This is a genomic window from Crystallibacter permensis (genome assembly GCF_025960875.1).
GTDB classification, from domain to species: domain Bacteria; phylum Actinomycetota; class Actinomycetes; order Actinomycetales; family Micrococcaceae; genus Crystallibacter; species Crystallibacter permensis.
Map to the genome: position 1 here is coordinate 1 of NZ_JAODLR010000018.1, position 57,268 is coordinate 57,268.

Here is a 57,268-nt window from a genome sequence, read left to right on the forward strand (position 1 = left end):
CGCGTCCTGAAGGAACTGCAAAGCCTTCTCGCCGCATGGCTCGGTTACTGCCCCCACTGCCGACAACGCGCCCCGACCTAACTAAGTACTACTAGGACCGCGCCCTTCAATATCAACAACCGCTGCCCGGTGCTCGCCGTACCCAGCAGACTGTCCGACGTCGGTGTACCTACCGGAGTGCAGATCGTCGGCTACCCCTACGATGACCTCACAGTCTTCCGCATCGGCGCCGCGGTGGAGCAGGCCCGCCCCTCGGCGGGAAAGCTGCCGCCGCTGTAGGGCCGCCCCCGCAGGAGCGATCAGAGGGTGAGCAGCTGAAACTGCTCGCCAGCTGGGCAGTTCCCGGACGCACAACGGCAAACCCCCAACAACGACTACGGCAGAAGTAACACCCGCTGACGGACGCTGCCGTAGCTGCTCCGGCCGAGCGGAGCAGATGCTACTCGTGTTGTTTACATCACATGCGAAGCATGCTTACATTGATTACACGTTCCATGTGGGGGAGGGGGACAGCCGTGGGATACCGCCTTGCGAAGCCAGCTGCTGTCTCTGCCCGTGTTTTCCTCGCCGCCGGTCTCGGCGCTCTCGGATGGACGTTCTTTTCAGCAACGACGGCGGTTGCCTCCGACGAATCCGCGGGTCTACAGGCGCTTGAAGTGACGCTTCAATTAGTGGAAACCCCGGCCGCAGAATTGACCGACCCCGCAGCTGCAGCCGTCGACGCAGTGGTCGGACATGCCGCTTCTGGTCTGACGGAGGCTGTGGCGCCTGCGGCCCAGCCCGCTCCGGCTGATCTTGGTGCAGTTCAGCAAATAGGGACTGTCGTCGAGGACGTCGCACCTGTTGTGGAGGCCCCGGCGGCGAAAGTAGTCCAAACGGTGGTGCCGGCAACGGAAGTCGTCCGAACCGTGATGCCGACAGCGGAGTCCGTGGTCCAGGAACTAGATGCCGCAGTGCAGCACCTCGACGCTGCGGTGCAGGACGCGGGGCTGCCCGTCGTCCTGCCAGAGGAGCCCCTTGCGACCGTCACTGACGTCGTCGTCGGCCAGTTGGATGAAGCCGTTGACGTTGTCACCGCCCCCATCGACGCCGTCACTGCTCCTGTTGAGCAGGTGCTTGAACCGGTGACTGACACACTCCGCCCCGCTGTCCCGATTCTGCCGGAGTCTCCGGCAGCTCCGGCCACGGACTCGGAGCCCGCCCCCGCAGAGCCGGCACCGACCGAGCCTGCAGCCGAGCCGCTGCCTACCCAAGCAGAACTTGCGTCGCCGGTTGCTGAGACGACACCGACCGTAGCCGCGGCGAACCCGAAGGAGCACTTTGGCTCGGTTGGCGTCGAAGAGGCGCCCGTCCCATCGGATGGTCCAGAGGAATTCGTTGCGACTGTGGAGGCCGTGGATCTGCAAGCTCAGCCTCCCGGACAAGGCCAGTCTCCAAGCTTGGAGATCATGCAGCTCCCGGCACCCGTCGGTGCTGCCAGCATTAGCCGGGCCACTGAAATTCCTTCCCCAACGGCAGGACCAATTTCGGTGTCTTCGTTCCCGATCACGAACGGTGGTTCGTCCGGAGGTGGCGGCGGTGGATCTGCCGGCCACGGATCGGCGGATGCCTACTTGGCCGGCGGGCAGTATGAGTGGCTTGTCGGAGCCTTGGCTCTGTTGGCCGAGTCCACAGCTCTGCCCGCGTCGCCGGTGTTTGATCCCGGCTCCACGCCTGACTGATCTGCTTCCTGCTGCGCCGGGCTTTCCGGCGGCCGGTTTCTGCAGCGCGGTCCCTCGCGCCCGATTGCATGCCGTCGCCCCAACCGGCCTGAGCAGCTGAACCTCCTTCTTTTGGCGGCGCTTGTAGAAGCCCTGGATACCCATCAGTGGCTACGTCGTGCCGACACCGCCTCTGGGCTACAGCCGTACCGGCCGTCTGCCTGAAGCGCTTGCGTGGCATTCGATTCTCGTCCGCGTCTTGAAGCGGACCCCTCAAAACATTTCACGGGATATCGTCCGCGGTCTCCCGGGACTCCTCGAAAGGGTGAATTCAGATGACTAAAGCTTGGGATTGGTGAAAACAAACCAGCACCGCGTTCCGCGCATACCGTGCGGAATGCGGTGCTGCCTATCCGCCCGCCTCCTCGATAACAGTGCGGAAGATCGGCAGGCTGCGTTCGATCATGTCTTCGTTTGCCGTCAGGGATATCCGGAAGAATCCCGGTGTCTCGAACATGGTGCCCGGAAGGCAAAAGACATCCTTGGCGGCCAAGCTCTCAATGAAAGCCAGGTCGTCGGGCACAGGGGATTCCATGTAGAGGTAAAAGGATCCTTCCGACCTCTTCGCCTTGTACCCCATCCCCGCCAAGGCATCCACCAGAACATCGCGTTTGCGTTGCAACCGGCCGACGTCGATGGAGAACGTTTCCAGCTGGGGCAGCGCATATTGCAGGGTGGCGTTGGGATAGACCCAGCCCGTCGCCAATTGCAGTGCCTGGATGACAGCCTGGAGCTGGTCCCGGTTGGGCATCGTGGGCGGAAGAGCGAGGTAGCCGATCCGCTCGCCGGGCGCGAGGTGGGTCTTGCCATACGAATAGGCCAGCAGCGTGAACGGGTAGAACTCCACCGGACTGTGAAAGCACAGGCCGTCGTAGACAATCCGGTTGTAGGCCTCGTCGGAGACAAGGTAGATGCGGCGGGAGTTCCGTGCCGAGGCCTCCTCCAGCAGCGCGGCCAGCCTGGCCAGCAGTTCCGGCGGGTAAATGCGGCCGGTGGGATTGTTGGGCGAGTTGACGATCACCACACGGGTCCGTGGTGTGATGGCCGCGGCGATCGCGTCCAGGTCGAGGTCGAAGGTCTCGGTGTTGATCTTGACCTTCACCGGTGTCAGGCCGGACTCCACGAGGATCGGTTCATAGCAGAACCACGGCGGCAGGCTATAGATGACCTCGTCGCCCGGATCGGTTACGGCCTTCAGCGCCAACGCGATGGCGGTGAAGCCTCCTGTGGAGAGGTAGATGTGCTCGGGTTCAAACGGCACATCGAGGAGCCGCTGCAGCGAAGCCGCCGCAGCATCCTGCGCCTCCGGCAGGTTGGTCTTGTACGCGAACCATTCGTTGTTCCGGGGTGTCAGTACGTCCCGCAGCGCGGTCACGTACTCGCCCTGGGGCATCTGGTGGGGATTGCCGAAGCCGAAATCGCAGGCGGTCGGCTCGAATTTGCGGCGCGCGTAAAGCGAGTTATTCAGGAACGTGTTGATCAATTGGTACGACGGAATGGCTGCGATGGCCGCGGCGCGTTGCGAAGCTGCAGTTCCCGGTGCCCCGGAAGCTTGTACTCCGGATTGTGTGGTGGTCATGGGATTGTCCTTCGAGGCCGTGCCGATCAGGTCGGCGGACTGATGACTTCCCGTGCCGGAGCCCCCAGCGGCGGCGGTACGTTATATGTTCCTCCGGACCCTCCGTGCGCACAACGCAGTCCCGCACCTGAAGAACTTCCGGATCAGGCCACCTCGTGCCAGGCTGCTACGATGCCGGGAATGGCCCGTTCGAGTTCCTCGTGCGGAAGCGCAAACGGGGTGCGGATCCAGTGCTCCAGTCCATGGTCTTCGACGGCGAACACAGAGCCGGGAGCCAGCAGGACTCCGCGCCGTGCGGCGGCCTCGGCCAAGGCGGTCGATCGGGGCGCCGGCAGGTTCCACCATAGCGACAGCCCACCGGCCGGCAGGTTCGCCTTCCAACCGGGAAGCTGGTCTGTGAGCGTGGCATGAAGCCAATTCCGTTCGGTGCGGATACGGGTACGGGACTCCTCCGGCAACCCGTTTCCGGTCTGCAGCATCCGGGTGAGGACCAGCTGTTCGAGCACAGGCGCGCCGAGGTCCAGCGAGGTGCGCATGCTGGTCACTGCGCCCTGCAAGGATCTGGGGCAGCGGATCCAGCCCAGCCGCAGACCTCCCCAATGGGATTTGCTGGCGCTGCCGATGGAGACGATGCGATCCGAGTAAACGGTCATCGGTTTAACGCCGGGCTCGGTGTCCCACCAGAGATCCACCGCGGTCTCATCGACGATGCCCACGGTCTTGGCAGCATCCAGTTGCCGTGCCCAGCGTTCGCGGCCTTCGTTGTCCAGCAGGGTTCCGGTGGGGTTGTGGAAATCGGGAAGGCAGAGCATCGCCGCCGGTTGGACCCGCCGCAGCGCCTGGCCCACCGCCTCCAGGTCCGTTCCGTCCGGGCCGATGGGAACAGCGGATACCCGCGCGCCGTGGTGCCGCAGCGATGCGATGGTGTTGGGATAGCTGGGACTTTCCGCCAGCACCCGGGAGCCGGGAGGCAGCACCGCGCGGATCACGGCGGCGAAGCCGGCCAGAGCACCGTTGGTAACGACAATCTGGTCCGGCGAGGTCTCCAGTCCGCGCCGCCGGTACATCTGGGCAATCTCGCTGCGCAGCTCGGGCAAACCCAGCGGGAAGTAGCCCATGCCGGAAATGTAGGCAGGCAGCTGGGCCATGGCCGCTTCGTAGTGCTCCACCATGCCAACAGGGGCGGACGGTGCGGCACAGGTCAGATCCACAGCGTGGCGGCCGGCTGCTTCCAGCTCGATCCCGCCGTCGGGCATCGGTTCCTGGCCGCCCGACGCCGGGCCGCCGGGAACCGTGATGACGGTGCCGGAACCCTGGCGTGCGGTAGCGAAGCCGCGGTCCCGCAATTCGGAGTAGGCCCGCGAAACCGTGGTGCGGCTCAGGCCCAGTTCCGCGACCAGTTCGCGCTCGCTCGGAAGGACGGTTCCATGGAGCATCCGCCCATTGGCCACCAACCGGCGGATGCCGCGGGCCAGCGAAGCATAGGCAGGTCCTTCCTCCGCCAGCGGGCCGATCATCGAGTGCAGCCGCGTGGCGGAGACCCGCCGGTTCTGTACATCCATGTGGCCATTCTCTCGCAATTGGCTATTTTTTTGAAGGCCACTTTGGAGGAGTATGGATGTCATGAGCACGGAAGCAAGTCCCGACACCACCACTGATCAAGATAACCAGCCAACGACGACGACGGCCGCAGCCAAGCGGCGCTTCGGGGGCGGCAACATTGAGCTCAGCAACCTGAGCCCGCTGGAGCAGCTCAAGGCGGGGCGCCTGCCGCGCCGCTTGGTGCAGCTGTTCATCGGCCTGAGCCTTTACGGTCTGGCGATGGCGGCATTTGTCCGGGCCGGCGTCGGGCTGGATCCCTGGGACGTCTTCCACTACGGCATCGCGGAGCGGGTCAACCTCAGCCTCGGCACCGTGGTCATTATCGTGGGCTTCCTGGTCCTGCTGCTCTGGATCCCGCTGAAGCAATGGCCGGGTCTCGGTACCGTCGCCAACGTCGTCTGGATCGGTGTGGCCACGGACGTAGGCCTGTACTTCATTCCCGCCGCAGATCATCCCGCCAGCCAGTGGGGCCTGTTCGCAGTGGCGTTGGTGTTCAACGGACTGGCAGGAGCGCTCTACATCGGCAGCCAGTTTGGCCCCGGACCGCGCGACGGGCTCATGACCGGATTGCACCAGCGCACCGGACTCAGCTTGCGGCTGGTCCGCACCGGCATCGAACTTGCCGTCCTTGGCGCCGGTTGGCTGCTCGGCGGCATCGTTGGTTTCGGCACCCTGGCCTACGCACTCCTGATCGGACCGTTCACGCAGTTCTTCATGCGCTGGTCCATCGTGCACTTGGACCGTCCGGTCCCCGAGCCCGCGGCGAAGCAGTAGCCTCGCTGCCGGTTTGAGGCTTCGGCCTAAACCTTGGTGACGGTGATGGTTGTCGCGGCGCAGGAATCGGCGTACCTGATCAGGGCCTTTTTCTCGGTGCTGTCCACCTTGAGCCCCCAGCGGACCTTCATCGCAACCCAGTCCGCCACGTACTTGCAGCGGTTCTTCGGCGGCATCCAGGCTTCCGGCCCATTGGCTTGTTTGGCAGAATTAAGAGCGGACGTCTGGGCGCTGAGTGCCCGGCCGTCGCCGAGGTCGTTGTAGAAGGCGACACGACGGGACTGGGACCAGTAACGTGCCCCGGATCCCCAGGCTTCATGCACCGGGACGAGGTGGTCGATCTGGACTGCCGACGCCGAGTAGTGCGTGCGGTTGTCCCAGTTGGTTACCCATTTTCCCGTGCGGACCGTGCACCCTTTGGATGAGGTGTACTTTGTCCGCACCTTGGACTCCTGGATCAGGACCTCGGCCCTGGTGTTCTCGCAGTCCCGGTTCGTGTCCTTCCAGGAGCCGAAGTAGCGGTCCCGGTCATAGCCGGTGTTCCGTTCCACGGCCACCGGCAGCGCACGTGCAGCCGATCGCAGTGACGCCTTATAGACAGTGGCTGCCTCGGCCGGAACGGAGAGTCCTGCAACCAGAAGAAGGGCTGCCACAACGGCAGCAAGAAGTTTCCCCAACATAACAAGTCCCCAAACTTGATAACCCCAAATGCACGTGATGCGTGCGGTTATACGATACACGCCAGGGACGGATTGCGATATGCCTAGCCGAGGACCAATCCGCTGGCTTCCTGCCCTCAGCTGTAGTCGTACCAGCCCCGGCCTGACTTTCGGCCGAGGCGGCCTTGCGCGACCAAGTCCGTGACGGCGGGGTCCGGGCGGTCGGCGTCGTCGTTGGTTTCTGCGTAAGTAGCCTGGGCGATGAAGTCGATGACGTCCAGACCCACCATGTCCATGAGCTCGAAAGGCCCCATGGGGTGGCCGAGGGCGGTCTTGGCGGTGGTGTCGATGTCCTCGAGGGTGGCGATGCCGGCGGCGTGCAGGGCGAGTGCTTCCTTCTGGATGGCGCCCATAAGGCGGTTGGCAACGAAGCCGGGGATCTCACGGTTGATCAGGACGGGTTCCTTGCCGAAGCGCCGGGCGAGTTCAAGGGTGGTGTCCACGGTGGCCTGCGACGTTGCCTCGTTCCGCACGACTTCCACGCACTTCATCACCAGGGCCGGGTTGAAGAAGTGCATGTTGCAGACCTGCTCGGGCCGGCCGCTGGCTTCGGCAACCTTTGAGGAGCCGAGGGTGGACGAGTTGGTGGCGAGGATGGCGTGGACCGGTGTGAGTTCGCCGAGCTGGGTGAAGATGTGCTGCTTGAGCTCGAGCCGTTCGGTGGCGGCCTCGATGACGAAGTCGGCATCCGCGGCCGATGCGGCGAGGTCGGTGCTGAAGGAGAGCCGGCCGAGTGCGGCGTCGGCGTCCGCCTGGCTGGCGCGGCCCTTGGCCACGTTGGCCTGCATCCGCGAGGTCAACTGTTCCTTGGCACGGGCAAGCATGTCTTCGGCGATGTCCTGGACGGTGACGCGGTAGCCGGCGAGGGCGGCGACCATGCCGATCTGCGAGCCCATGGCGCCGGAGCCAATGACCAGGATGTGCTGGATGTTCTCGATCGAGGGGTTCATAAGTTCCTTAGACTCCGGCCGTTCCGCCGCGCAGGTAGACGGTGGTGGTGTGGGTGAAGAATTCCTTGGCGGCGGCGCCCTGTTCCTTGGGGCCGTAGCCCGACTTCTTCGCGCCGCCGAAGGGCACGTGCGGGTCGGCGCCGGCGGATTCGGAGTTCACATGCAGGATGCCGACGTCCAGATCGTCGATTGCGTCCAGTGCGCGGGTGACGTCCTGGGTGAACAGGGCGGCGGAGAGCCCGAACTCGCTGTCGTTGGCCAGCTCGAAGGCCTGCTCGACCGTGGCGGCCCGGCGAACCGCCAGCACGGGACCGAAGAGCTCCTCGCGCCAGACGTCGAGCTCCCGATCCGCGGGGAGCTCCAGGATGGTCGGCGGGACGAAGTAACCGTTGGCGAGGTCGGCGTCGTCGTACTTCTGGCCGCCGGCGATCAGCCGCGCACCCTGCGAGAGTGCGGTGTCGATGCCGTCGCTGATGGACTTGCGGGCGCCGTCGTTGACCACCGGGCCCATCTGCACGGCGGGGTCAGCCGGGTTGCCGACCGCCAGCGCGTTGGCACGCTCGGCCAGGGTGGCGAGGAATTCGTCGGCGATGGCCTCGGCCACGATGAGCCGCGAGGTGGCGGTGCATTTTTGCCCGGTGGAGCGGAACGCGCCGAGCATGACCTGTTCGGCGGCGAGCTCCAGGTCGGCGTCGGCGAGGACGACGGCGGCGTTCTTGCCGCCCATTTCGGCCTGCACCGGAACGCCCCGCCCGGCTGCCTCGGCGGCCAGGCGGCGGCCCACGCCGGTGGAACCGGTGAAGGTCAGCCCATCCAGCGCCGGGTGTTCCACGATGGAGTTGCCCATCGAACCCGGGCCGATCAGCAGGTTCAGCACGCCGGCCGGCAGCCCCGCGGAATCCAGCGCCTGGGCGAGCCGCAGCGCCAGCAGCGGCACGGTGCTCGCGGGCTTCCAGACCACGGTGTTGCCGTAGGCCAGGGCCGGGGCGATCTTCCACGCGGGGATGGCGATAGGGAAGTTGAACGGGGTGACCACGCCGACCACGCCGAGCGGCTTACGCGTGATGAGGATCTTCTCGCCGCGCCGCGGGGAGGAGAAAATCTCGCCGGCGGTACGGTCGCCGTCGTTCCCGTAGTAACGGAAGATCTGCGCCGCCCGCAGCACTTCGCCCTGGCCCTCGGCCCGGGTCTTGCCCTCCTCGCGGGCGAGCTCCAGTCCCCAGGCTTCCGCGTTTTGCTCAATAACGACGGCGGCGCGGAGCAGCACGGCGCCGCGCTGGTGCGCCGGGGTGCGTGCCCACTCGCGCTTGGCGGCCACGGCTGCGGTCATGGCCTGCTGCACCTCGGCCGGTCCGGCCTGCAGGCCCTGCGCGACGACCTCGTCCGGGCGGGCCGGGTTGTAGCTGGTGACGGGGGAGCCGGCGCCGGGAACCCAGGCGCCGTCGATGTAGTGCTGAAGCTGTACCGGGGAGGTCATGCGCGCTCCTTGAAGTAGCGGGAGGGGAATCAGGGAATGGAGGCTGCGAAGGGTGAGAAGGTTGCCCGGGCAGTGGAGCCCGGGCAACCAGAGCGGAGGTTACCGGAAGGCCGGGAGGCCGGTGATCTTCTGGCCCAGGATGAGGGTGTGGACCTCGTCCGTGCCTTCGTAGGTGCGCACCGACTCGAGGTTGTTGGCGTGGCGCAGCGGCGAGTAGTCCAGGGTGATGCCGTTGCCGCCGAGGATGGAGCGGCATTCGCGGGCGATCTCGATGGCCTCGCGGCAGTTGTTCAGCTTGCCCACTGAGATCTGGTGCGGCTGCAGCTGCCCGGCGTCCTTGAGCCGGCCTAGGTGCAGGGCGAGCAGGAAGCCCTTGTTGATCTCCAGTGCCATGTTGACCAGTTTTTCCTGGGTGAGCTGGTAGCCGGCCAGCGGCTTGTCGAACTGCAGGCGTTCCTTGGAGTAGTCCACAGCGGCTTGCCAGGCATCGCGGGCCGCGCCCATGGCGCCCCAGATGATGCCGTAGCGGGCCTCGTTCAGGCATTCGAACGGGCCGCGCAGCCCCTTCGCGTCCGGCAGGACCGCGTCGGCGGGGAGCCGGACGTCGGTCAGTTCGATGTCGCACTGGATGGAGGCGCGCATGGAGAGCTTGGGCTCGATCGGGGTGGCCTTGAACCCGGCGGTTTCGGTGGGGACCACAAAGCCGCGCACGCCCTCGTCGGTCTGGGCCCAGATGATGGCGACCTTGGCCACGGAGGCGAGTCCGATCCAGCGCTTGGAGCCGTTGAGGATCCAGTCTTCGCCGTCGCGGCGGGCGAAGGTCTTCATGCTGGAGGGGTCCGAGCCGGCGGTGGGTTCGGTGAGGCCAAAGCAACCGATCGCTTCACCGGCGGCCATCTGCGGCAGCCACTCCTGCTTCTGCGCTTCGGAGCCGTGCTTGTAGATGGCGCTCATGGCCAGCGAACCCTGAACGGAGACGAACGTCCGCAGGCCGGAGTCGCCGGCTTCGAGTTCGGCGCCGGCGATGCCGTATTCCACCGCGGAGCGCCCGGCGCAGCCGTAGCCCTTCAGGTGCATGCCGAGCAGGCCGAGCTTGGCCATCTCCGGCACGATTTCCAGCGGGAAGACGGCCTTCTCGTACCAGCCGGCGATGTTGGGCTTGATCGCCGAGTCCACGAAGGAGCGGACGTTCTTCTGCAGCAGCCGCTCCTCCTCGGTCAGCAGGGAGTCGAGGGCAATCAGGTCATGATCCTGGGACATGGTTTTCCTTTTTTAATCAGAGTCTAGGGACTAACGACGGCGGGGGTTAGGCGAGTGCCGGGGCGGCGGCTTCCGTGGTGGTTGCGTCGCGGCCGGCAGCGACGTCGACGATGGCCTGGCGCAGAACCGCCAGTCCGTCGCGGAACAGCTCGTCGCCGATGACCAGGGGCGGCAGCAGCCGGATGACGTTGCCGTGGGTGCCGCAGGTCAGGGTCAGCACGCCCTGGGCGTGGCAGCGGGCGGAGATCTCCTTGGCCAGGTCGGCCCGCGGCTCCAGCGTGCCGCGGTCGGCGAACTCGAGGGCCAGCATGGCGCCGCGGCCACGGAACTCGGCGACCACGTCGGTCTCCGCGACCAGCGGTTCGAGCACCTCGCGGGCCGTGGCTTCGATGGAACGGGCGTTGGCCAGCAGTGTGCCGTCCTCGAACGCCTCGAATACGGCCAGCGCCGCTTCGCAGGCCAGCGGGTTGCCGGCGTAGGTGCCGCCGAGCCCGCCGGCGTGGACCGCGTTCATCAGGTCAGCGCGGCCAGTGACCGCGCTGAGGGGGACGCCGTCGGCCAGGGCCTTGGCGCTGAGCGTCATGTCGCCGGCGATGCCCTCGTGCTCGCTGGCGAAGAGCGTGCCGGTGCGGCCCATGCCGGCCTGGATCTCGTCGATCACCAGCACAATGCCGTGCTTCGTGGCGATCTCGCGCAGACCTTTCAGGAAGCCGGGGGCGGGGACAATGAAGCCGCCCTCGCCTTGGATGGGCTCGATGACCATGGCTGCGAAGCTCTCCGGGCCGTGCTCGGCCAGCGTTGCTTCGACGGAGGCGAGTGCCGCGGCGGCGACGTCCGCGCCCGAGGCGGGAACGCCGTCGTTGTTGGTTGTTGCGGTTGTAGCGGTGGCGGGGCGGAGTGGATTGGCCGAGGCTGCGCGGACCACCTCCGTGGGGAACGGGCCGAAGTTGAGCCGGTACGGGTTCTCCTTGGCGGTCATCGCCATGGTCATCAGCGAGCGGCCGTGGTAGGCCTCGTCGAAGACCAGAACCTTGCTGCGGCCGGTGGCGGAGCGGGCGATCTTGACTGCGTTCTCTACGGCCTCGGCGCCGGTGGAGAAGAGTGCGGTGCGCTTCTCGAAGTCGCCAGGCGTGTGCTCGTTGAGCCACTTGGCCACCTGCGTGAAGGACTCGTACTCGGTGACCATGAAGCAGGTGTGGGTGAAGCGCTCCAACTGCGCGGCAACGCGCTCGCGGACCCGCGGGTTGCTGGCGCCGATGCTGGTCACCGCGATGCCCGAGGCGAAATCGATCAGCCGGTTGCCGTCCACGTCCTGCAGGATGCCGCCGTCGGCGCGGTCGATGAAGACCGGCAGGGCGATGCCGAAGCCGTCGGTCACGTGGGCCTGGCGTTCGGCATGCAGGGCCTGCGAACGGGGGCCGGGAATGGCCGTGGCCAGGTGGCGGGACTGGGGGAGCGGAGTGAGGCTGGAAGTCATGGGACAAAACTAGTCACTCGCGGCATGCGGTTCATTGGACAAACTATCCAGAAACCCGGATTCTATAGTCACTACTATCCAATCTCGGCCGCGTTGGCGAGCCCGGGCCGAAGGGAGCACCGTGATCAGTCTGGCGCAGCTGTGCGGGCAGCTGGGAAACGACCTGGTGCCGGAAGGCGGCGGAGCCGTGCCGCGGCGGCAGATTTCCGGCGTCCACATTTCAGAGCTTGACGACCCCACGCCGTATCTGGAAGGCGGGGAGCTGCTGCTGACCACCGGTATTCCGGTCTCGGCCGGAGCGGAAAAGACCCGCGCCTACGTCCGGCGGCTGGTGCAGCGGAACGTGGCCGCGCTGGGCCTGGGCCTGGGCGCCGGTGTCGACGAGGTTCCGGAACCGCTCGCCGAAACGTGTGCCGAGGCAGGGCTGGCGCTGCTGCTGGTTCCGGACGGCACCCCGTTCATGAACGTCTCGCGCGCCTACTGGGATCTGGTGGGCAAGGGCGGGCAGGCGGACCTGGCGGCGAGCCTGGGCACGCAGACTGCGTTGGCCCGCGCTGCTACCCGGCCGGACGCGTTGGCCTCCGTGGTCAAGGCGCTTGCGCAGGCGCTCGGCGGCTGGGTGGTTTACCTGCCGGCGGATGGGGGAGCGGAAACGCTGTGGCCGGATACGGTCAGCGGCGTGGTCCCGCAGTTGCGCGAAGAAACCGCCCGATTCAACATGGCCGGAACCCAGTCCGCCGCGACCTTCCAGCTGTACGGCACGGACGTGGTGGAATACCCGGTGCTGGTAGGTCGGCGCACCGCGGGGTACCTGGCGATCGGCGCAGGCCGGAAGCTGGGCAAGACGGACCGGCAGATCATCCTGACCGTCTGCGTGCTGCTCTCGCTCAAGGCGCAGCAGGACCAGGAGGCATCCGGCGCGTCGGCGATGATGGGGGCGGCCGTGGCCAAGCTGGTGCTGAAAGGGTACGTGGACGCGGCGCGCGCCCTCGCCGCAGACCTGGAGCTTGACGGCATGCCGGGACAGGTCCGCTTGCTGGTCCTGCGCGGAAGCCGGCCGGAATCCGGGGGGCCGGGCGACGCCGCGGCGGCCGTGACGGCGCTGCGCGAGGAGGAACCGTGGCCAGGGCTGGCAGCGGCCGTCCGGAACTGCAGCCTGCGCTACACCGCCGACGGGCTCACCTATTTCCTGCTCGACGCCGGCGCCCGAAGTGACACGGAAGATGGCCGGGGCGTCGACGCCGGTAGCGAGGCCGGACGGGAGGGCCGGACCGGCAGCCAAGCCGTGTCCGGCACTTCATCCGGTTCACGGGAGGCGCCACCCGAAGGGATGTCCGCCGCGATCAGTCTGCCGTTGCCGTTGGAGCAGGCTTCCACCGCCGTGGCCGAGGTGGCCGCTGCGGCGCGGCGTGCCGACGATGGCGTGCTCGCCCAGGTGAAGGGCGGGCTCGATGCCCGGGCCGAAGCCTGGGTTGCCGCGCTCGCCGGCTACGCCCGTGCAGATCTGGTCCAAACGGTCCGCTCCTATCTGCGGCACCGCGGCCAATGGGAGATCACCGCGCGCGATCTGAACCTGCACCGCAACTCGCTGCGGCACCGGATCTCGATCGCGGCCAAGCTGATCGACGCCGACTTGGATGATCCTGACGTGGCGGCCAACCTCTGGCTGGCCCTGCGCCGCACGGGCTGAAAACTAGGCGGGCTGAAACCAGAACGACGACGGCGGGTGGCGCCCGCCGTCGTCGTCCTTGGGTTTGATAGGAGGTTAGTTCTCCGCGAGCCAGGCCCGGACGGAGTCGTCGTGTTCGCCCAGCTGGGGCGGCGCGGCGGTGCGCGGCGGCAGCGGGGGAGTCCAGGTGGCTGGGTGGCGGACCTGGCGGCCCACCGGAGTGCCGTCCGGCGTGTGCACTTCGATGGTCGGATTCAGGCCCAGGGACTCGGCGAACTGCAGCCCGTCGTCGATCCCGGCCACGTGGCCGGCCGGGACGCCGGCACTGTTGAGCTTGTCCTGCCAGATCTGCGCTCCGGCGGTGGCGAGGGCTGCCTCCAGGACGGTGATCAGTTCCTCGCGGTGGGCCACGCGGGCGCTGTTGGTGGCGAACCTTTCGTCGTCGGCGATTCCGGGGGAACCGATCACGGCGGCGAGCTTCCGGAACTGGCCGTCGTTGCCGCACGCCACCGCCAGCGGCCCGTCCTCGCACTGGAGCAGCTGGTAGGGAACGATGGACGGGTGCCCGTTGCCCATCCGGCCGGGGACCTTGCCCGCTCCGAGGTACGCCTGGGCCTGGTTGGCCAGCGCGCCCTGTAGGCTGGAGAGCAGATTCAGCTCCAAATGCGCCCCGCGCCCGGTGGCAGCCCTGGCATTCAGCGCCGCCAGCACGCCGATGGTCGTGTCCTTCGCCGTGAGCACGTCCACCAGGGCAACGCCGGCCTTCATCGGTCCGCCGTCCGCCTCGCCGGTGATGCTCATGAGCCCGCCGAGCGCCTGGACAATGAAGTCGTAGCCGAGCAGGTCCGCGCCGCCGCTGCTGCCGAACCCGGTGATGGAGGCGTAGATCAGCCCGGGGTTTTCGCGGCTCAGTTCTTCATAGCCGAGCCCGAGTTTATCCATCCCGCCGGGCTTGAAGTTCTCCACCAGGACGTCGGCCCGCGCGGCGAGCTTCCGCGCCAGCACGCGGTCGCCGTCGTCGGTCAGGTCGAGGCAGACGGACTCCTTGTTCCGGTTCACGCTCTCGAAGTATGTGGCTCCCGTAGCCGAGTACGGCGGCCCCCATTTACGGGTGTCGTCCCCGGCACCGGGCCGTTCCACCTTGATCACCCTGGCGCCGAGGTCCGCCAGGGTCATGGTGGCCAGCGGGCCGGCGAGGACGCGGGAGAAGTCCGCGACGACGATCCCGTCGAGGGGCAGCTTGCCGGATGTAGTGGGGTCGGGGGAGCCGGTGGTATTCATGAAGTTCCTTCTGCCGGGGCGGCGGTAGGTCTGGTATCGGGAGCCAACCGTGCAGGTCAGCGACGGCCTGCGGCCAGCCTTGCGTGCAGTTCGTCTTCGGCGTTCGGGCCGCCTTTGATGCCGGCCGGAATGCGGAACAGGAAGATGGCACCGAGAACCCACCATAGGCCGAACAACGTCCACGGGGCGCCGCCGATAGCAGCGGGCATGCCTGGGATGTACAGGCTCAGCAGCCCGGCACACAGCAGTACGGAGGCGCCGCCGATCCAGATGCCGCCGTTGCGCTTTCCGCCGACACGCAGCGGCCGGTCCATCTGCGGCTCTTTCCGGCGCAGGATGACAAAGGCGATGCCGACCAGCAGGTACGCGATGACAATGCTGGGGGAGCCGGAGTCAACCAGCCAGCCGAGCATCGCCGTGCCGAAGAACGGGGCCAGGACGGAGAGGCCGCCGATGAAGAGCAGCGCGTTGACCGGAGTACGGAACTTCGGATGGAGCTTGCCGAACCAGGCCGGCAGCATGCCCGAGTTCGCCATGGCGTAGAGCAGTCGGGATGCGCCCATCAGCAGCGAGTTCCAGGAGGTCAGGATGCCGGCGATGCCGCCGGCAATGAGGACCTTGGCCATGAGATCGGAGTTGAACAGGGCGCCCATGGCGTCCGCCGTGGCCAGTTCCGTTGCGGCCAGTTCGGACGCGGGCATCGCCGACGAGGTGGTCAGGATGACGGCGACGTACCAGACGGCCGCGATCAGCACCGAGATGACCACCAGCTTGCCGACCTTCTTCGCCGGAATGTTCACTTCCTCGGCGGACTGCGGAATCACGTCGAAGCCCACAAACATGAACGGCACAATGACCAGGACGGCGAAGAACCCGGCCCAACCGTTGTTGAAGAACGGTTCCATGTTCTCCGTGCTGCCGCCCGTGGTGGAGCCGAACAGGAGCAGGGCGCCCACCGCGAAGAGGAACAGGATGACGAACAGCTGGACCGTGCCGGCGATCTTGACGCCCAGGATGTTGATGGCCGTAATAACGACGGCGGCAACCACGCCTACCAGCGCCCAGCTGAGATAGACCTCGGCGCCGGCAACTTCCCAGAGACGGACCTTGTTCAGCTCCGGAAAGAGATACAGCGCGGTCCGCGGGAGCGCCACCGCCTCGAACGCGACAATGGTGATGTAGCCGCCCGTGATCGCCCAGGATCCGATGAAGGACCAGCGCGCGCCCATCGACCGGAGCAGATAGTTGTGCTCGCCGCCCGCAAATGGCATGGCGGCGACGAGTTCGGCGTAGGTCAGCCCGACGACGGCCATGATGATGCCGCCGGCCAGCATTGCGGCCGCCGCGCCGAACGTGCCGGCCCCCTCAATCCAGCCGCCGGTCAGGACCACCCAGCCGAAGCCGATCATCGCGCCCACGCCGATGGCCAAGGTATCCCAGTGGCTGAGGACGCGCTTGAGCTTGGCTTCCGGAGCCCGTGCTGTTTTGCTAACCAGCTGTTCGGTCATGGTTCCATCCTTTTGTTTTGACTGCGCCCAAGCCTAGTGACCTGAAACACAGGCCGAATTGGATGAATTGTCCAGCGTGCTGGTCAGACTGTCCGAGGGGCTAGGATTTTGCCCATGCAGGACGCGCAGGTTCCTCCTGATTGTGCGGGCCGGCTGGACGGGGCGGATGCAGAAAGCCTTGCCGCGCAGGCCATCCTGGCGCGCCTGCAGGACCTGGCGTCGCTGCTGGGCAGGGACACGGACGGCGACCGCATTGAGCCCAAGTCCCCGTTGTTCCTGCTCGACGAGCGGTTCGCCCCCTCGCACAGTGTCAGCCGCATAGTCCGGCAGTCGCTCGCCGCCGTGACGGACAACGCCAACGCGCTGCGGCGGCTAGTGTTCGTCGAAGATCCTGGCGGACCAGCTTATTACCGGCAGAATACCCATGCGCCCTACTCGCTGGTGCGCACCATCATCGAGTGCGCGACGACAGTGCTCTGGGCGCTGCTGCCGGAAGACGGGCGCGAACGTTCCCGCCGGAGCCTGGTGCTCATCGCCCGGGAAGTCTTCAATGCCTCGTCCTTCTGGGACGCTTACCTCGAAGAGTTCCGTCCCGGGGAGCATGCCCGTGCCGTGGAGTATTTTGACGCGCTGCGCCAAGCGGTCAATGAAGCGGCGCAGTCGATGCTGCTGCCGCCGGTCTTCAGCCGGAAGGCGAGCGGTAACTGGGGCTATGCCACGAAGAACCGCACCCAGACGGCCATCCTGAAGGACCTGCGTTCCGACGGCGATGTGCCGGCCGAGCTGATCTTTGTCTGGCAATTCTGCAGCGGGTACTCTCACGGGCTGGAATGGGCTGCTTCCATCGGGAACAGCTATCCCGACCCCGGCCGTGAGGCTGACCCGGAGCAGCTTCCCGCCGGGAGCATGGAGCAGCTCCGCCGGATCTGTGACGCCGCCTTCGACCTCGTTCCCCGGGCCTGGGAAGCCTACGATCTGAGCCGCCGCGCCTGGCCGCTGCTCTAGGGATCATGCAGCGATAAACAGAAATACTTCGGAAGCGAAGCTTTTCAGCGGGCCAACGTGGGCTGCGGCGCACATCTTTTTCTGCGCCTTCGCCTCGGAAATTCCTGTGATTCCGAGCAGAAGGAACCCCCTTGCTTCTGTCTCAGTCGAAGGCGCGCGACTCACCCCTTGCCAGAATAAACATTCATTAGTAGAGTTTTTCAGTGATCGCGGTCACGTGATGTGCATCACGAAGGGACATGGGGGTTCCGCGTTGGGGTACAGACCGCTTCCATCCGACTTACTGCTTTGACTCACCGTTGAGAAGGAGAGCAATGTCTGCCGAAATGACGAAGCCCGCTGGAGAGACCGGCATCGATGAAGATGCCGCACACCTCGCCAGCCTCGGTTACTCGTACGATCAGCAATTCAAGCGCGAAATGACGTTCTGGGGGAATGTGTCCCTAGGCTTCACCTATCTGTCCCCCGTTGTTGGTATCTATTCGCTGTTCGCAGCCTCGCTCGGAATTGCCGGGCCGCCTATGTTTTGGTCGCTGATCATTGTCGGCGTCGGCCAGCTGCTGGTCGCCACGGTCTTTGGGGAAGTTGTTTCCAACTACCCGGTGGCCGGCGGGGTGTACCCGTGGTCCCGCCGACTGTGGGGCCGCAAGTGGGGCTGGATGAACGGTTGGGTGTACCTGTGCGCACTGCTGGCAACCATTGCCAGCGTTGCCTACGGCTCCGGCCCCTTCCTCAGCTCCCTGCTGGGGATGGAGAGCAGTGTCAACTCCGTGATCATGGCTGCCTTGGCCGTCATCCTGCTGGCGACCTTGCTGAATCTTGGCGGCACCAAAGTCCTGAACAAGGTCGCCATGCTCGGCCTGCTCGCCGAGCTGGGCGGCGCTTTGGTGGTCGGTATCTGGCTGATGGTCGCGGCCCGCGAACACGATCTGGGCGTACTGTTCCAGAGCTTCGGGGCAGGCGAAGGCAGCAACTACTTCATCGCCTTTGCGGCGGCGGGACTGATCGGCATCTACCAGTACTACGGGTTCGAGGCCTGCGGCGACGTGGCTGAAGAGGTCCCGAACCCCGGACGCACCATCCCGAAGGCTATGCGGATGACCATCTACATTGGTGGCTTCGCGGCGATGTTCGTTTGCCTGTCCCTGATCCTTGCCGTTCCCGATTTCGGCGCAGTGATCAGCGGCGCCGACGCCGATCCGGTCGGCAACGTGCTGCTCTCGGCTTTCGGACCTGTCGGCTTCAAGGTAGTGCTCGCCGTCGTGCTCATCTCTTTTGTTTCCTGCGTTCTGAGCCTGCAGGCGGCGTCCTCCCGCCTGGCCTACTCCATGGCCCGCGACGGCATTCTTCCCGCCAGCAAACTGCTCAGCAAGTTCAGCGAAACCCGCCACGTTCCGCCGTATGCCCTGCTGCTGGCCGGCCTGGTTCCGGCACTGATCGTGATCGGATCCAAGGTTTCCGAGGATGCCCTGATCACCATCATTTCCTTCGCCGCCATGGGTATGTACATGGGCTTCCAGATGGTGGTGCTCGCCGCGCTGCGTGCACGGCTCAAGGGCTGGAAGCCGCGCGGTGCCTTCCAGCTGGGCGCCTGGGGCACCCCCATCTACGTAGCGGCACTGGCCTGGGGCGTGCTCGGCATGGTCAACATGGCCTGGCCTCGGACCCCGGAAGCCGGCTGGTTCTCCAACTACATCGTGTTGATCTCGGCGGTCGGCGTCGTCGTTATTGGTTTGGTCTACATGGCATGGAAGAAGCCCTACCTCAAGGGTGACGCACCCCACGGGGACGCGGTTCCTTCCGCGCCGGCACATTCCCTCAAGCCCTAACGCGCCTGCCGCGCCCTTCAGTTCCATCAGCAAAGAAAGAAACAGGTTCCACATCATGAGTACGCCTACCGTCCAAGTTCCCTACCTGAATATCTCGGATCCATCGTTCGCTATGCAGTCCGAAGAGCTGCGGGCAGCCCGGGAGCAGAGCTGGTACGCACGGACCAATTACGGCATCGCGGTGCTGCGGTATGACGAGGTCAGCAAGCTGCTTAAGAGTCCCAAGCTCTCGCAGGGCAGCGCCAAGTGGCCGGCGCACAACGGCGTCCACGGCGGGCTTTTCTACGACTGGTGGACCAAGAACCTGCTGGTACTGGAGGGCGAGGACCACCACCGGATCCGGCGCCTGCTCAACCCGGCCTTCTCGCCGAGGCTGATCAAGGACCTGGTGCCGCGCTTCCAGGCGCTGGCAAACGAGTTGATCGACGCCTTCATCGACAAGGGTGAATGCGAGTTCATCCGGGACTTCGCCGAACCCTATGCCACGCGGGTGCTGACCATCCTGCTGGGCATTCCGGAAAGCGAATGGCCGACGATCGCCCGGCTGGCCTCCACGGTAGGACTGGCACTAGGCGTCACCTTCAAGCAGGACTTGGACAAGGTGGACGCCGCCGTCGCCGAGCTCTACGAATACGCCGAGGGACTGATCAAGGACCGCCAGGCCAATCCGGGCGAAGACTTCGTCAGCCGCCTGGTACTGGCCAACCGGGACGGAGACCGGCTCAGCGACGAGGAGCTGCGCAACGCGCTGGTGCTTCTGATCTTTGGCGGCATGGACACCACGCGCAACCAGCTTGGACTGGCCATGCAGTCCTTCATGCACAACCCGGAGCAGTGGGAGCTGCTCGCTGAACGCCCGGATCTGGGCGGCAAGGCCGTCGAGGAAGTCATGCGGATCAACCCTACCGTCACGTGGGTGACCCGGGAAGCAGTCGAGGACTTCACCTACCAGGACCTCTTCGTCGAAAAAGGCACCACGGTCCACCTGTTCACGCAGTCATCGGGCACCGACCCGAAGGCTTTCCCCAACCCGGAAATGGACCTGCTCGGCGAGCATGCTCCGCACTACGGGTTCGGCGGCGGAGTCCACCACTGCCTGGGGCACTTCGTGGCCCGTGCGGATATGAGCGAGGCGTTGCCGCTGCTGGCCAGCCGCATCGCCAACCCGCACTTGACGGGCGGGGACGAGTGGCTGCCGGACTCGGGCAACACCGGTCCGATCCGGCTGCCCATCGGTTTCACCAAGCGGTCCTAGCGGCCCAGAACACAGCAATACTTTAGGAAGGACAACACTGATGAAGACCATCGACGTAGACCGCACCCTCTGCGACAACCACGGCCAGTGCGCTATCGCCGCGCCGGACGTTTTCCGGATGAATGCCGACGGCGAGCTCGAGTACGAGGCAACTTTCGACGACGCGCTGCTGGACGTGGTGGAGGAAGCCATCGACGTCTGCCCGGTCCAGGCTATCTTCCTCAAGGACTGACATGAGCCGCAGAATAGTCATCGCCGGAGCCTCGATGGGAGGACTGCGCGCCGCCGAACAGTTGCGCGCGGCCGGCTGGGAGGAAGAGATCGTCGTCGTTGGCGATGAGATCCACCCGCCCTATAACCGACCGCCGCTGTCCAAGGACCTGCTCGCCGCACCCGGATCCCAAGAGGAGGCGCTTGCCGCGGTACAGCTTCGGCAACGCCGCACGGCCACCGATATTCAATGGCGGCTCGGATCCGCGGTTGCTGCGGCAGATCTGGCGGCCCGCACGCTGACGTTGGACAGCGGCGAAGAACTTGCCTACGACGGACTGGTGATTGCCACCGGGCTCCGACCCAGGCGAGTACCCGTTCCGGGACCCACCGCCGGACGCCACGTGATCCGCCGTCTCGAGGACACTCTGGCCTTGCACAGCGAGCTGACGTCCAGGTCCAAGGTGGCGGTCATCGGCGCCGGTTTCATCGGATGCGAGGCGGCCGCGACAGCTGCCGCCCTCGGCTGTAAGGTCACGCTCATCGAGGGGGCCGGCGGTCCGATGGAGCGCCCGCTCGGTCACGAACTGAGCGCGGGCATCCGGACCTTCCTGCAGACGCACGGCATTGACTGTGTGGCCGGCAAACGGGTCAACGAGTTCCTGGACGTGCCCGGAACCTACACCGAAGGCGCCGGGCGCTGTGCAGGTGTCCGGCTCGAGGACGGTACGGAAGTAGCCGCTGACGTCGTTATTGAGGCCGTCGGCTCGCTGCCGAACGTCGAGTGGCTGGCGGGAAACGGGCTGGACCTCAGCGACGGAGTGCTCTGCAACGAACACCTCCAGGTGCTCGGCGCGGAACATGTGGTTGCGGTGGGCGACGTAGCCCGGTATCCGGACCGTCGCGCCGGCGGACCTGCCCGCCGCGTCGAGCATTGGGCCACTCCGGCCGATACGGCTAAAATCGCCGCGCCGGCGCTCGTGGCGGGCCTCAAGGGCGACGTTGTTCCCGAGCCGGCGGCACCGTTGCCGTCTTTCTGGACCGACATCTTCAAGACCCGAATCCAAGGAGTGGGTAGCCCCGCTCTGGCCGACACCATCGAGGTTCTCGAAGGCGACCCTTCCCGCCCTTGGGAGGGAACCGCCCTGGCTTACTACCGCGACGGCCGGCTGATCGGCGCGGTGACCGCCGCCCTGCTGGCTGACCGCCAACTGCACTACCGCAAGCTCGTGAACGAATCCGGCATCCCCGCCGGCGCCGACCTGGCTGCCGTCTGACCGGCATCGCACACTGACGAGAAAGAAGTCCATCATGACACTCACCCCCGTACGGCCCGAGCTGGCCGCCATCGACCTGCAGCAATCCCTCAAGGACCGCGACGCCTTCGCGCGGCACCAGGAGCGCAACCTGCGTCCCGAGACCGTGCGCGACCTCGGTCGCAAGATCGAGGAAGCAGGCGTCGAGTACGTGTACTACGCGCTGCCGACCATCGGCTCCCGCATGGTGGCCAAAATGGTCCCGGCCAACCACTTCAAGCGGAATCTGGAAAAGGGCATCTGCTTCCACCGGACGGCGCTGTCCGACCTGCAGAATGACCGCCACGGCAACCTGATTGGCGGCGGCATCGAGGCCCGCGAGTTCTGGGCGCTGCCGGAGCCGGATACATTTGTGGTGCTGCCCTGGGATACCTCGGTGGCGCGGATCTTCTGCACCGCCTACGAGCCCCCGCACCTGCCGGAGGTCGGCGGGCGCCTGCTGCCGATCGACACCCGCTCGCTGCTGATCCGCTCGCATGAAGCCTTCACCGCCCGCACCGGCTTCGAGGTCCGCTCCGGAACCGAACCGGAGATGACCTGGGAAGGCCCCGGCCTCGAGGTGGTCAAGAAGCCCGGCACCAGCCCCGCCTACCAGGTGGAGAACCTGGAGCGCATGCGTCCGATCTACAAGAAGCTGGTCACCTACGCCAAGGCCATGGGCCTGGACATGATCGAGGGCGACTACGAAGACGATGGTCAGCTTGAGCTCAACTGGATGTACGACAGGGTGGAAAACACCGCAGACCGGCTGGTCACCTACCGCCAGATCTGCAAGCAGGTGGCCCGCGAATTCGGCGTCACCGCCAGCTTCATGCCCAAGCCCTACAACGGCCAGATGGGCAATGGCTGCCACCACAACCTGAGCCTCTGGGACGGCGACACCAACGTCATCGAGGACGCCGGAAGGGTGGAACTGCACGTTTCCGAGACGGCCAGGCACGCCATCGGCGGTCTGCTCACGCATGCCCCCGGTTCGATGGCGGTCATGGCCAGCACCGTCAACTCCTACAAACGGTTCTGGGACGCCGGCCAGTTCGCCCCCAGCACGGCAAACTGGGGCTTGGACAGCCGCGGCTGCCTGGTGCGCATCTCCTCGAACGGCCGGATGGAATACCGGGTACCGGACGCCGCCGTGAACCCCTACCTGTCGCACACGCTGCTCATTGCCGCGATGGAGGACGGACTGAACCGCCGGCTGGATCCCGGTATGGCCGACGACGGCGATGCGGACGTTCCAGCCCTCGGCGGCCAGTTGCCGCTCACCTTGGGCGACGCGATCGACGCCTTCGTCTCGGATACCTACCTCACCTCGGCGCTGCCGGCGGACCTGGTATCGATCTACACCCAGCTGAAGCAGGAGGAATGGGCCCGTTATTGCGGCGCCATCACCGAATGGGACCGCGAGATGTACTGGGAGACCATTCCGTGAGCCGCGTCGAGACGCTTTCAGCTGGCATCCTGCGTTTGGCCTGTATCGACTCCGAGGCGCCGCCGCTGTTCAACCTGGCCGACGACGACGGCAACCGCCGCGGGTACGAGCCGGAGGCGGCAGAGCTGGTCGCCTCCGTGCTGGGCCTACGCATCGAGTGGACGTACCTGGACTGGGACGACATGCTCCCCGCCGTGCGCGACCACCGCGTGGATGCAGTTTGGTGCGGCCAGGGCATCATCCCGGAACGCCAGGCCGTGGTGAACTTTACCGACCCGTACGCCGTGTTCGACGAGACCGTGCTGGTGCGCAAGGGCGATCCGGCCCGCTCGCCGGAGGACTTGGTTGGCTACAAGGTCGCGGCGATCGAGGGCAGCGCCAACATGAAACTGGCTGTCACCTTCGAGGGAGCCGAACCGGTCGCCTTCAACGGTGCGGACGTGTTCGGGGACATGCTGGCGGCCCTGCGCAACGGTGAGGTGGATGCCATGGTGGACGACGACGTCGTGACCGTGCCGCTGGGTGAAGACCCCGCGTACGATGTCGCCTTCACGCACCCCACGGGCAACCGGTGGGGGATCGGGGTGGCCAAGGACAACCCGTTCCTGCTGGCCGAGCTCAACGCGGCACTGGCAACGGTGGTGGCGGACGGGCGGCTGGAGCGGATCTGGACCAAGTGGATGCCGCACCTGCCGTACCCGCTGGCGGCGGAGGTAGCCGTATGAGCCGCCCCATGATCGGCGTTCCGGGCATGTGGTCCAACTCCGTCCACGGCTTGCGCTTCGATGGCGTTGCCGTGGCAGCTAAGGTGCTGCGCTGCATCGTCGCTGCCGGCGGGGAGCCGGTCGTCATGTTCCCGGGGAGCGGTGACAGCGCCGGCGAGCAGGTTGCCCGTTTCGACGGCGTGCTGCTTCCCGGCGGTGCCGATGTGGCGCCCGAGCTCTACGGAGCGGAACCGGACGAACATTATTGGCCCACCGACTACTCTGGCCAGGACGCGTATGAAGCGGCCATCATGGCCGCCTGCATCGAAGCGGGAGTACCGCTGCTGGCGATCTGCCGCGGCCTGCAGTTGTTCAACGTATCCCGCGGCGGCACGCTGCTTCAGCATCTGGAACCGGGAACCGTGCAGCATAAGGATGCGATACATCCGGTTGCTGTTTCGGAAGGGTCATTGCTGGCAACCGTGGTCGGCAGCGGGCAGGTGGATGTCTCCTCGTACCACCACCAGGCCGTGGGTGCGCTCGGTGAAGGCCTGGAAGTGACGGCGACCGCAGCGGACGGCGTGGTGGAAGCGCTCGAAGTGCCGGGAGCTTCCATGCTCGCTGTCCAGTGGCACCCGGAAGACACCGCAGAGACCAATCCCGCCGACCACGCGCTGTTCGTCTGGGTTGTCGACGCGGCCAGGCAGCGCCGTGACGCGACTGCCGCCGCGGAAATGGCAGGTGCCCGGTGAGTGGGCTGCGGGTCAATCCCGCGAACGTGGTTCCCGCCGCCTTCGAACACCTGCCAGCAGACGCGCCGCGCGTCGCCGTCGTTGTTTCATTGACGTTCCCGGGGATGACCCAGCAGACGCTGGAACTGATGGAGCGTTTTACTCGTGTCGCGTTTGAAACACTGCTGGAAGCGGGAGCCAGCGCCGAGCTGGTGGACAGTGCGGCCGAACACCTGACTCCCGAAGCGGAGCTGGCCAAGTACGACGGAGTCCTCTTCTTGGGAGGCGGCGATGTGGACGCGTCGCTCTATGGCCATACCGGGCCGGTACCCAATTCCTACGGGGTGGATCTACGGGCGGATGAGTACTGCTTGGAACTGATCCGCGGTGTGCTGGAGCAGGACCAGCCGTTGCTCGCCATCTGCCGGGGATCACAACTGCTCAACGTCGCCTGCGGCGGCACGCTGATCCCTGATCTGGACCCATGGCATCTGCACCGCGGGGGACCGGGACAGCCGATGTTCCTGGACGAGAAGGTGAACCTGGCTCCGGGCTCGAAGGTGGCGGCCATCCTCGGCCGTCCAACGGTCACCGTGCGCTCGGGGCATCATCAAGCGGTGGGAACTGTGGCAGCTGAGCTGCAGGTTGCCGCTCTGGCGCAGGACGGTGTGGTTGAAGGTACGGAGCATCCGGGCAAGACCTGGGTGGTCGGCGTGCAATGGCATCCGGAGGACTCGGACGGGGACGCGAATGATCGATCCCTGTTGTTCGAAGAGTTCGTGCGCCAGAGCAGGCTGAACCCGGCGGCGGCGACCGGCAGGCAGCAGGAGCCGGCCAACGCCTGATCAGTTGATCTGCGCGGTCATCCCGCCGCACAGATCAACTGCAGGTTCAGGTTGGGGACGTTCAACGGTATGAAGCAGAAACCTTCCGGTGCTTCCTTGATCCGTTCGCCGACAATAAAACGTCCCGAGTTGCCCAGAATCACGCGGTGCTGGCCGTTCAAGATGGCGGCGTCCCCGGGAATCCGGCGGACAATCGGGATGAACTTGTTTTCGATGTCACGGATCCGGATGTCGCAGCCGGTTACACCGATGAAGGTTCCGTGGACATAGGTCGGTACCGTGCAGGTCATGATGTATTCGTCGAAGCCGAGGTAGTCCACATAGGGGCCCGCAATGGATTGCTGGCCGGTTTTGGCGGCGATGGAAAACCATGGGAGTTGCTCATAGTCGTAAAACCGCTCACCCTCGGGAGCTAAATCAAAATCCAGCTTTTCAATATTTCCCGAATCGGTTCTGAACCACCATTCCAATACTCCCTCAGCGTCTTTGATTGCAGAGATCGAGAAGATTACTCCCGCGCCGACAACAATGTCATGGGAATTGAGGAACGCGGTGGATATTTCACGTAAACCGGTAATGTCTTTAGGTGATATTTTTATGCCTGCCGGAATTTTTGCTTCGAGCTGTTTTTCCACCGTGTGGGCAGTGTTGTACAGGTCCTGGTACAGCTCGTTAAGCCATGCCTCGATGGCCGTCGCACTGCTGATGGCGCGGGGTGAGGCGGGCGCAATCATGAGATCTCCTCTTCATCGCCTACATGGGCAAGCGTGAGCTTGGTGTCAATGAGGTGGTAAGTGTTCCGCCGGATATGTTCGACAACCAAACGCTGGGCGTTGTCTGGTTCGTCCGCCCTGATCGCATCCACGATCCGCACATGCTCACGGGCAGCCGTAGCGGGGTCGAACACACCGGCGATCGGGCTCCACAAAAGCTGGCCGACCTCGGATTGCAGGCGGATCTCAAGGCTTGTGAGCCGCGGAGACTGGGCGACCACCGCCAGCTCTATGTGGAAGCGGCTGTCTGATCTCGCCTGTGTTTCGGGGGAATCGGCGCTGGCCAGTGCCTTGGCCAGCTGTTCCAGCCGGTCCAGATCCTTCGGATGGGCGCGGTCACATGCCAGCCGGGCAGCTGCTGCGGCCACGGCAGTTTGCTCGTCGCCGAGATCCCGCAGGTCCGCAATGGAAGTGTCCCGAAGGTACTTCCGCAGCTGTTGCTCCTGGGCCTGCGGGGACTTGACCACAAACGTTCCGCCATTGCGGCCGCGCCGTGTTTCAACCACCCCGCGTTCCCTTAGTTCAGCGAGGGCTTCACGAAGGGTGGCTCCAGCTACGCCGAACATGTCGGAAAGCTCGGATTCCACGGGCAGGCGCTCGCCGACACGGAGCATGCCCAGGGCAACCGCGGTGGATATCCTCTGGACTATCGCCTCGGACCGTTCCTTTTCGGGCAGGGAGCGATAAATCTGGGACTGCAACGCCGGGGGTGAGGCCACGATTTTCTCCCTTCTACTGGGCGACAGTTGGACGTCGGGTTTCCGGCGAATCGCTTATGAAGCATTCTACTTTATGGTTGCTGCCATATATCATCAAATTGTCACGACGACATATCAAGAAATGTCTGAAATTCGCTGGATATACCTGCCGATATTTTTGAGAGCATGACTTACTACAAGAGTATAAATCCTGCGACCGGCGAAACGCTGCAGGAATTCGCAGCTGCCAGCGATGAAGAAATTTCCGGGGCACTCAAGAAACACAGGCGGCCTATGATTCATGGCGGCAAAGTGCTGTTCCGGAGCGAGCCGCCGTCCTGCTGCGCGTAGCCGAACTCTACCGGGACCGTCGCGAGGGCAACGGTCCAGCGTCCAGCTGGAGCATTGCCCTCGGCAGGCACAGTGCTGTTCTCAGGAGTCCAGTGCTGCTTCGAGCTTGTCGATGTTTCCGCTCATCCACTCCACGTAGGAGACATCCTCGGGAAGCGTTTCGGTGAAGTCGACGACCGGCACACCCGTCTCATTGGCCATGGACTTCAGGCTCTCTGACTGCGGACCTTCCACCTGGCTGTTGTAGGCCAGCAGGACGACGTTTCCTGAGGCCAGGAGGTCCTGCGTTTCCTTGAGCTCGGCCGGGGGAGCGTCGTTCCCGGCTTCGATCGCGGCAATGAACCCCTCCGGCGTCTTGTCGACAAGCCCGATGTCAGTGAGGAGATGCTCGGCCAGCGGCGCGGTGGCGGCGATGGCACTGCCCTCATGCTCCTTGCGTAGATCGGCCATGCGACCTTCAAGGGCTCCGAGATCATCGGTGAACGCCGCCGCGTTGGACTCGTATGTGGAAGCATTCTCGGGGTCCAACTCGGCTAGCTGCGCGGCAATCTCATCGGCGATCCTGGAAACGGCCGGGAGTGAATACCAGACGTGCTCGTCGGCCTGTTCGGCAGCGGGCTCATCTTCGTGCGCCTGCGCCTCATCCTCATGGGCGGCATCGAGTCCCGATACTTCGAAAGCGTCGACCACCGCTGCGACATCCGCGTCTCACGCGAGCTGTTCCATGAACGGGTCGAAGCCACCCCCGTTGCGGATGACCAGATCAGCCTCGGACAAAGCAAGACGATCCCTGGCTGTGCCCTCGTAGGAGTGCGGGTCCTGGCTAATGCTGTCGATGATCGCCGTGGCCGACACCTTCCCGCCGCCGACGGATTCCGCGATGTCGCTGTACATGTTCGTGGATGTGACAATGCTGATCTTGTCACTGGATGCTGCGGTCGCCTGGGTGCCCGCTTCGGATTGGGATCCGGCGCAAGACGTCAGGGCGACGGCCAGGACTGCTGTTCCGGCTAGTGCCGATCGGCGGAGTTTGGAGTGCATACCTATTTACCTCGGTGGTTGGGACTGCCTGTTGTCTGGGGGAATGGTGGACCGGCTGATGCTTCAGCCCTGACGGGCTTTCATCCGCGGGTTCCTCTTGTTGATGACGAACGTGCGGCCGCGTCGGCGGACAACCTGCGCACCGGGTATCTTCTTCAACGCCCGAAGGGAGTTACGTACTTTCATTTTCTTCTTTGCTCCATTTCCGCTGCTCCTGTGGATTCGCTGGTATCCAGCCCGAAGGGGTCCGGAAACCCGCCGGAGTGCTGGGCGGTTTCGGCTGGCGTCAGCGCGCAGCCATCGAGAAGTTCTTGGATTTCGTCTGGCCGGATATCTTCGCCGGTGACGGCTATGACCGTCGCCCTGTCACCGGATTCGGGATTCCAGTCCAGGACGGCATCCGTGCTTCCGGCCGGGTGGTTGCTGACGGCATCGGGCAGATCCGCCGCCCAGGGGCCGGTGTTCTCGAGCAATACACGCGGACCGATGCCTTGGATCGCGATCCTGCAGGTTGGCGCCGAAGCCATCCACAGACGCCCACGCAACCAGACGCACCCTTCGGCCAGTTGGGGCAGAGCTTGCCGGAAGCGCCCGGGATGCAGCGGCCTGCGGACCCGGTGCAGAACGGTAGTGAACAGGGTGGAAGTGTCCGCAGCCGGAATCCGCACCGTACCGGGCACGGACCGCGCCCGGGCCTCGGCAGCATCGTGCCGAGCCGGGGAGCGAGTTGATCCTGCTTCGATCAGGGTGGAGTGCGGCGCGAGTTCGCGGAGCAGCAACAAACCTCTGCCTCGGTGGTTCCCTGCGCTGGAGGGGAAAGGGCCGGCCAGAAAGACCGTGTCGCTGAAGCTCAGTTCCTCCAGGAGAAATTCGCCCGCGGTTCGGTCCTCTTTGCGGGCGGCGGTGTAGCCGGAGCCAAAGAGTGTGTGGCGGTCCCACATCTGATCTTCCAGGGACGAAGGATCGCACGCCAGGACGACTGTCCCGATGGTAAAGGGACTCTTCACCCCCTGCGTGATTCCGTGGACCGCCATGGACGCCGCCATAGTGGGCGGCAGTCCCATGATGATGTGCTCGTAGCCATCGGCAAGCAGGCGCTCAACCGTCGGTGCCACATCCAACCTCACCGTGCAGCTGAGGCAGCCGTGCTCCAGCAGGTTTTCATGTCGCTCCAGCAGTCGGCCGTCATGGAAAACCTGCCGCACCACGGTGCCGTTTTCCAGCAGGTCATGGATGACGACGGCGGTATCCACCCTGCCGCTGGAGAGGTGATCGAGTGCCGGGGCGCGGCACAGTGCGTCCAAAGAACTGACGAGTGTGATGTGCATGCCAGCCAGCATACATGAGAATCATTCTCATTACAGTGAGTGGGCCTGCAACCTCAAGCCTTTTGCCGAGCCCAGATCCGAAAGTCGGTCGCGGACATAGGAAAACGGCCGGCGATGCTGGTGCACCAGCTACGCCGACCGTCCTCCGCCACTCGTCTGTCTGGCGGATTACCCCTGCGCCTGCAGCGCCCGGTTACTGCTCGTTAGCCGGATGCTGGCATAAATGGCGGCAGCGAGAAGCGGCGTGACAAGCGTTCCCGCCGTCGATCCCCAAGCCAATCCGGACTGGACCAGCCCGATGCCGACGACCGCCGAAACACACCACGCGGCGACGCCGGCAGCGTTCACCTTCGGGAACGAACTGTCGGGCAGGTGGCCGGGCTCAACGGGCCTGCCGGAGCGTCGGTCCAGCGCAATGTGCGTCAGGGCGATCGCCACCCAACCGGTGACCAGGGCACCCTGCCAGGACAGAGCCACCAGCAGGTACTGCACCACGGGCAGCAGCATCAGCAGGAAGATGATGCCGGCGCCGAGGAGGTTCCAGACAATTCGTGGCAGCTTCGCCTTGAATGCGCGCTCGCCGAATTCCCGCAGGTTTGAGATGCCCAGTGCATAGTTGGCGGTGTTGATCCGCGTTTGCGAAACAAAGACCACCAGGAGGCCGAACAGGCCCATGAGCGAGACCAGCCCGCCTGCCACTCCTGTCTCGGTGGCTTCAAGGCCCGGGATGGTGAAGGTCAGGAAGATCCCTATCAGGGCGTTTGCGCCGAAGGCCAGCGCGTAGAACAGCCAGCCGAAGGTGTACGTTTTGTGGAATTTCTCGTCCCGGGGCCGGCCCAGCGCAGCGAAGTCCATGGTGTACATCATGAGGATCCAGACACCCATGAAGGCGGCAAAGGTACCGAGCCAACCCGGACCGCCCTCGGCGAGCCCGAGCACCGGCACCGAGTGGGTGAGCCAGTCATCGGAGAAACCGTGGGCAGTTCCGGCCCAGATGACGGCGGCAATCAGACCGCCCCAATACACAGGCAGCAACCAGCCGTTGATCTTGTCCAGCCAGCGCTGGATTCCGCCGGCGACCAAGGGCAGGGTGTACAAAACGACGACGGCGTACCAGAGTGCCATCGGTCCGCCGAACTGTGCCTGGAACGCGAATGCGAGGATGGCGCCTTCGAAGACCGCGTAATAGATCGCCGTGGCCGCAAAGATGATGGTCGCCAGCAGCGCACCCGTGCGGCCGAGGAGGCTGCGGGAGAACTGGGCGACGGTCAGGCCGTTGCGCAGTGCATAGCCGGCCAGGACGCGGTTGATGAGGCCGTAGCTGAGGATGGTCAGGCCCAGGCCGATCAAGGCGTCCCGGGTGCCGTAGGCCTGGGCGAGTGCGGCGCCGATGTAGACGAAGAACATTGCGCTGACCAACCCGTACCAGGCCATGGTGAGTGAGCCGCGGCTCATACGGGTTGAATTGCTGGTTTCCTGAGGTAGTGCTTCGGTTGATGACACGGTTGTCTCCCGTAAGCGGGCATGGCGTCAGGAACAGACGTCCCTGACGCCATGCGTGAGGATGGATTAGGGCCTTTTGGCCGGGTGGTTTACTGCCAGTGGGCGGAGGAGCGCCGGCCCATCAGCTCGCGGTACTGCTCTGTTGTGGTGGGATAAAGCTCGCCGGTTCCCCAATCGAGAATGACGCCGTAACGCCGGATTACGTCGAGCATGTGCAGTTCGCCGCTGCGGTACTTTTCGGCGATAGCGGTTGCGTCTTCGGTCAACCATCCAAGGCGCTGGCTACGGATGTTGGCGCGGAGCTCATCGCTTGCTGTTTCGTCGATCTCGAACTGGTCCAGCTCGGCGTCGATCTCATGGATGACGACGCCGTAGTCCGCCGCCGCACGCTCGATGGAAACGTAGCCGTCGATGACATCTTCGACCACCTCCGCATATGGACGCTCCAGCGGGTCCCCGTAGCCGCCGCCACCTGCGGACGGCCGGGTGAACGAGTCGCCCGACTGAATCGGTACTGAAGAGAAATTGGAGCCGAGGAAACGTTCGTCGGCCGTGCCCTTGTTAAGCCAGACGCCGTGCGGGATGGAAGGCAGGCCGCCTTCTATGCCCCAGGTGATGGAACGGGCGCGGTCACAGCAGTAGCTCATCACGGTACTGGTGGCGTCGGTGAGGGTGCCGCCCTTTTCAATGCCGAGCCCGCCCCGGAAGCGTCCGGGCCCGCCGGAATCAACGGCAATCTGGTGGACGGTGGTGAGGACGGGGGAGAGGCGCTCCTGCCCTTCCACCGGCTGCACAGCGAGTCCCGGGCCGAAGACCGGCGCCGTGGCGCTGGCGCCGTCCTTGCTGGCCCTGCCGCCCCAGCCGCCGGCCATCCAGTCGTACCACATGAAGTAGGGGTTGTCGGAGGTGCGGTTGTCCCGCCCGCCGACCAGCAGATACTCAAGGTTGAAGGCACAAGCCATGGCACGCTCAGGCATGATCTGGGACCACAGTTCGAAAATGCCGTTCATGAGCTTTTCATACGGGCCGGAACAGAAACCCGTGACGGCGTAGGGCCAGCCGGCGTTGACCACGGTTCCTTCCGGTCCGATCTCCGCGTCCACGGCCGCGTAGAAGCCGGAGTTGAGCGGAACGTCCGGGAAGAACGTCTTGGTTCCCGCATAGATGGCGGAGTGCGTGGTGCCGTAGCCGGAATTGAGGAACGTCTCCACGGCCGGGGCCGACCCGGTGAGGTCGTAGTGGATGCCCTTGCCATCGAGCGTCAGCTTGATGTGGATCGGGACCAGTCCTTCGCCCTTGCCGGGGTCGAAATCGATGTAGTCCACGGTTTCCCACTGGCCCTGCGGCAGGGTCTCGAGCCGCCGGCGGACAATCCGTTCCACGTAGTCCTGCGTCTCCTGCATGGCCGCCACGACGGTGTCTTTGGAGTACTTGTCCACCAGGCGCAGCACCTCGCGCTCGCAGACCGCTGTCGCCTCGGACTGGGCCTGGAGATCGCCCATGGCCTGCTGCGGCGCCCTCGTATTGGAAACCAGCAGCTGGGCCACATCGTGGAGGAAGATGCCTTTGCTCCACACGCGGACCGGCGTGATGCGCAGGCCCTCGCCGAAATGTTCCTTCGCATTGACGTCGAACGATCCGGGGACGTTGCCGCCGATATCGGCCCAGTGGCCCTTGTTCTGGGCGAAGGCAATCACTTCGCCTTCGGAAAACACCGGCCTGATAAAGCTCACGTCGTTGAAGTGGGTGCCGCCGCGGTAAGGGTCGTTGATGGCGAAGACGTCCCCGGGGTGGATGTCCGTACCGAACTCCTCGAGGATGGCCTTGCACTGGAAGTGCAAGGTTCCCACGTGGACGGCGATGTCCCCGCTGCCTTGCATCACGGTATTGCCTTGGGCGTCGCAGAGCGCGGAGGAAAAGTCGCGGGAGTAGATGACAAAGGAATAGCAGGTGCGCAGGATCTGCTCGCTCATGAGGTCCACGCTGGTGGCGAAGGCGTTCTTGAGGACCTCGAATGTGACAGGATCCAGGCCCGAAGCCAGGCGGGCAGCGGAATGCGCGGAATGCGTGTCGGGTGCCAGTACCGTGTCGGTCATTACTTGGCCTCCTCGTTCTTGAATTCGGTCAGGTGGATGCGGATGTTCAGCCATTCATCGATCTCGGCGGTTGTCCGCGGCGGGACCACGGTGGTGGAGTCCAGCTGGTCGATGATGGCGGGCCCGATGAACGTGGCGCCGGCAGGCAGAGCCGAGCGGTCGAACACCGGGGTCTGGACCCAGCCGTCTGCGCCGAAGTAGACGGGCCGCACGGATTCCGGTTTGCCCGGGTCTGCCAGGAGTTCTTTCTCCGGGGCGAACGAGGGCTTGGGGGTCTTGCCGATCGCAGACAACTGCAGCTGGTAAATCTCCACCGGCTGGTTGTCCTGCCGGAACGCGAACTCGCGCTCGTGCTCCTGGTGGAAAGTCTGGATGGCTTCCTCAAGGGCGCCCTTGCCGGAGCCCATGGGAACGGCGAGCGAGCGCCACTGGCCCTGGTAACGCATCGAGATGACCCGCTGCAGCACCGAGTTCTCCTCGTCGACTCCCTCATGGCGCAGCCGCGCGGTGGCCTCGGTTTCCAGGTTCAGGAACTGGGCTTCCAGATCCTCGGGATCGGCTTCGGACGCCAGGGCCGTATACATGGCGGACAGGTCGTGGCGGATGTCCACGAGCAGGCAGCCCATGGCCGAGGTAACACCGGGGTTCGGAGGTACGACGACGGTGGGAATGTTCAGCTCGCGGGCCACCTCGGCGCCGTGCAGGGCTCCGGCGCCGCCGAAGGCGATGAGCGCAAAGTCCCGCGGATCGTAGCCGCGGCGGATGGAGATCAGCCGGACCGCGTCGGCCATGTTGGCGTTGGCGACCTGCAGGATGGCTTGGGCAGCCTCTTCATCGCTCATGCCCAGGGGGCCGGCGATGACGCGGTTGACGGCTTCCTGAGCGAGGCCGCGGTCCAGGTTCTTGGCGCCGCCGGCCAGCGTAGTGCCCAGACGGTTGAGCACCAGATTCGCATCGCAGTTAGTCGGCTGGTCGCCACCGGTGCTGTAGCAGGCCGGCCCGGGATCCGCACCGGCCGACTGCGGTCCGTTGCGGAGGGAACCTGCGATGTCGATGTGCGCCAGAGAGCCGCCGCCGGCTCCGATGGTCAGTACTTCGATGCTGGGGAAGACAATCGGATGGCCGTATTCGACCTGCCATTCCTTGGTGATGCGCAGTTCACCCCCGGATACCAGCGCAATGTCCGTTGAGGTGCCGCCCATGTCGAGGCCGACGGCGTTCTCGTAGCCGCACTGCTGCGCCACGTGCTTGGCTGCAATGGCGCCGGCGGCGATCCCCGAAGCGGCCAGCCTCACCGGATAGCGCTTGACCATACGCGGTGTCATGGATCCGCCACCGGAGTGCAGCAGTAGCAGGTCTCCGGCGTAGCCGCCGCCCTTGAGCTCATCCGCCAACCGGTTGACGTAGCCGGAAACCAGCGGGGCGAGCACCGCATTGGAGACGGCGGTATTGAAGCGGTCGTGCTCGAAGATCTCGGGCAGGATCTCGGCTGATGTCGAAACCGTGGCCTCGGGCAGTTCCTCTTCCAGGATCTTGCGCATGCGCACTTCATTCTCGGCGTTGGCATACGAGTTGATGAAGCAGACCGCGATGGTGGTGACACCGCGCTTGCGCAGCAGGGCAGCAAGGCGGCGGGCATCGTCTTCATCCAGCGGCGTGATTACGTTGCCTGCATAATCTATACGCTCGGTGACCTCAAAGCGGTCGCGGCGGCGGATGTAGGGGCCGGTGACGTCGTTGTAGGCATCCCACAGGTCGTCTTTGGTTCCGTCGCGGATTTCGATCACGTCGCGGAAACCCCGGGTGGTGACCATGGCCGCCGTCGGGAAGTTGCGGGTAATGAGCGCGTTCGTGGCAACGGTTGTCCCGTGCGAGAAGAGCGAGACATCGGCCAGATTGATCTCGGCACGCTTGACGCCGTTCATCACGGCCAGCATCGGATCCTCAGGCGTGGAGGGTACCTTCGTGACCCGCATGCGTTGTGTTTCTTCGTCGAAGATGCAGACGTCGGTGAACGTCCCACCAACGTCGACGGCGACTCGGACATTAGCCATCTTGTGATTCCTCCAAGGAAGTGGTTTCGCGTAGCCACTACGATCCAGTGTGACCCAGCTCTCTGTCACTGGAGGAACTGAAATACCATGGAAGTGCAATTGTAGTTTTTACAATCACCGCCCGGTGGCTTTGCAATCGGCACCGACGGCAGATTTTCAAGGATGTATTCGATGGACGCACAACCCGCCCTTTCGCTCTCCGATGTCGTCGGGCAAGACGGTTTGGGACTGCAGGCGGTCGTGCCGGGGGACCCGAACGCCGTCGTTATTGGAGCGCATACCAGCGAGATCCATGACCCGGCGAAGTGGTTTGAGCCGGAAACCGTCATGCTGACCACGGGACTGCGTTTTGTCGGAGCTGAGAGCGATTCGGCGCTGGCAGACAAGCTGGTCGCGGAATTGAAGTCGGCCAAGGTGGCGGCGCTGTTTTTCGGGGTGGGAGTGTATTTCCGGGAAGTGCCCCGCACGCTCACGGCTGCGTGTAAACGGGCGAACTTCCCGTTGTACACGGTGGCGGCGGAAGTGCCCTTCCACCACATCGAGAATTTCATCAACCAGTCCAAAATCTCGCCGGACTCCTACGTCCTCAAGCGCGCCATGCGGCTGACCAACGACCTGCTGCAAAGCGTTTCCGCCGAGAACCCGGTCCAGGCGCTGATCGCCAGGCTCGGTTCGGTCTGCCGGGGAACCGCAGTGCTTTATGAGGACTCCGGCCGGATTATTGAATCAACGGGCGAAGGCCCGACTCATCTGATCTGGAACGAACTGCGGGATCAAAAGCAGGTGTCGGACCGGATTTCCATTGGCCGCTGGGAGGTCATGGCCCGCCCGCTGGTGCTGCGCGGGAACGGCTACTGGCTCGCAATCGCGAGTAGGAACACCGGGGTGATCGATGAACTGGGGGAGATGCTGCTGGAGACCACCCAGCGTCTGCTCGGGGCGATCAACGGCATCAGCCAGTTCTCCGTTTCGAAGGAACGCCATGAAAACGCCCAGTTGCTCAGTATGCTCCAGGACGGCATTCCGGTGGCAAGGGAATACCGGCACTGGGAACGGATGCGCCCGTTTCGGTTTGTGCCCTATGAGCGGGTTCGCGCCGTCGCCGCAGCAAATCTGGAGCAGGAGCCGATTCCCGCTCCACTGGTGGAAAGACTCCTGCAAAGGGCTTCGGTCAGCGGTTTGGGTCTGCTGCTGGCGGAAAACGGCCGGACGCCGGAGAGCCCGCCGGGATTCCATGCACTGGTTTCTGACACCGCAGCGCTCGAGGCCTGGCTGGGATTGGCGGAGGATGTGTTCATTGGGCTTTCCGAACCCTATTCGGATCTTGCCACCACACCGGACGCCTTCCGGGAGGCCGAAACGGCCGCTGGAATCGCTGGCCGGAGAGCGCGGGCAGCAGGCGCGAACGGATCCGGCGGCCGGTGGATCGTTCGGTTGGACGAGGTGGACCCGGCGACCTGGCTGCTGGCCAGGCGGCAGTCGCCGCAGGATTCGGACAAGCTGGGCAAGTTCGTCCAGGGGCTTGACCGGGACACGGAGCTCAGGCAGACGGTCCTGTGGTACCTGGCCCGGAACCTGGACATAGCGCAGGTTGCCAAGGTGCTCTTCGTCCACCCGAACACCGTCCGGTACCGATTGAAGAAAGCCGAGGATCTCATCGGCGGCCCGCTCTCCAGCTCGCGGATCATCGCGAATCTGTACCTGGCCTATCACGAGGACATCCTCGCGCTGGAAGAGACCGACCTGGTGTGAGGGAGGCACTGGGGCGTTCGGAAAGCGTCCGCGGTGTAGCTTGGGGATAGCCAATGACAGTTTCCGAGGGGAGCCCTGACCATGACCGATCTTTATCTGTCCGGAGATCCGGTTGCTGATGATCTGCTGAATGCCAATCCGTTCGCCCTGCTCACGGGCATGCTGCTCGATCAGCAGATCCCGATGGAAGTAGCCTTCAGCGGTCCGGCGAAAATGGCCGACCGCCTTGGCGGGCTGGACGCGCAGCAGGTCGCACAGCTGGATCCCGAAGAGTTCCTCGAAGTATTCCGGCAGAAACCCGCCGTCCATAGATTCCCGAAGTCCATGGCCGGCCGGGTGCAGGACCTCGCGCGGTCAATCGTGGACGATTACGACGGCGACGCGTCGGGCATCTGGACCGCAGGAAATCCGAGTGGCGCCGAGGTGCTTGCCCGGCTGAAAGCGCTGCCCGGGTTCGGCGAGCAGAAGGCCAAGATCTTCCTGGCGCTGCTGGGTAAGCAGTTTGGGCTGGAGGCCCCGGGCTGGCGGGAGGCAGCAGGGGACTACGGGCGTAGCGATGTCGCGATGTCGATCGCCGACGTCACCGGCCCGGAGTCTCTTGTCGCAGTGCGCGAATACAAGCAGCAGCAGAAGGCCAAGAAGAAGTAGCGGTAGCTCCGACCTTGCCCTGAGGTCGACTTCGTCGTCAGTTAAGATTTTCGCCAAGCAGACCATATTTCATGATCACGTTGCCCTTGCTGGTGATTTGGGAGTCCTGCAGGAACAGTCGAGTTGTCGGATCCTCTGGTTCGAACAGGTGCTTGCCCTTGCCTGCGATGACCGGATGCTGCATCAGTGTCAATGAGTCGAGCAGCCCGGCGAACAGCAGCTGGCGCACAATCGAGATGCTGCCGCAGACGGCAATATCGTCGCCGTCGCCCTTCTTGAGCTCCCGCACGAACTCTTCCAGTCCGCCGTCGATCAGCCGGGAGTTCTGCCACTTGAGGTCGCTGCTGAGCGTCCGGGAGGCGACAAACTTCTCGATCGGGTTGATGAAGTCGCCGAACGGGTCAGTGGCGGCGGGCCAGTAGCCGGCCCACTGTTCGTAGGTCACCCGGCCGAGGATCACTGTGGACGTGCTGTTGATGAAGTCGCCCATGCCGGCGCCGAGTTCATCATCGAAACTGTCGAACTGCCACTGGTCCGGGGATTCAACCACGCCGTCGACAGAGTGGAAAAGGCCTGAGGTTACTTTCCGCATGAGTATTCTCGTTTCTGCTGCTGGCTGCCTGGAGCGGACCGTTTGTGGAAGGTGGCTGGTCGCAGGCTAGCGGAGGCGGGTGGGAAGGACAAGAGGCCGGCGGTGCACGGAATGTGGCGTTTCAGCAAGTCGCCTTAGGACCTGGGCTAGCCTTGGGGCATGACACGCCCAAATGTTTCCCCTGGAACCGTTACTGTCTTCACCGATGTCATGTGCGGCTGGTCCACACTGGCGCTGCACCGCTTTTACGAGGCGCGTGACGCGGCCGGATTGACCGGCCGTCTGCATGTTGACCTGCAACTGTTCCTGCTTGAGGACCTCAACCGCACTCCCCTCAAGACCTCGATGATCGAACCGGAGAAGCCCGCCATTAATGCGCTGGAGCCGGAACTGGGGTTCACAGAGTGGCAGCGCGATCCTTCCGAGTGGCCCGTGACCAGCTTGCCGGCCAACGAAGCGGTTCACGCAGCCAAGGCACAATCGCTCGCGGCGGCCGAGGAACTCGACATGGCGCTGCGGTTGGCGTTCTGGCGGGACAACCGCTGCATCAGCATGCGTCACGAAATTCTCGACGTCGCAACGGCCTGCAAGGAAGTCGACGTCGACAGGCTGCGCGATGCTTTCGACACGGGCCGGGCACGAGGGGCCATGATGCAGTCCTACTTTGTCCACCGCGACGACGTCCAGGGCAGCCCGCACTTCTTCCTCGCCGACGGTACGGATGTGGCCAATCCTGGGATGGAGCTGCACCAGGAAGACCGGGACGGCGCCGAGGTTCCCGTGGTCGATGACGACGATCCCGGCGTCTACGACGGTCTGGTCCGGCACGCGGCGGCAGCGGCCGGTGTCGGATAGCCGAACGGGGTCCATTGCCCACCTAACGGATTGAAAACGCCCGCCGGGGTTGTGGGCCGGTGCTGAGCTTGGCAGAGTGGTAAGTGTGCTGATGGAACGGCGCAGCAGGACAATCAGGAAAGCGGGTACATCATGCAGATCGACAAGCAGCAGATCCTCGACCTCCTCCGGTCTACGGGCGACACAGGCAAGGCCGACCAGGCGCAGCAGGAGCTGCCTGACCAGGTAGACACCGAACGTGATTCCGGACTGCTCTCGAAGCTCGGCATCGACGTTAACGACTTGCTCAGCAAACTCCCCGGCGGATTGGGAGACAAACTGGGCGGCCTCGGAGACAAGCTCGGGGGCTTCGGCCGCTGACCCAGCAGCCACCATCTAGATAAGCTCCGGCCCGGCACACCGCACGATAGTTGGGGGTGTCGGGCCGGCCTGTTCCCTAAAGCTTCCACGCGGAGGAGTCGCCATGCTGATCCTGTTCGGCTTCAGCCGGAAGCCGCGAGTGCTGGCCACCCGGCCGGGAGCGTGCCCGTTCTGCGGTGTGAGCGGGCCGCAGCGTATCATTGAGGAAGCCGGCAAATTCTCGATCTTCTTCATCCCGGTATTCACCACCAGCCGCCGCTATTACTCGGAATGCCTGAACTGCGGGCGCCAAAACGAGATCTCCCGGCAGCAAAAGGACGCCATGTTGCAGTCCTAGCCGGACGCGCACCGACTTCGGAAATAGGCGTAGTGCACCGGCTTCCGCGGCACGTTTTCTACGCTGGCTACGAGGGGCGAGAGTTCTGCGCCCGGGTTGCTATTGTCGCTCAAGCGTCGAGCAGGCGCCGGGCATAGACCTTGTCCTCGAGGCGCGCCTTGGCATCTTCAGTCAACGGCTGAGCTTCGAGGGCCATCGTCCACGCGATCTTTCGAACCTCTTGGGCGGCCTGTTCCCGAATGGCCAACATTTCCTGCTCGGGAAGGGTGTCGATAACAAAAGTGATGCGCGTCTTGCCCATCGCGGACAATGCCCGATCGACCGTAGCGGTTTTCGCTACGCCGCGATCCTCGTTCAACTCAAGGGTGGATACGGAAGCCGTGCCAATTCCCAGTTTCTCAGCGAGTTGTTTTTGGCTCCAGCCCAGCGCAGTCCGGTATCTCCTAATCAGCGACATTGCCATTCCTTAGTATCGTAGTACTACAATACTAACTCTTTATGGACAACTAGTTGCTATCTCGCTGAGCCGTTCCGAAGGGTGGCGGTGGCGGTGGCGGTTCCAATGACCAGCGGGTTGAGCGGCTGCCATTTCGGCCCGATGAAGAACTCTTCGTCCAGCTTTACGGTAAAACCGGCAGCCGCGATGGCTGCAACTGTATCGCGGTTGGGATTGCAGCCCTGCGCGGCAAAGTGCCAGACCGGGCGCACCAGATCCTGGACCTTGGCATGCGCGCCGAACCCGCGGACGTGCTCAAGGAACAGCAGTTTCCCGCCCGGCTTGAGCACCCGCCGTGCCTCGGCCAAAGCGGACGCCTGGTCCGGCACCGTGCAGAGCACCAGCGTGTAGACAACGGCATCAACGCTGGAATCCGCTGCGGGCAGCCGGGCCGCTTCGCCGTCGTCGATCGTCACGTCAGTCCTCGCGGTGCCGATCTTCGCTTCCAGCCGATTGCGCATATTCGCGTCCGGTTCCACCGCAACAACAGAGCACGACGGCGGGAAATACGGCAGGTTCGCGCCGGTCCCGGCACCGACATCGATCACCCTGCCCTGCAGGCCGGACAGAAGCGCCGCCCGGCGCTGGCTGAGGACCTGGGTCTCGGCGAAGCGCGTGGCGGAGTCGTAGCGTGCGGCAAAGAACGCGCTTTTCAGCCCCACGGTTTACCTGCTTCCCGCCCGGCAGCTGCCCCAGGCTCAGTAGTCATCGTCGCGAACATCTTCGTCCCGGTCCGCATCATTTTCGGCTTCGTCGTCCTGGGCCCCTCCGGGAGCGGGACCGAGCGCGGCGAGGACTTCCTTGGCCACGGCCTCGCTGGACTGCGGGTTCTGCCCGCTGATGAGGTTGCCGTCGAGGACCACGTTGCTGGCCCACGCCGGACCTGCCTGAACAATCGCGCCGTTGGCCCGCAGCGTCGACTCCACCAGCCAGGGCGTGTTGTCGCCGGTGCCGCCGCCGAGTTCCTCCTCGTCCGTGAAAACGGTCAGACGTCTGCCCGCGAAGGCGAACTCGCCGTCGTCGTTCCTTGCGCTGAGCAGTCCGGCGGGGCCGTGGCAGAACGGCGCGATGATGATTTCCGCGCGGTCCGCCTCGGCCAGCAGCCGGCCCAGGTCCGAATCCGTGGCGAGGTCGGCCATGGGGCCGTGGCCGCCGGGCAGCACAATCGCGTTGTAGTACGTCGGGTCGACCTCGGAGAGCACAAAGGGGTGCGAAAGCTCGGCGTCGATCTCCTCCAGATAGGCGGTGAAATCGTCGGCCTTCTGCTGGCTGCCGGCCGATTCCGCGGTGAGGCTGACGGCGTCCACCGTGGGCTTCCTGCCGCCGGGCGTGGCGATATTGACGGTGTGGCCGGCCTCGCTCAGTAGCCGGTGGGAGACCACCAGCTCCTCGGCCCAGTAGCCGGTGGGGTGCTGGGTGCCGTCCTTCATCGTGAGCGAGTCTGCGGCCGAAACGACCATAAGGATCCGTGCCATGCTAAATGCTCCTTGCGCCGGGATGGATACATCCACCGTGCCACAGCGGCCGCCGCAGGAACAGGGTGCGAGGGCCCGGCCGTAAATCTGTTCCACGGCGGAAGCGGCACTATTGTTTTCCCCAACGTGCCAGTGGAAGTATTCGTTCATGACTACGTCACTGACTATCGGTTATGCCGCGATGCTCGAGCAGTTCCACCCTCGCGAGGCGGTTGAGTTCTCCGAGTATGCCGAGCAGAAGGGCTTCTCCGGTGTGATGGCGGCAGACCACTTTCAGCCGTGGGTTCCTGCCCAAGGTGAATCAGCCTTCGTCTGGAATGTGCTCTCCGCCCTGGGGGAGCGGACCAAGGGGGATATCGGGCCCGGCGTCACCTGCCCTACTTTCCGCTGGCATCCGGCGATGGTGGCGCAGGCCTCGGCGACGCTGGCCGCCATGTATCCGGGCCGGCACTGGCTGGGGCTGGGGTCGGGGGAGGCGCTGAACGAGCACATCACCGGGCAGTACTGGCCGGAACCGCCGGAGCGGATCAACCGGATGTTCGAGGCGATCGAGATCATCAACAAACTCTTCACCAACTCGCTGGCGGGCAAGGACGTCCGGCACAACGGCGCCTACTACAAGATGGAGTCCACCCGCTTGTGGACCATGCCCGAGGTGCCGCCGGAAATCCTGGTGGCGACCGCGGGCCCGGTCACGGCCAAGCGAGCGGGCAAGCATGCCGGCGGGCTGATTACCGTGGGGGCGCCGTTGGATAAAGTGTCGATGCTCTTCGACCGGTTCGACGCCGGCGCCAAGGAAGCGGGCAAGGATCCGTCCCGCATGCCGAAGGTACTCCAGCTGCATCTGAGCTGGGCCCCGACCCACGAGGAAGCGCTGTCCAATGCCATGACCGAGTGGCCCAACGGCGGGATGAAGTTCCCTAAGGGGGATATCCGGTCTCCGTTCGAGCTGGAGCAAATGGCCAAGCTGGTCCGGCCGGAAGACTTCGAGGGCAGGCTGGTCATCTCCGAAGATCCGGACGTGCACCGCGCCTACATCCAGAAGTTCGCGGACCTGGGGTTCGACCGGATCTACCTGCACAATGTGGGCCGCAACCAGCGCGAGTGGATCGATGTGTTCGGCGCAAAAGTCCTCCCGGCGCTGACCCGATGAGCCGGCGCGTGCTGTCCGTCTTCGCCGTCGAGGGCATCGGCGAAATCACCGCGGGCGATGATCTGGCAGCCATCATTCATGAGGCCGTGGGCGGGGAACTTCGGGACGGGGACATTCTTGCGGTCACTTCCAAAATCCTGTCCAAGGCGGAGGGCCGCATACGGCCGGCGGCGGACCGCGAGGAAGCGATAACGGCGGAAACGGTGCGGGTTGTCGCCACGCGCGCGCACGCGAACGGCTTGACCCGGATCGTGGAGAACCGGCTGGGCATCATCTCCGCCGCGGCCGGGGTGGACGCCAGCAATACGCCGGAGGGGACCGTCCTCCTGCTGCCCGTTGATCCGGACGGCTCGGCGCACCGGCTCCGCGCCGAACTGCACCGGCGCTGCGGCGTGAACGTCGCCGTCGTCATCACGGATACCCTCGGCAGGCCCTGGCGGAACGGGCAGACGGACGTGGCGATCGGCGTTGCTGGCTTGTCACCGCTGGCCGATCTGCGCGGTTCAGTGGACAGCGCCGGCCGCCGGTTGTCCGCCACGGTCACCGCCGTGGCGGACGAGATCGCTGCGGCGGCGGACCTGGTCAAAGGCAAGACCAGCGGCTGTCCCGTTGCCGTGGTGCGCGGGTTGGCCAACCTGGTTTCGGTTCCAAATAACGACGACGACGGCGCCCACCCTGGCCACGAGGGTGCGGCTGCGCTGATCCGCTCGGCCGAACAGGACATGTTCCGGCTGGGCACGGCGGAAGCCATGGAAGCGGGCCGGGCTGAAGGTCTCGAAACCGGCCGCCGCGAGGGTCTAGAAGCTGGCCGCCGCGAGGGGTTCGACGCCGGTCGGCGGGAAGGCTACCGGCAGGGTTATGAAGCAGGACGGGAGGCGGGACTGGCCGAAGCAGCTCGCGCCGCAGCATCCGACAATTGGCTGAAGGCCACCAGCGGCCTGCCCGTGAGCGGGTGCTCCAACACCACGGCGTCCACCCCGTAGACCCGGCGGATCAGGCCCGGCGTCAGGACCTCGGTGGTGGGACCGGCCGCTACAACTTTGCCCTCCTGCAGGACGATCACCTGGTCGCAGTAGGCGGCGGCGATGTTGATGTCGTGCAGTGCGGCGAGGACCGCCACTCCGCCGGCCGCCAGGTTCCGGACCAGCTCCATGGTGGCTAGCTGGGCGTTGACGTCCAGATGGTTGGTCGGCTCATCGAGCAACAGGACTTCCGGCTCCTGGGCGAGGGCTTTGGCCAGCTGGACCCGCTGTCGCTCGCCGCCGGACAAGGTGCTGTACCTACGCTCCGTGAAGCCGTCGAGGCCTACCGCCGTGAGGCTGCGGCGGGCAACGCCCAGGTCCTCGTCACTGGTGCCTGCCAGCAGGGAACGGTAGGGCAGCCTGCCCAGCAGCACCACATCCAGCACGGTCAGCGGCAGGTCGGTGTCGGCACTTTGCTCCACGAAGGCCAGTTGGCGGGCGCGCTCCTTGCGCCGCAGGGCGTGGAGGTTGGAACCGGCCAGCTGGACGGAGCCGGCGTGGGGTTTGGCGACGGCGCCCAGCAGCCGCAGCAGGCTCGATTTTCCCGCCCCGTTGGGACCCAGCAGTCCGGCCACGGTGCCTGCCGGGACGTGGCAGTCCACGCCGTCGAGAATGAGCTTGCCGCCTGCACGGTAGCCGAGGCCGAGCCCTTGTAGCGAAACGCCGGGCGGCGGGGCGGACGTAGCCGGCGTGGCGGGCTGGCCGGAATGCGGGCTTGAGGTCAAGGGCTGTGTAGCGCTGGTTGTCGGATTCATGAGGCGTTCCTCCAGCGCCAGAGCATGATGATGAAGACCGGTGCTCCCAGCAATGCGGTAATGATGCCCACTGGGATCTCGCGCGGGTCGAACAGTGTCCTGGCCAGAGTGTCGGCCCAGACCATGAACAGGGCTCCGGCAAGGGCAGAGAGCGGAAGCAGCGCGCGGTGCCGTGCGCCCGTCAGCAGCCGGACTGCGTGCGGCAGGATCAGGCCGACAAAGCCGATGGAACCGCTGACCGAGACCATCGCCCCGGTCAGCACGGCCGTTCCGCCCAGCAGAAGCCAGCGGATGGCGCTCACGTTAAGCCCGAGGGCCGCTGCTGCGGTGTCGCCGAACGCGAAGCCGTCAAGGATCCGGCCGGACAGCAGCACCGGCGTTCCCGCGACGGCGAACGCGACGCCTGCGATGGCTACGGAGCCCCAGGTTGCGGCCGACAGCGAGCCCATCATCCAGCTGAGCACTTCGCGGTAGGAATCGCCTTGCGCGGAGAAGAAGATGATGAACGAGGTCAGTGCGGAAGCCAGCGCGGAGACCGCCAGCCCGGCGAGCACCGTGCGGGTGGGGGTGATGACGCCCAGGGCCGAAGCCAGTCCGAGGGTGAGCGCCATCGCCGCCATCGCCCCGGCGAACGCGGCCACCGGCAGCAATACGGCGGCGCCCAGCAGGAGGACCGCGACGGCGCCGAGCGACGCGCCGGAGCTCAGGCCCAGCAGGTAGGGATCGGCCAGCGGATTGCGCGTGAGTGCCTGCATGACCGCGCCGCTGACGGCCAGGCCGGCTCCGACCAGCGCAGCCGTGAGCAGCCGGGGCAGCCGCAGTTCCCACACAATGCCGTCCTGGATGGCGGTCAGCCCGACGGGAACGCCAAAGCTCTCCGGGCGGAGGCCCAGATGCCGGAGGACGGAGGCGAGTACCTGCAGCGGCGACAGGTTGGCGGGGCCGATCGAGACGGCGATCAGCACCGAGGCGACGAGCGCTATCAGCAGGACCGCGCCCCACAACACCCCGGACATCGGCCGCCGGCCGGCAACGGTGGCGGGCGACGTCGTCGTCGTTATTTTTTGCCCGGAGTGTTCGCGCAGGCTCATGGTTAATCCAGCTCCGCCAGCTGCTCCACCAGGGACTGGACCGTTTCGACGCTGCGGACGCCGGCTTCGGAAGCGGCGAAGGGGACCACCAGGTACCGGCCCTCCTTGACCGCGTCCAGCTGCGAGATCACCGGGTGCGCCTCCAGCACGCCGATCTTCTTCTCGGTGCTGCCCCAGCTGGAATCCACCAGCACAATGACGTCCGGATTCCGCTCCGCGACAACTTCCCAGGACAGCGGGGACCAGGCCTGGTCCACATCCGCGGCCACGTTCGTCAGGCCCGCCGCCTCCATGACCAGCTGGGGAGCGCCGCTGCCGCCGCCGACAAACGGGGTGTCGGAGCCGGAGCTGTACCAGAGCGCGGAGAGCTCCCGGCCGTGCGGCTCTATTGCGTCGAGTTGCGCCCGCTGTCCGGCGACGAGTTGCTCAGCCGCGGTGCCGGCGTCGAAAATCCGGCCCATCTCCCGGATGCCCGCGAAGATGTGCTCGAAGATCAGCGGAGCCGGCCGGTAGCCCGGCTGCTGGCACGCCGCAGGCGAGACGTACGTGTTGACGCCGAGCTTGGCCAGGGCCTCGCGCTCGCCGGCGCCGTCCGCGGAGAAGTTCGATTCCCACCCGGCGTAGACGAAGTCCGGCTCCAGCGCCAGCACCGGTTCCTGGGCCGGCAGCTGTTCGGAGATCACGGGGATGTCGTGCTGCCACCGCTCGGGCACCGGGCCGTCCGCGAAGGCCGTTCCCACCATCCGCTCGCCCAGGCCGAGGGCGAGCAGCAGTTCCGTGCTGGTGGACTTGATCGTGACGGCACGCTGCGGCGGCGCCGTGAAGGTGACCTTGGTGCCGCAGTTATCCACCGTGAACGGAAAGCCCGACGGCGGTGCGGAGCCAGCCGAAGCGGGGCCAACCGGAGCGGAGCCTGCCGGAACGGAGCCGGCCGGTGCTGCGCCGCCGCACCCGGCGAGCAGCAGCGAAGCCGCGGCCACCAGGGGCAAAACGGAGCGTAACGAGGCGGAGTTGCGCATGGGACCTCGGTTCGTCAGCCAGGCGCAGTGGTGTTTGCAGCCAGCGCGCCGGGGCGCTGTTCAAATGAACCGGCGACAGCCGGTGACCGGCGGCCCAATTCCAGGCCGTGGGGGCCGGTCATACGCAACCGGTGGGTCCGAGACCGAGTATAGGCCCCATTTAAACTCCGTTGGAGGTTTCGGACTTCGGACCATGGTTTTCCAAGCACGGTGCGGCTATCGTTTCAGGCACGTGACGGACGTTAGGCCCAGTCTTAAGGCATATCGGAGGCAGTCGATGACAACGGTTAGGGCAGCACTCACTCAGACCACCTGGACCGGGGACGAAGAGTCCATGGTCAGGAAACACGAAGACTTTGTGCGCAAGGCAGCGGCCGAGGGCACCCAGGTGATCTGCTTCCAGGAACTGTTCCACGGACCCTACTTCGGCATCGTCCAGGACAGCAAGTACTACGACTTCGCGCAGCAGGTGCCGGGGCCGTTGACGGAACGCTTCGCCAAGCTCGCGGCCGAGCACCACATGGTCATCATCCTTCCCATCTATGAAGAGGAGCAGCCCGGCATCTACTACAACACGGCGGCGGTGATCGACGCGGACGGGACCTATTTGGGCAAGTACCGCAAGAACCACCTGCCGCATGTGGAGAAGTTCTGGGAGAAGTTCTACTTCCGGCCCGGGAACCTCGGCTGGCCGATCTTCGACACCGCCGTGGGCAAGGTCGGCTTGAACATCTGCTACGACCGGCACTTCCCGGAAAGCTGGCGGGTGCTCGGCCTCAACGGCGCCCACCTGGTCTTCAACCCGAACGCCTCCAAGCCCGGCCTTTCCAACCGCCTGTGGGAGCTGGAACAGCCTACCGCCGCGGCCGCCAACGGCTACTACGTGGTGGTGCCCAACCGTGTGGGATCGGAAGCCAACGAGTTCGGCGACGAGGCGGTGAACTTTTACGGCACCTCCTATGTTGTGGACCCGCAGGGGAACTACGTGGGCGAACTCGGCAGCGGCAGCGAAGAGGAATTGCTGATCCGCGACCTGGACATGGACCTGGTGCGCACCGCCCGCAACAGCTGGCAGTTCTACCGCGACCGCCGCCCGGATGCCTATGGGCCGATCGTCGCGCCGTAAGCCGCCCGGCCCCGAGAACTTGGCAGGAGAAACCCGATGTCTACAACCCTGATTACCGGCGGGACCGTGGTCAGCTCGACGGGCCGCAGCGAAGCGGACGTGCTGATCGACGGCGAAAAGATCGTGGCCGTAATGGCCCCCGGCTCCACCCTGCTGGGCCATGACCTGAAGTCTTCGGTGGACACCGTGCTGGACGCCGCCGGCAAATACGTTGTCCCCGGCGGGATCGACGCACACACCCACATGCAGATGCCCTTCGGCGGCACCGAAGCGAGCGACACTTTCGAAACCGGTACGCGTGCCGCGGCCTGGGGAGGCACGACGACGATCGTGGACTTCGCGATCCAAAAGTACGGCGAGCGGGTGATGGACGCGCTGACTGCCTGGCACGACAAGGCGTCCGGCGAATGCGCCATCGACTACGGCTTCCACCAGATCATCGGCGACGTGAACGACGATTCGCTCAAGGCCATGGAGGGCCTGATCGACGAGGGGATCTCCAGCTACAAGCTGTTCATGGCGTACCCCGGGGTCTTCTACAGCGACGACGCGCAGATCTTCAAGGCGATGCGCGTCGGCGCTGACACCGGGTTGATGACCATGATGCACGCCGAGAACGGCCCGGCCATCGACGCCATGGTGGCCGAACTGCTGGCCAAGGGCAAAACCGATCCGTACTACCACGGAGTGGCCCGGGCGTGGCAGATGGAGGAGGAAGCCACCCACCGCGCCATCATGCTGGCCAATCTCACCGGCGCCCCGCTGTACGTTGTCCACGTCTCGGCCAAGCAGGCCGTGGCCCAGCTGGCGGCAGCCCGGCACAACGGCCAGAACGTCTTCGGCGAAACCTGCCCGCAGTACCTGTACCTCTCGCTGGAAGACCAGCTGGGCGCGCCGGGCTTCGAAGGGGCCAAATGGGTGTGCTCCACGCCCTTGCGGTCCAAGCTCGAGCATCACCAGGACCACATGTGGCAGGCGCTGCGGACCAACGATCTCCAGATGGTCTCCACCGACCACTGCCCGTTCTGCATGAAGGGGCAGAAGGACATGGGCGTGGGGGACTTCTCCAAGATCCCCAACGGCATCGGCGGCGTGGAGCACCGGATGAACCTGATCTACCAGGGCGTGGTGGACGGCAAGATCCCGCTGGAGCGCTGGGTGGAAATCACCAGCACCACCCCTGCACGGATGTTCGGCATGTACGGACGCAAGGGCGTCATCACCCCCGGTGCCGATGCCGACGTCGTTATTTACAACCCGCAAGGGCACACGTCGATCGGGTTGGAGAAGACCCACCACATGAACATGGACTACTCCGCGTGGGAAGGCTTCGAAATTGACGGCCACGTGGATACCGTCCTGTCCCGCGGCCGCGTCATTGTCGACGACAACCAGTACCTGGGCAGCAAGACGCATGGGCAGTACCTTCGGCGTGCTCCCAGCCAGTACCTGATCTAGGAGCGCCATGGAATTCGGAACAGTACTCCAGTGCAACCCGCCAGCCGCGCGCACCGTGGCGTTGGCGAAGAAGGCCGAAGAGCACGGGTTCGACTACGTTTGGACCTTCGATTCGCACCTGCTGTGGCAGGAGCCGTACGTGATCTACAGCCAGATCCTGGCCGAGACCCGCACCATCAAAGTTGGCCCCATGGTTACCAACCCGGCCACGCGCGACTGGACCGTCACGGCGTCCACCTTCGCCACCCTGAACCAGATGTACGGCAACCGGACGGTGTGCGGAATCGGCCGCGGCGACTCGGCCGTGCGGGTGATCAACGGCGCGCCGACAACCCTGAAGACATTGCGCCAGGCCATCCACGTGATCCGCGAACTGGCCAACTCGCGCCCGGTCGAATACAACGGGGCCACCCTCCAGTTCCCCTGGAGTACAGGATCCGAGCTGGAGGTATGGGTTGCCGCCTACGGCCCGCTGGCGCTGAAGCTGGCCGGCGAAGTGGGCGATGGCTTCATCCTGCAACTGGCCGATGTGGACATTGCGGAATGGATGATCCAGACCGTGCGCCAGGCCGCAGCCAACGCCGGACGGGACCCCCAGGCCGTCAAGTTCTGCGTGGCCGCGCCGATGTACGTGGGCCAGGACTGGGAACATATGCGCGACCAGTGCCGCTGGTTCGGCGGAATGGTGGGCAACCACGTGGCGGACATTGTGGCCAAGTACGGCTCGGACTCCGCGGTGCCGCAGGCCCTGACCGATTACATTGCCGGCCGCGACAGCTATGACTACAACGAGCACGGCCGTGCCGGCAACACCCATACGTCTTTTGTTCCGGACGAGATTGTCGACCGGTTCTGCGTGCTTGGCACGGCGGAGCAGCACATCGAGAAGCTGAAAAAGCTCAAGGCGCTTGGCGTCACCCAGTTCGCCGGCTATCTGCAGCACGACAACAAAGAAGAGACCTTGCGGGTCTACGGCGAGACCATCATGCCCGCGCTCCGTGAGCACGTGGTGGCCAAGGCAGAAGCGGACCTCACCGACCGGACGCGGCAACCGACCTCCACGTAGCGGCGGCAACCAAAGTACGACTGTGGGCGCACGTCTCAGTGGCGATGGTTTCCAATGCCTGTCTCTACCGCGCCGGGCCGGCTAGACGAGCCGGGCCAGCTCCCTCAACAGGTCCTTGACCCGGGTGTCCTGGTTTTCGGCCAGCATCTCGTTGGTCAGGAACGAGAAGCCCACGTTCCTGTCCGGCCAGGCTCCGTGCAGGCCGCCGCCGGCGCCGGAGTGGCCGAAGGCCGGCTCCACCGGGCCATAAGTCCCGATGGGGTCGGCCAGCTCGTAGCCGAGCCCGAACCTCAAGGGGCGGTCGTTGATGGCATCGAGTCCTTCGGACCATGTCCTGGTCGCTTCCGCCAATGATGCCGCAGAGACCAGTCCGCCGTCCGGATCCGCCAAACGGGAGTAGAGGCTGGCCATGGCATCCGCCGTGGCAATGCCGCCGCCGGCTGCCATCTGGCCGCGGTGCATTTCGGGGGAGTTGAAGTGGTCTTTCTCCCCGGTGAGTAATTGCCCGTACATCCGTTCCACGATCTTGCGCCGCTCCGGATCCTGCAGATAGGTGCTGATCACGTAGGAATCGGAACGGAAAATGGTGGCGAGCCGCGGGTCCAATTCCTCGGGCAACCCGAGGTAGATTTCCAGCCCGAGCGGCGTGCTGATCAGTTCGGAAAGCAGCTGGCTAACGGACTTGCCGGTGACGCGGCGGAACAGTTCTGTCAGCAGGTAGCCGTAGGTGATGGCGTGGTAGGCCACCTTGCTGCCCGGTTCCCATAACGGGACCTGGGCGGCGAGGACCTCAGCGTTCGCCGCGTTGTCGTGGAAGCTGTCCTCGCCCGCGGGGTCCGGATCCACGTACGGCAGGCCCACCGTGTGGTTGAGCAACTGGTAGACCGGCACCCCTTCCTTGCCGCCGGCCGCGAACTCCGGCCAGTAATCCGCGACGGGCCTTCGGACATCGAGCAGCCCGCGCTCCACCAGCATGGCGGCCAGCGTGGCGACCACTCCCTTGGTACCGGAGAACATAACCGCCAACGTCTTCGGGCCCCAGCTTTCAGCCCCGTCAGCCCCGTCAGCCCAGTCGGCCCAGTTGGCCCCGGCGGCGGGGCGCCGGGTGGTGCTGCCGCCGTAGAAGCGGGCCAACGGCTCGCCGTTGCGGTAGACGCAGAACGCCATGCCGCCCTGCGCTTGCTGCAGGTGGTGCCCGAAGACCCGCTGGAGGTTCTTGAAACCCTCGTCCGGCAGGCCGCCGTCGTTATGACTTTCGAAGGGGACAGTCAAGGTGCTCCTTAGAAGGTGGGGACGTTGGCCAGCAGTTCGCGCGTGTAGTCGTGCTGCGGATTTTCCAGCACGTCCTCGGTGCTGCCCAGATCCACAATCCGGCCCTTCTGCAGGACGGCCATGCGCTGCGAGATGTGCCGGGCCAGGGCGATGTTGTGGGTAACGAACAGCATGGACATGCCGGTGTCGGTCTGCAGCGACCGCAGCAGGTCGATGATGGAGGCCTGCACGGAGACGTCCAGCGCGGAGGTGACTTCGTCGCAGACCAGCAGCGACGGCGCGTTGACCAGTGCGCGGGCGATGGCGGCCCGCTGGCGCTCGCCGCCGCTGAGGTCGCCCGGACGGCGGTCCAGGTAGCTGTCGCCCAGACGCACCTGGTCCAGTGCTTCGCGGACCCGGAGCCGGCGTTCCTTGCGGCTCATCTTGCCGGACATCTGCAGGGGAACCTCGACGGATTCACAGATGGTCCGGCGCGGGTTCAGCGAGGAGAACGGGCTTTGAAACACGTACTGGACCTGCTGGCGCTGTTCGGCGCTGCGGGCACGGGTGCCCGGAGCCAGCTCCGCGCCGTCCAGGCACACGGTGCCGTTGTAGTCGTCGTTGAGGCCCGCGATGCAGCGCGAGAGGGTGGTCTTGCCGGAGCCGGATTCGCCCAGCAGCATCATCGACTCGCCCTGCCCCAGCTTGAAGTCGATGCCGTCCAGCACCTGGTTCTCGCCGTAGGCCAGACGCAGTCCGGAGACTTCGAGCAGGCTGCGGTGGGCCGCCGGCGCCGGGGTGGGCGCAGCTGGGTGGCGGTCCGCCGTCGTTATTTGAGCGGCGTGGCTCGCGCTGCCGTCCTGCGGCACAGCCGCCTGCTCGCCGGTGATGGCCGCGACGCTGCCCACCCGGCGCTTGCCGGCCAGGTCCGGAACCGCGTTGAGCAGTTTGCGCGTGTAGTGGTGCTGCGGCCGGTAGAGCACCTGGGCTGTGGGGCCGTGTTCCACCACGTCGCCGGAGAGCATGACAACGACGTCGTCCGCCACCTTGGCCACGACCGCCAGGTCATGCGTGATGTAGAGCCCGGCAACGCTGTGCCGCTCCGCCAGCTGGTCGATGGTCTGCAGCACCAAGGCCTGCGTGGTGACATCGAGGCCGGTGGTGGGCTCGTCGAGCACCATCACCGCGGGCCGGCAGGCGAAGGCCATGGCGATGCCCACCCGCTGCTGCTGGCCGCCGGAGAGCTGGTGCGGATAGCGGCCCAAGTAGGCCCGGTCATTCTCCAAGCCGACCTCGGCCAACACCTCTGCGGCGCGGCCGCGGCGCTCTGCGTCCGAGTCCCCGTAGCGGTGCACCCGCAGGACTTCCATGATCTGCTCGCCGATCCGCATGGCGGGGTTCAGCGAGAGGGCCGGATCCTGCGGGACATAGGAGATGGCGCCGCCGCGGAGTTTGCGGCGTTCGGACTCCGGCAGGTCCAGAATGCTGCCGTCCTGGCCGGAACCGGCCAGGTGGATTTCGCCGCCGGTGTGCTCCAGGCCCTGGCGGAAGTGCCCCAGGCAGGCCAGCCCGGCGGTGGTTTTGCCGGAGCCGGATTCGCCCACCAGGGCAAGGATCTTGCCCGGCTGGAGCTCGAAGGAGACCCCGTGCAGGATTTCCTCGCCCGCCGTGGTGGCGACCCGCAGCCCGTCGGCGCTGAGCACCGGCGTGGCTGTGGTGGTGTTTTCCGAGATGGACGTGCTCATTTGGTTGCTCCCACGTTCACGTTGGCCGATGCCCGCGCCAAGGAATCGGTGATCAGGTTGGTGCCGACCGTCAGCACGGCGATCGCCAGGACGGGCAGGATGACGCCCCAGGGCTGGACCACCAGGGCAATGCGGTTCTCGTTGATCATCAAGCCCCAGTCCGCGGTGGGCGGCTGCATGCCCAGGCCCAGGAAGGACAGCGAGGCCACCGCGCCGATGGAGTACGTCATCCGCAGTCCCAGCTCCACCATCAGGGGGCCGGTGATGTTGGGCAGCACGTCCTTGACCAGGATCTTCCATTTGGGCACCGCATACATCTCCGCGGCGCGGATGAAGTCCTCGGTGATGACTTCCACGGTGGCGGAGCGGGTGACCCGGGCGATGCGCGGCGCGTGGGTAATGCCGATGACCACCACGAGCACCCAGCCCTGCGGACCCAGCACGGTGATGGCCAGCAGCGCGAAGACCAGCTGCGGCAGGGCCAGCATGACATCGTTGGCGCGCATGATGATGCTGTCCACCCAGCCGCCCTGGTAGGCGGCGACCATGCCGGTCAGTCCGCCAAGCACCATGCCCAGCAGCGTGGCCAGCGCGGCGTAGATCAGCAGGCGCAGGCCGCCGTCGAGGAACCGGCTGAGGACGTCGCGGCCCAGGTTGTCCGTGCCGAACAAACCGTCCGCTTGGAACGGGCGGCCGGCGAACTGGGTACTGGTGTAGCCGGTGGCCCAGGGCAGCAGCAAAGGTCCCAGCACGGCCAGGAGGACAACGACACCGGTCAGCGCGATGCCGATCTTTGCCTGCCGCTGGCGGACCAGCCGCCGCAGCAAACCTGGCGGGGTCTCGACTTCCCGGGCGATGTCCTGGGGTGAATCAATGACGCTCATCGGGTGCCCCCCGTGCGTAGTTTCGGATTAGTCAGGATGCCGACCATGTCGGCCAGCAGGTTGACGATGATGTAGACCGCGGCGATCAGGATGGACAACGCCTGGACCACCTGCACGTCCCGGTTGGCTACCGCATCCACCAGGGCCTGGCCGATGCCGGGATAGCGGAAGAGGAATTCGACAACGACGACGCCGCCGGCCATCCACGCGAGCTGGATGGCGACCACCTGGGCCACCGGCGACAGCGCGTGGGGGAGCGCATGGCGCAGGATGACCTGGCGTTCAGGCACACCCTTCAGCCGGGCCATCTCCACATAGCCCGAGTCCAGTACCTCCAGCATGGTGGCCCGCATCATGCGCGTGATGTAGGGGGTGACCACCAGCACCAGGGTCAGGGTGGGCAGGACCAGCTGCAGCGGGTAGTTCCAGACCGCTTCGCCAGGCGGGGCCATGGTGACCGAGGGCAGGATGGGGAAAACGGTGGTGGAGAACAAGGTGATCAGCGCGATGCCGATGACGAATTCAGGCAGCGCCGCCAGTACCAGGCTGACGCCGGTGGTCACATGGTCGCCGGTCCGGCCGCGGCGGAGGGCGCTGTACGTTCCCACGAGGAAGCCCACGGGCAGGCTGATGAGGCTGGCCGCGACCAGCAGCACCAGGGAGGCGCCGATGCGTTCACCCAGCAGCGCGCTGACCGGGCCGCCGGAGGCCGCCGAAATTCCGAGGTCGCCGACGAAAAGGCCGCCGAGCCAACTGAAGTAGCGCTGCAAGACTGGGTCGTTGAGGTTCATCTGCTCGCGGAGGGCCGCCAGCCTTTCCGGCGTGGCCTGCTGGCCCAGGATCGCCTGGGCCGGGTCGCCCGGCAGCAGCAGGGTCGCCACGAAAACCATGACGGACACCGCCAGCAGGATCAGCACACTGGTAGCCAGCCGGCGCAAAATAATCGGCATCATGATAAGTCTCCTCCCAGCCAGACGCGGCGGAACTCAAAGCCGGACAGCGCCAGGCCGGTGCGGTTGGGCACCAGACCCGCCACGTATTGCTGGTAGGCGTCCGCCTGGTTCGGGTGGCCCCAGATGATGTAGCCGCCCTCGTTGTACTCGATCTCCTGCGCTGCGGCGATGAGCTCGTTGCGTTTGTCCGGATCCAAGGTGCCCTTGGCCTGGGCGACCAGCTCGTTGAACTCCGGGTGGTCCCAATGGGTCTCGTTGTAGGGTGCGGTGGGCAGCGAGCTGTTGTTGACCTGCGGCAGGAAGTTCCGGGTGTACCAGAAGTCCTGCGCGAAGTCCCACTGCAGATAACCGTCGCCGAAGAAAGTGGTGGTATCCACCCGGCGGATCTTTACGTCGATCCCGGCGGCCGCCGCCTGTTGCGCGAATACTTGGGCCGCTTCCACGGCGCCTGCCTGGATCGGAGCGGTGACCAGTTCGACGCTCAGTCCGTCCGGGTAGCCCGCATCGGCCAGCAGCTCCTTGGCACGGGCGATGTCCTGCACACGCTGGGGCAGCTTGGAGGCATAGCCGGGGTCGAACGGGGAATAGAGGTCGTTACCGATGCTGCCGTTGCCGCTGAGTACCTGTTCGATCATCTGTTCCCGGTCCACCGCCAGGCGGAAGGCCTGGCGGACCCGGTTGTCGTCGAAGGGCGGCTTGTCCACCCGCATGGTGAACGGCATCCACATACCGGTTTCGGAGTTGAGGATACTGATGCGCGGATCCGCATCGATCACCTCGAGCAGGGCCAGCGGGATCTGGCCAACGGCGTCCACTTGGGTGGAGAGCAGCGCATTGATGAGCGCGTCGTCGTCGTCGAAATTCAGGATCGACAGCTCGTCCAGGTACGGTTCGTTGTCGCGCCAGTAGTTCTCGTTGCGGACAAACAGGCTGCTGCGTCCGGGGGTGAAGGACTGGTACTTGAAGGGTCCGGTGCCTATCGGCGTGGCCGGGTCGTAGTCTTCGGGCACAATGCCCAGGGCGTACTGGCCGAGGGAATCGTCGAAGGTGGCGGCAGCGGTGTTGAGCCGGAACTCCACCCGGTGGTCGTTGATAACGGCCACCTCGTCCAGGACGGAGAGCGAGGACGCGCCTGTCTTGGGATCGTCCGGATCGGTGATCCGTTTGAACGTTGCCGCCACATCCCGGCCGGTAAGGGGCCGGCCGTCGTGGAAGGTCACGCCCTTGCGCAGGTCTACCGTCCAGACCAGCGCGTCGGCCGACGGCGTGGCGCTGACGGCGAGCAGCGGCTGCAGTTCATAGTTCTCGTCGCGGTAGAGCAGCGATTCGTAGAGGTTAACCACCCGGGCGATGTCCGTGGTGCTCACGGGGGAGTGGGCGTCGAGACTGTCCGCGGCGCCGCCGCCGGAGAGACCCACACGGAGCGTGCCGCCGGATTGCGGCGGACCCTCGGGGCTGGCCAGGACATCGGGCTGGCCACCACTGCAGGCGGCGAGGAAGCCGCCCAGTCCCAGGGCGAGGCCGGTGCCGAGCAGCCGTCGGCGGGTCAGCTGCAGGGCAGAGGTATCCGGCAGCCGCAGTCTAGAGGAAGTTGCTGGTTCCACTGTTCCTTCTTTCTGGAGGGAAATACGGCTAAGCAGAGACTTTCCGTCCGATCCAATCCGGCGCCGGACCAGCCGCGCGCCCAAAGGCATCGATGTTCCCCGTGATGGCCGCAGGGAAGGCTTCGCTGCGGCCGGACTGCTGGTTGACGTGAAGTGCCAGCAGCTCTTCGGTGGCAATAAGGCGGCCACCGGCGTGCATCTCATGGGCCAGATGAAGCTTCTTCGGGCCGGAGCCCGCAATCGCCGTCGTAATTTCCAGCTCGGCGCCGAGTCCCGTTTCGGCCAGGTACCTGACGTGGGCTTCGACGGTGTAGAGGGAGTTGCCCGTCTGCTTGCGGTACGGCTCGTCCAGGCCCAACTGGTCCATGACATGGTCGGTGGCAAAGCCGAACGCCAGGACGT

General features: G+C 65.3%; 51 protein-coding genes and 2 pseudogenes (1 of these 53 cut by a window edge). 23 read left to right on the forward strand and 30 right to left on the reverse strand.

The annotated features are described in order from the left end of the window. Positions 1–129: 129 nt before the first annotated feature. Positions 130–279: a hypothetical protein gene (locus tag B0G38_RS17475; protein ID WP_264670599.1), complete on the forward strand. Its 150-nt coding sequence runs from the start codon at positions 130–132 to the stop codon at positions 277–279. 236 nt (positions 280–515) lie between these two features. Continuing rightward, positions 516–1,721, forward strand: a complete 1,206-nt coding sequence (locus tag B0G38_RS17480) for a hypothetical protein (RefSeq protein WP_264670600.1) — start codon at positions 516–518, stop codon at positions 1,719–1,721. A 388-nt stretch (positions 1,722–2,109) separates the two neighbouring features. On the opposite strand, the gene B0G38_RS17485 is transcribed toward B0G38_RS17480, so the two are convergent. Beyond that, positions 2,110–3,339 carry an aminotransferase class I/II-fold pyridoxal phosphate-dependent enzyme gene (locus B0G38_RS17485; RefSeq protein ID WP_264670601.1) on the reverse strand — a complete coding sequence of 410 codons (1,230 nt, stop codon included), beginning with the start codon at positions 3,337–3,339 and terminating at the stop codon, positions 2,110–2,112. Positions 3,340–3,482: 143 nt separating this feature from the next. After that, positions 3,483–4,901 carry a MocR-like transcription factor YczR gene (gene yczR / locus B0G38_RS17490; protein WP_264670602.1) on the reverse strand — a complete coding sequence of 473 codons (1,419 nt, stop codon included), beginning with the start codon at positions 4,899–4,901 and terminating at the stop codon, positions 3,483–3,485. A gap of 61 nt (positions 4,902–4,962) precedes the next feature. Here yczR and yczE point away from each other — a divergent pair, with 61 nt between their 5' ends. After that, complete coding sequence (yczE, locus tag B0G38_RS17495; RefSeq protein ID WP_264670603.1) at positions 4,963–5,715, forward strand: membrane protein YczE; 753 nt, start codon at positions 4,963–4,965, stop codon at positions 5,713–5,715. Between the two features lie 26 nt (positions 5,716–5,741). On the opposite strand, the gene B0G38_RS17500 is transcribed toward yczE, so the two are convergent. The 5 genes from B0G38_RS17500 to B0G38_RS17520 form a co-directional block, all read right to left on the reverse strand. Next, a complete protein-coding gene (locus tag B0G38_RS17500) occupies positions 5,742–6,368 on the reverse strand; it encodes an HNH endonuclease family protein (protein WP_264670604.1) in 627 nt (208 codons plus the stop codon). Positions 6,369–6,511: 143 nt separating this feature from the next. Further along, entirely contained in the window at positions 6,512–7,384 is an 873-nt protein-coding gene (locus tag B0G38_RS17505; RefSeq protein ID WP_264670605.1) for a 3-hydroxyacyl-CoA dehydrogenase family protein, read from the reverse strand. A gap of 7 nt (positions 7,385–7,391) precedes the next feature. Further along, positions 7,392–8,861: an aldehyde dehydrogenase family protein gene (locus B0G38_RS17510; RefSeq protein WP_264670606.1), complete on the reverse strand. Its 1,470-nt coding sequence runs from the start codon at positions 8,859–8,861 to the stop codon at positions 7,392–7,394. Positions 8,862–8,960: 99 nt separating this feature from the next. Further along, positions 8,961–10,121, reverse strand: coding sequence for an acyl-CoA dehydrogenase family protein (locus B0G38_RS17515; RefSeq protein ID WP_264670607.1), 1,161 nt, complete (start codon positions 10,119–10,121; stop codon positions 8,961–8,963). Positions 10,122–10,167: 46 nt separating this feature from the next. Next, a complete protein-coding gene (locus B0G38_RS17520; RefSeq protein WP_264670608.1) occupies positions 10,168–11,598 on the reverse strand; it encodes an aminotransferase class III-fold pyridoxal phosphate-dependent enzyme in 1,431 nt (476 codons plus the stop codon). A gap of 121 nt (positions 11,599–11,719) precedes the next feature. Here B0G38_RS17520 and B0G38_RS17525 point away from each other — a divergent pair, with 121 nt between their 5' ends. Beyond that, complete coding sequence (locus B0G38_RS17525; protein ID WP_264670609.1) at positions 11,720–13,288, forward strand: PucR family transcriptional regulator; 1,569 nt, start codon at positions 11,720–11,722, stop codon at positions 13,286–13,288. Positions 13,289–13,363: 75 nt separating this feature from the next. Here B0G38_RS17525 and B0G38_RS17530 read toward each other — a convergent pair whose 3' ends face one another. Together B0G38_RS17530 and B0G38_RS17535 are read right to left on the reverse strand one after the other, a co-directional pair. Continuing rightward, entirely contained in the window at positions 13,364–14,548 is a 1,185-nt protein-coding gene (locus B0G38_RS17530) for a CaiB/BaiF CoA transferase family protein (protein WP_264670610.1), read from the reverse strand. 56 nt (positions 14,549–14,604) lie between these two features. Next, positions 14,605–16,056, reverse strand: coding sequence for an APC family permease (locus B0G38_RS17535; RefSeq protein ID WP_264670611.1), 1,452 nt, complete (start codon positions 16,054–16,056; stop codon positions 14,605–14,607). Between the two features lie 114 nt (positions 16,057–16,170). Between B0G38_RS17535 and B0G38_RS17540 the strand changes: the two genes are divergently transcribed. From B0G38_RS17540 to B0G38_RS17580, 9 genes are all read left to right on the forward strand, one after another. Beyond that, positions 16,171–17,061 (forward strand): hypothetical protein, encoded by an 891-nt coding sequence (locus tag B0G38_RS17540; protein WP_264670612.1) that lies wholly within the window; start codon positions 16,171–16,173, stop codon positions 17,059–17,061. 314 nt (positions 17,062–17,375) lie between these two features. Then, positions 17,376–18,890 carry an APC family permease gene (locus B0G38_RS17545; protein ID WP_264670613.1) on the forward strand — a complete coding sequence of 505 codons (1,515 nt, stop codon included), beginning with the start codon at positions 17,376–17,378 and terminating at the stop codon, positions 18,888–18,890. Between the two features lie 55 nt (positions 18,891–18,945). Continuing rightward, positions 18,946–20,145: a cytochrome P450 gene (locus tag B0G38_RS17550; protein ID WP_264670614.1), complete on the forward strand. Its 1,200-nt coding sequence runs from the start codon at positions 18,946–18,948 to the stop codon at positions 20,143–20,145. A gap of 40 nt (positions 20,146–20,185) precedes the next feature. After that, positions 20,186–20,377, forward strand: coding sequence for a ferredoxin (locus B0G38_RS17555; RefSeq protein WP_264670615.1), 192 nt, complete (start codon positions 20,186–20,188; stop codon positions 20,375–20,377). A gap of 1 nt (position 20,378) precedes the next feature. Further along, positions 20,379–21,632, forward strand: a complete 1,254-nt coding sequence (locus B0G38_RS17560) for an NAD(P)/FAD-dependent oxidoreductase (RefSeq protein ID WP_264670616.1) — start codon at positions 20,379–20,381, stop codon at positions 21,630–21,632. Between the two features lie 34 nt (positions 21,633–21,666). Then, positions 21,667–23,100 (forward strand): glutamine synthetase family protein, encoded by a 1,434-nt coding sequence (locus tag B0G38_RS17565; RefSeq protein ID WP_264670617.1) that lies wholly within the window; start codon positions 21,667–21,669, stop codon positions 23,098–23,100. Then, positions 23,097–23,825, forward strand: coding sequence for an ABC transporter substrate-binding protein (locus B0G38_RS17570; protein WP_264670618.1), 729 nt, complete (start codon positions 23,097–23,099; stop codon positions 23,823–23,825). Before B0G38_RS17565 ends, B0G38_RS17570 begins: the two co-directional genes overlap by 4 nt. Continuing rightward, entirely contained in the window at positions 23,822–24,556 is a 735-nt protein-coding gene (locus B0G38_RS17575) for a gamma-glutamyl-gamma-aminobutyrate hydrolase family protein (protein ID WP_264670619.1), read from the forward strand. The genes B0G38_RS17570 and B0G38_RS17575 overlap by 4 nt, the downstream gene beginning before the upstream one ends. Continuing rightward, positions 24,553–25,380, forward strand: coding sequence for a gamma-glutamyl-gamma-aminobutyrate hydrolase family protein (locus B0G38_RS17580; RefSeq protein WP_264670620.1), 828 nt, complete (start codon positions 24,553–24,555; stop codon positions 25,378–25,380). Before B0G38_RS17575 ends, B0G38_RS17580 begins: the two co-directional genes overlap by 4 nt. Positions 25,381–25,397: 17 nt before the next feature. Here the strand turns inward: B0G38_RS17580 and B0G38_RS17585 are convergent, their stop codons facing one another. The 8 genes and pseudogenes from B0G38_RS17585 to B0G38_RS17620 form a co-directional block, all read right to left on the reverse strand. Continuing rightward, positions 25,398–26,114: a cache domain-containing protein gene (locus B0G38_RS17585; protein ID WP_264670621.1), complete on the reverse strand. Its 717-nt coding sequence runs from the start codon at positions 26,112–26,114 to the stop codon at positions 25,398–25,400. Further along, complete coding sequence (locus tag B0G38_RS17590; RefSeq protein ID WP_264670622.1) at positions 26,111–26,872, reverse strand: FadR/GntR family transcriptional regulator; 762 nt, start codon at positions 26,870–26,872, stop codon at positions 26,111–26,113. The genes B0G38_RS17585 and B0G38_RS17590 overlap by 4 nt, the downstream gene beginning before the upstream one ends. Before the next feature lie 411 nt (positions 26,873–27,283). Continuing rightward, positions 27,284–28,243: pseudogene (locus tag B0G38_RS17595) on the reverse strand (metal ABC transporter solute-binding protein, Zn/Mn family). Positions 28,244–28,306: 63 nt separating this feature from the next. After that, positions 28,307–28,429: a type B 50S ribosomal protein L36 gene (ykgO, locus tag B0G38_RS17600; RefSeq protein ID WP_264670623.1), complete on the reverse strand. Its 123-nt coding sequence runs from the start codon at positions 28,427–28,429 to the stop codon at positions 28,307–28,309. Then, the gene (locus tag B0G38_RS17605; protein ID WP_264670624.1) at positions 28,426–29,571 is read right to left on the reverse strand and encodes a GTP-binding protein; all 1,146 of its coding nucleotides are present in this window, start codon (positions 29,569–29,571) and stop codon (positions 28,426–28,428) included. The genes ykgO and B0G38_RS17605 overlap by 4 nt, the downstream gene beginning before the upstream one ends. Positions 29,572–29,739: 168 nt before the next feature. Continuing rightward, positions 29,740–31,074, reverse strand: coding sequence for a purine-cytosine permease family protein (locus tag B0G38_RS17610; protein WP_264670625.1), 1,335 nt, complete (start codon positions 31,072–31,074; stop codon positions 29,740–29,742). Between the two features lie 89 nt (positions 31,075–31,163). Then, positions 31,164–33,170 (reverse strand): hydantoinase B/oxoprolinase family protein, encoded by a 2,007-nt coding sequence (locus tag B0G38_RS17615; protein ID WP_264670626.1) that lies wholly within the window; start codon positions 33,168–33,170, stop codon positions 31,164–31,166. Beyond that, a complete protein-coding gene (locus B0G38_RS17620; protein ID WP_264670627.1) occupies positions 33,170–35,224 on the reverse strand; it encodes a hydantoinase/oxoprolinase family protein in 2,055 nt (684 codons plus the stop codon). The genes B0G38_RS17615 and B0G38_RS17620 overlap by 1 nt, the downstream gene beginning before the upstream one ends. Before the next feature lie 171 nt (positions 35,225–35,395). On the opposite strand from B0G38_RS17620, the gene B0G38_RS17625 reads away from it, so the two are divergent. Together B0G38_RS17625 and B0G38_RS17630 are read left to right on the forward strand one after the other, a co-directional pair. After that, entirely contained in the window at positions 35,396–36,976 is a 1,581-nt protein-coding gene (locus B0G38_RS17625) for a helix-turn-helix domain-containing protein (RefSeq protein ID WP_264670628.1), read from the forward strand. Between the two features lie 81 nt (positions 36,977–37,057). Then, positions 37,058–37,624, forward strand: coding sequence for an HhH-GPD-type base excision DNA repair protein (locus B0G38_RS17630; protein WP_264670629.1), 567 nt, complete (start codon positions 37,058–37,060; stop codon positions 37,622–37,624). A 37-nt stretch (positions 37,625–37,661) separates the two neighbouring features. On the opposite strand, the gene B0G38_RS17635 is transcribed toward B0G38_RS17630, so the two are convergent. Next, positions 37,662–38,216 (reverse strand): dihydrofolate reductase family protein, encoded by a 555-nt coding sequence (locus B0G38_RS17635; RefSeq protein ID WP_264670630.1) that lies wholly within the window; start codon positions 38,214–38,216, stop codon positions 37,662–37,664. Between the two features lie 159 nt (positions 38,217–38,375). On the opposite strand from B0G38_RS17635, the gene B0G38_RS17640 reads away from it, so the two are divergent. The 3 genes from B0G38_RS17640 to B0G38_RS17650 all read left to right on the forward strand — a co-directional run bounded on the left by B0G38_RS17640 (position 38,376) and on the right by B0G38_RS17650 (position 39,768). Beyond that, complete coding sequence (locus tag B0G38_RS17640; protein WP_264670631.1) at positions 38,376–39,071, forward strand: DsbA family oxidoreductase; 696 nt, start codon at positions 38,376–38,378, stop codon at positions 39,069–39,071. A gap of 132 nt (positions 39,072–39,203) precedes the next feature. After that, on the forward strand, positions 39,204–39,431 hold the full coding sequence (locus B0G38_RS17645; RefSeq protein WP_264670632.1) for a hypothetical protein: 228 nt from the start codon (positions 39,204–39,206) through the stop codon (positions 39,429–39,431). A 103-nt stretch (positions 39,432–39,534) separates the two neighbouring features. After that, a complete protein-coding gene (locus tag B0G38_RS17650; protein ID WP_264670633.1) occupies positions 39,535–39,768 on the forward strand; it encodes a zinc ribbon domain-containing protein in 234 nt (77 codons plus the stop codon). A gap of 109 nt (positions 39,769–39,877) precedes the next feature. On the opposite strand, the gene B0G38_RS17655 is transcribed toward B0G38_RS17650, so the two are convergent. From B0G38_RS17655 to B0G38_RS17665, 3 genes are read right to left on the reverse strand one after another with little or no spacing between them, the layout of a single operon-like run. After that, a complete protein-coding gene (locus tag B0G38_RS17655) occupies positions 39,878–40,225 on the reverse strand; it encodes a helix-turn-helix domain-containing protein (protein WP_264670634.1) in 348 nt (115 codons plus the stop codon). A 56-nt stretch (positions 40,226–40,281) separates the two neighbouring features. Then, a complete protein-coding gene (locus B0G38_RS17660) occupies positions 40,282–40,926 on the reverse strand; it encodes a class I SAM-dependent methyltransferase (RefSeq protein WP_264670635.1) in 645 nt (214 codons plus the stop codon). 36 nt (positions 40,927–40,962) lie between these two features. After that, positions 40,963–41,739, reverse strand: a complete 777-nt coding sequence (locus tag B0G38_RS17665; RefSeq protein WP_264670636.1) for a type 1 glutamine amidotransferase domain-containing protein — start codon at positions 41,737–41,739, stop codon at positions 40,963–40,965. 148 nt (positions 41,740–41,887) lie between these two features. On the opposite strand from B0G38_RS17665, the gene B0G38_RS17670 reads away from it, so the two are divergent. Next, the gene (locus B0G38_RS17670) at positions 41,888–42,892 is read left to right on the forward strand and encodes a TIGR03557 family F420-dependent LLM class oxidoreductase (RefSeq protein ID WP_264670637.1); all 1,005 of its coding nucleotides are present in this window, start codon (positions 41,888–41,890) and stop codon (positions 42,890–42,892) included. Beyond that, positions 42,889–43,614: pseudogene (gene cofE, locus B0G38_RS17675) on the forward strand (coenzyme F420-0:L-glutamate ligase); the annotation flags it as partial. The gene B0G38_RS17670 and the pseudogene cofE, both read left to right, overlap by 4 nt. 134 nt (positions 43,615–43,748) lie before the next feature. Here cofE and B0G38_RS17680 read toward each other — a convergent pair. Genes B0G38_RS17680 through B0G38_RS17690 form a run of 3 tightly spaced genes read right to left on the reverse strand, consistent with a single transcriptional unit; the run spans position 43,749 to position 46,779 of the window. Continuing rightward, a complete protein-coding gene (locus B0G38_RS17680) occupies positions 43,749–44,669 on the reverse strand; it encodes an ABC transporter ATP-binding protein (protein WP_264670638.1) in 921 nt (306 codons plus the stop codon). Continuing rightward, positions 44,666–45,760, reverse strand: a complete 1,095-nt coding sequence (locus tag B0G38_RS17685) for a putative F420-0 ABC transporter permease subunit (protein WP_413542086.1) — start codon at positions 45,758–45,760, stop codon at positions 44,666–44,668. Before B0G38_RS17685 ends, B0G38_RS17680 begins: the two co-directional genes overlap by 4 nt. A 2-nt stretch (positions 45,761–45,762) precedes the next feature. Further along, a complete protein-coding gene (locus B0G38_RS17690) occupies positions 45,763–46,779 on the reverse strand; it encodes a putative F420-0 ABC transporter substrate-binding protein (RefSeq protein ID WP_264670639.1) in 1,017 nt (338 codons plus the stop codon). A gap of 277 nt (positions 46,780–47,056) precedes the next feature. Here B0G38_RS17690 and B0G38_RS17695 point away from each other — a divergent pair, with 277 nt between their 5' ends. Genes B0G38_RS17695 through B0G38_RS17705 form a run of 3 tightly spaced genes read left to right on the forward strand, consistent with a single transcriptional unit; the run spans position 47,057 to position 50,429 of the window. Further along, positions 47,057–47,905 carry a nitrilase-related carbon-nitrogen hydrolase gene (locus B0G38_RS17695; RefSeq protein ID WP_264670640.1) on the forward strand — a complete coding sequence of 283 codons (849 nt, stop codon included), beginning with the start codon at positions 47,057–47,059 and terminating at the stop codon, positions 47,903–47,905. Between the two features lie 36 nt (positions 47,906–47,941). Then, positions 47,942–49,363, forward strand: coding sequence for a dihydropyrimidinase (gene hydA, locus B0G38_RS17700; protein WP_264670641.1), 1,422 nt, complete (start codon positions 47,942–47,944; stop codon positions 49,361–49,363). Between the two features lie 7 nt (positions 49,364–49,370). Then, complete coding sequence (locus tag B0G38_RS17705) at positions 49,371–50,429, forward strand: TIGR03842 family LLM class F420-dependent oxidoreductase (RefSeq protein ID WP_264670642.1); 1,059 nt, start codon at positions 49,371–49,373, stop codon at positions 50,427–50,429. A gap of 81 nt (positions 50,430–50,510) precedes the next feature. Here the strand turns inward: B0G38_RS17705 and B0G38_RS17710 are convergent, their stop codons facing one another. The 6 genes in view from B0G38_RS17710 to B0G38_RS17735 are tightly spaced (at most 28 nt apart) and all read right to left on the reverse strand, a layout consistent with a single transcriptional unit that may run on beyond the window. Then, on the reverse strand, positions 50,511–51,701 hold the full coding sequence (locus tag B0G38_RS17710; RefSeq protein WP_264670643.1) for a serine hydrolase domain-containing protein: 1,191 nt from the start codon (positions 51,699–51,701) through the stop codon (positions 50,511–50,513). A gap of 8 nt (positions 51,702–51,709) precedes the next feature. Then, positions 51,710–53,425: an ABC transporter ATP-binding protein gene (locus B0G38_RS17715; protein ID WP_264670644.1), complete on the reverse strand. Its 1,716-nt coding sequence runs from the start codon at positions 53,423–53,425 to the stop codon at positions 51,710–51,712. Further along, positions 53,422–54,309, reverse strand: a complete 888-nt coding sequence (locus tag B0G38_RS17720; RefSeq protein ID WP_169991495.1) for an ABC transporter permease — start codon at positions 54,307–54,309, stop codon at positions 53,422–53,424. Before B0G38_RS17720 ends, B0G38_RS17715 begins: the two co-directional genes overlap by 4 nt. After that, positions 54,306–55,262, reverse strand: a complete 957-nt coding sequence (locus B0G38_RS17725; protein ID WP_264670645.1) for an ABC transporter permease — start codon at positions 55,260–55,262, stop codon at positions 54,306–54,308. The genes B0G38_RS17720 and B0G38_RS17725 overlap by 4 nt, the downstream gene beginning before the upstream one ends. Then, a complete protein-coding gene (locus B0G38_RS17730; RefSeq protein WP_264670646.1) occupies positions 55,259–56,866 on the reverse strand; it encodes an ABC transporter substrate-binding protein in 1,608 nt (535 codons plus the stop codon). Before B0G38_RS17730 ends, B0G38_RS17725 begins: the two co-directional genes overlap by 4 nt. Positions 56,867–56,894: 28 nt before the next feature. Beyond that, positions 56,895–57,268: the 3' portion of a thioesterase family protein gene (locus B0G38_RS17735; RefSeq protein ID WP_264670647.1), read on the reverse strand. The gene runs 94 nt beyond the window's last position; only the last 374 of its 468 coding nucleotides appear in the window; the start codon falls outside the window, past its right edge; its stop codon occupies positions 56,895–56,897.

Coding starts and splice junctions, on each gene's coding strand:
- B0G38_RS17575 (WP_264670619.1), top strand. CDS start 23,822: ATGAGCCGCCCCATGATCGGCGTTCCGGGCATGTGGTCCAACTCCGTC.
- B0G38_RS17715 (WP_264670644.1), bottom strand. CDS start 53,425: ATGAGCACGTCCATCTCGGAAAACACCACCACAGCCACGCCGGTGCTC.
- yczR (WP_264670602.1), bottom strand. CDS start 4,901: ATGGATGTACAGAACCGGCGGGTCTCCGCCACGCGGCTGCACTCGATG.
- B0G38_RS17620 (WP_264670627.1), bottom strand. CDS start 35,224: ATGGCTAATGTCCGAGTCGCCGTCGACGTTGGTGGGACGTTCACCGAC.
- B0G38_RS17680 (WP_264670638.1), bottom strand. CDS start 44,669: ATGAATCCGACAACCAGCGCTACACAGCCCTTGACCTCAAGCCCGCAT.
- B0G38_RS17695 (WP_264670640.1), top strand. CDS start 47,057: ATGACAACGGTTAGGGCAGCACTCACTCAGACCACCTGGACCGGGGAC.
- B0G38_RS17690 (WP_264670639.1), bottom strand. CDS start 46,779: ATGCGCAACTCCGCCTCGTTACGCTCCGTTTTGCCCCTGGTGGCCGCG.
- B0G38_RS17510 (WP_264670606.1), bottom strand. CDS start 8,861: ATGACCTCCCCGGTACAGCTTCAGCACTACATCGACGGCGCCTGGGTT.
- B0G38_RS17705 (WP_264670642.1), top strand. CDS start 49,371: ATGGAATTCGGAACAGTACTCCAGTGCAACCCGCCAGCCGCGCGCACC.
- B0G38_RS17615 (WP_264670626.1), bottom strand. CDS start 33,170: ATGACCGACACGGTACTGGCACCCGACACGCATTCCGCGCATTCCGCT.
- B0G38_RS17630 (WP_264670629.1), top strand. CDS start 37,058: ATGACCGATCTTTATCTGTCCGGAGATCCGGTTGCTGATGATCTGCTG.
- B0G38_RS17550 (WP_264670614.1), top strand. CDS start 18,946: ATGAGTACGCCTACCGTCCAAGTTCCCTACCTGAATATCTCGGATCCA.
- B0G38_RS17625 (WP_264670628.1), top strand. CDS start 35,396: ATGGACGCACAACCCGCCCTTTCGCTCTCCGATGTCGTCGGGCAAGAC.
- B0G38_RS17635 (WP_264670630.1), bottom strand. CDS start 38,216: ATGCGGAAAGTAACCTCAGGCCTTTTCCACTCTGTCGACGGCGTGGTT.
- B0G38_RS17505 (WP_264670605.1), bottom strand. CDS start 7,384: ATGAACCCCTCGATCGAGAACATCCAGCACATCCTGGTCATTGGCTCC.
- B0G38_RS17560 (WP_264670616.1), top strand. CDS start 20,379: ATGAGCCGCAGAATAGTCATCGCCGGAGCCTCGATGGGAGGACTGCGC.
- B0G38_RS17555 (WP_264670615.1), top strand. CDS start 20,186: ATGAAGACCATCGACGTAGACCGCACCCTCTGCGACAACCACGGCCAG.
- yczE (WP_264670603.1), top strand. CDS start 4,963: ATGAGCACGGAAGCAAGTCCCGACACCACCACTGATCAAGATAACCAG.
- B0G38_RS17725 (WP_264670645.1), bottom strand. CDS start 55,262: ATGATGCCGATTATTTTGCGCCGGCTGGCTACCAGTGTGCTGATCCTG.
- B0G38_RS17545 (WP_264670613.1), top strand. CDS start 17,376: ATGTCTGCCGAAATGACGAAGCCCGCTGGAGAGACCGGCATCGATGAA.
- B0G38_RS17585 (WP_264670621.1), bottom strand. CDS start 26,114: ATGATTGCGCCCGCCTCACCCCGCGCCATCAGCAGTGCGACGGCCATC.
- B0G38_RS17720 (WP_169991495.1), bottom strand. CDS start 54,309: ATGAGCGTCATTGATTCACCCCAGGACATCGCCCGGGAAGTCGAGACC.
- B0G38_RS17650 (WP_264670633.1), top strand. CDS start 39,535: ATGCTGATCCTGTTCGGCTTCAGCCGGAAGCCGCGAGTGCTGGCCACC.
- B0G38_RS17670 (WP_264670637.1), top strand. CDS start 41,888: ATGACTACGTCACTGACTATCGGTTATGCCGCGATGCTCGAGCAGTTC.
- B0G38_RS17665 (WP_264670636.1), bottom strand. CDS start 41,739: ATGGCACGGATCCTTATGGTCGTTTCGGCCGCAGACTCGCTCACGATG.
- B0G38_RS17685 (WP_413542086.1), bottom strand. CDS start 45,760: ATGAGCCTGCGCGAACACTCCGGGCAAAAAATAACGACGACGACGTCG.
- B0G38_RS17655 (WP_264670634.1), bottom strand. CDS start 40,225: ATGTCGCTGATTAGGAGATACCGGACTGCGCTGGGCTGGAGCCAAAAA.
- B0G38_RS17540 (WP_264670612.1), top strand. CDS start 16,171: ATGCAGGACGCGCAGGTTCCTCCTGATTGTGCGGGCCGGCTGGACGGG.
- B0G38_RS17640 (WP_264670631.1), top strand. CDS start 38,376: ATGACACGCCCAAATGTTTCCCCTGGAACCGTTACTGTCTTCACCGAT.
- B0G38_RS17565 (WP_264670617.1), top strand. CDS start 21,667: ATGACACTCACCCCCGTACGGCCCGAGCTGGCCGCCATCGACCTGCAG.
- B0G38_RS17515 (WP_264670607.1), bottom strand. CDS start 10,121: ATGTCCCAGGATCATGACCTGATTGCCCTCGACTCCCTGCTGACCGAG.
- B0G38_RS17530 (WP_264670610.1), bottom strand. CDS start 14,548: ATGAATACCACCGGCTCCCCCGACCCCACTACATCCGGCAAGCTGCCC.
- B0G38_RS17535 (WP_264670611.1), bottom strand. CDS start 16,056: ATGACCGAACAGCTGGTTAGCAAAACAGCACGGGCTCCGGAAGCCAAG.
- B0G38_RS17520 (WP_264670608.1), bottom strand. CDS start 11,598: ATGACTTCCAGCCTCACTCCGCTCCCCCAGTCCCGCCACCTGGCCACG.
- ykgO (WP_264670623.1), bottom strand. CDS start 28,429: ATGAAAGTACGTAACTCCCTTCGGGCGTTGAAGAAGATACCCGGTGCG.
- hydA (WP_264670641.1), top strand. CDS start 47,942: ATGTCTACAACCCTGATTACCGGCGGGACCGTGGTCAGCTCGACGGGC.
- B0G38_RS17645 (WP_264670632.1), top strand. CDS start 39,204: ATGCAGATCGACAAGCAGCAGATCCTCGACCTCCTCCGGTCTACGGGC.
- B0G38_RS17485 (WP_264670601.1), bottom strand. CDS start 3,339: ATGACCACCACACAATCCGGAGTACAAGCTTCCGGGGCACCGGGAACT.
- B0G38_RS17605 (WP_264670624.1), bottom strand. CDS start 29,571: ATGCACATCACACTCGTCAGTTCTTTGGACGCACTGTGCCGCGCCCCG.